Source organism: Halobellus sp. LT62, from assembly GCF_037031285.1.
In the GTDB taxonomy this organism is placed as follows: domain Archaea; phylum Halobacteriota; class Halobacteria; order Halobacteriales; family Haloferacaceae; genus Haloquadratum; species Haloquadratum salinisoli.
On the sequence record NZ_JAYEZO010000002.1, the window covers coordinates 835,837 to 892,643 of the forward strand.

At 65.9% G+C, this 56,807-nt stretch carries 53 protein-coding genes, 1 tRNA gene and 2 pseudogenes (2 of these 56 only partly in view); 33 read left to right on the forward strand and 23 right to left on the reverse strand.

The features are described from left to right. Window positions 1–393, reverse strand: partial view of a hybrid sensor histidine kinase/response regulator gene (locus U5919_RS13540; RefSeq protein ID WP_336024967.1) — the 5' portion only. The gene continues 2,007 nt to the left of window position 1, outside the view; the window shows 393 of its 2,400 coding nt (coding positions 1–393); its start codon is at window positions 391–393; the stop codon falls past the left edge of the window. 117 nt (window positions 394–510) lie between these two features. On the opposite strand from U5919_RS13540, the gene U5919_RS13545 reads away from it, so the two are divergent. Beyond that, window positions 511–1,251, forward strand: a complete 741-nt coding sequence (locus tag U5919_RS13545) for a VOC family protein (RefSeq protein ID WP_336024968.1) — start codon at window positions 511–513, stop codon at window positions 1,249–1,251. An 80-nt stretch (window positions 1,252–1,331) separates the two neighbouring features. Here the strand turns inward: U5919_RS13545 and U5919_RS13550 are convergent, their stop codons facing one another. Further along, window positions 1,332–1,616 (reverse strand): DUF5779 family protein, encoded by a 285-nt coding sequence (locus U5919_RS13550; RefSeq protein WP_336024969.1) that lies wholly within the window; start codon window positions 1,614–1,616, stop codon window positions 1,332–1,334. A gap of 359 nt (window positions 1,617–1,975) precedes the next feature. Between U5919_RS13550 and U5919_RS13555 the strand changes: the two genes are divergently transcribed. The 19 genes from U5919_RS13555 to U5919_RS13645 all read left to right on the forward strand — a co-directional run bounded on the left by U5919_RS13555 (window position 1,976) and on the right by U5919_RS13645 (window position 19,468). After that, window positions 1,976–3,244 carry a LeuA family protein gene (locus U5919_RS13555; RefSeq protein ID WP_345786359.1) on the forward strand — a complete coding sequence of 423 codons (1,269 nt, stop codon included), beginning with the start codon at window positions 1,976–1,978 and terminating at the stop codon, window positions 3,242–3,244. Window positions 3,245–3,361: 117 nt separating this feature from the next. Further along, a complete protein-coding gene (locus U5919_RS13560; RefSeq protein ID WP_336024970.1) occupies window positions 3,362–3,484 on the forward strand; it encodes a hypothetical protein in 123 nt (40 codons plus the stop codon). A 223-nt stretch (window positions 3,485–3,707) separates the two neighbouring features. After that, window positions 3,708–5,495 (forward strand): biosynthetic-type acetolactate synthase large subunit, encoded by a 1,788-nt coding sequence (gene ilvB, locus U5919_RS13565; protein ID WP_336024971.1) that lies wholly within the window; start codon window positions 3,708–3,710, stop codon window positions 5,493–5,495. Beyond that, complete coding sequence (gene ilvN, locus U5919_RS13570) at window positions 5,492–6,172, forward strand: acetolactate synthase small subunit (RefSeq protein ID WP_336024972.1); 681 nt, start codon at window positions 5,492–5,494, stop codon at window positions 6,170–6,172. The genes ilvB and ilvN overlap by 4 nt, the downstream gene beginning before the upstream one ends. Window positions 6,173–6,182: 10 nt before the next feature. Then, the gene (ilvC, locus tag U5919_RS13575; RefSeq protein ID WP_336024973.1) at window positions 6,183–7,220 is read left to right on the forward strand and encodes a ketol-acid reductoisomerase; all 1,038 of its coding nucleotides are present in this window, start codon (window positions 6,183–6,185) and stop codon (window positions 7,218–7,220) included. Between the two features lie 51 nt (window positions 7,221–7,271). After that, window positions 7,272–8,693, forward strand: a complete 1,422-nt coding sequence (gene leuC / locus U5919_RS13580; protein WP_336024974.1) for a 3-isopropylmalate dehydratase large subunit — start codon at window positions 7,272–7,274, stop codon at window positions 8,691–8,693. A 55-nt stretch (window positions 8,694–8,748) separates the two neighbouring features. Continuing rightward, window positions 8,749–9,357: a 3-isopropylmalate dehydratase small subunit gene (leuD, locus tag U5919_RS13585; protein WP_336024975.1), complete on the forward strand. Its 609-nt coding sequence runs from the start codon at window positions 8,749–8,751 to the stop codon at window positions 9,355–9,357. After that, window positions 9,350–10,330 carry a 3-isopropylmalate dehydrogenase gene (leuB, locus tag U5919_RS13590; RefSeq protein ID WP_336024976.1) on the forward strand — a complete coding sequence of 327 codons (981 nt, stop codon included), beginning with the start codon at window positions 9,350–9,352 and terminating at the stop codon, window positions 10,328–10,330. Before leuD ends, leuB begins: the two co-directional genes overlap by 8 nt. Window positions 10,331–10,576: 246 nt before the next feature. Continuing rightward, window positions 10,577–11,356 carry an HTH-type transcriptional regulator GlpR gene (glpR, locus tag U5919_RS13595; protein ID WP_336024977.1) on the forward strand — a complete coding sequence of 260 codons (780 nt, stop codon included), beginning with the start codon at window positions 10,577–10,579 and terminating at the stop codon, window positions 11,354–11,356. After that, complete coding sequence (gene pfkB, locus U5919_RS13600) at window positions 11,353–12,321, forward strand: 1-phosphofructokinase (RefSeq protein ID WP_336024978.1); 969 nt, start codon at window positions 11,353–11,355, stop codon at window positions 12,319–12,321. Before glpR ends, pfkB begins: the two co-directional genes overlap by 4 nt. 102 nt (window positions 12,322–12,423) lie before the next feature. Beyond that, window positions 12,424–13,572 (forward strand): PTS fructose transporter subunit IIC, encoded by a 1,149-nt coding sequence (locus tag U5919_RS13605; RefSeq protein WP_336024979.1) that lies wholly within the window; start codon window positions 12,424–12,426, stop codon window positions 13,570–13,572. 132 nt (window positions 13,573–13,704) lie between these two features. Next, on the forward strand, window positions 13,705–14,169 hold the full coding sequence (locus tag U5919_RS13610) for a PTS sugar transporter subunit IIA (RefSeq protein WP_336024980.1): 465 nt from the start codon (window positions 13,705–13,707) through the stop codon (window positions 14,167–14,169). Beyond that, window positions 14,169–14,438: an HPr family phosphocarrier protein gene (locus U5919_RS13615; RefSeq protein ID WP_336024981.1), complete on the forward strand. Its 270-nt coding sequence runs from the start codon at window positions 14,169–14,171 to the stop codon at window positions 14,436–14,438. The genes U5919_RS13610 and U5919_RS13615 overlap by 1 nt, the downstream gene beginning before the upstream one ends. A gap of 4 nt (window positions 14,439–14,442) precedes the next feature. After that, window positions 14,443–16,143, forward strand: coding sequence for a phosphoenolpyruvate--protein phosphotransferase (ptsP, locus tag U5919_RS13620; protein ID WP_336024982.1), 1,701 nt, complete (start codon window positions 14,443–14,445; stop codon window positions 16,141–16,143). Continuing rightward, window positions 16,140–16,601: a PTS fructose transporter subunit IIB gene (locus U5919_RS13625; RefSeq protein ID WP_336024983.1), complete on the forward strand. Its 462-nt coding sequence runs from the start codon at window positions 16,140–16,142 to the stop codon at window positions 16,599–16,601. Before ptsP ends, U5919_RS13625 begins: the two co-directional genes overlap by 4 nt. A gap of 177 nt (window positions 16,602–16,778) precedes the next feature. Beyond that, a complete protein-coding gene (gene fba / locus U5919_RS13630) occupies window positions 16,779–17,771 on the forward strand; it encodes a class II fructose-bisphosphate aldolase (RefSeq protein WP_336024984.1) in 993 nt (330 codons plus the stop codon). A gap of 63 nt (window positions 17,772–17,834) precedes the next feature. Then, window positions 17,835–17,984, forward strand: coding sequence for a DUF7557 family protein (locus U5919_RS13635; protein ID WP_336024985.1), 150 nt, complete (start codon window positions 17,835–17,837; stop codon window positions 17,982–17,984). A gap of 107 nt (window positions 17,985–18,091) precedes the next feature. Further along, a complete protein-coding gene (locus U5919_RS13640) occupies window positions 18,092–18,595 on the forward strand; it encodes a DUF4188 domain-containing protein (protein ID WP_336024986.1) in 504 nt (167 codons plus the stop codon). A 120-nt stretch (window positions 18,596–18,715) separates the two neighbouring features. Next, window positions 18,716–19,468 (forward strand): CPBP family intramembrane glutamic endopeptidase, encoded by a 753-nt coding sequence (locus U5919_RS13645; protein ID WP_336024987.1) that lies wholly within the window; start codon window positions 18,716–18,718, stop codon window positions 19,466–19,468. A 156-nt stretch (window positions 19,469–19,624) separates the two neighbouring features. Here the strand turns inward: U5919_RS13645 and U5919_RS13650 are convergent, their stop codons facing one another. The 3 genes from U5919_RS13650 to gpmI all read right to left on the reverse strand — a co-directional run bounded on the left by U5919_RS13650 (window position 19,625) and on the right by gpmI (window position 21,740). Next, complete coding sequence (locus U5919_RS13650; RefSeq protein ID WP_336025593.1) at window positions 19,625–19,864, reverse strand: TrmB family transcriptional regulator; 240 nt, start codon at window positions 19,862–19,864, stop codon at window positions 19,625–19,627. A gap of 199 nt (window positions 19,865–20,063) precedes the next feature. After that, a tRNA-Pro gene (locus U5919_RS13655) sits at window positions 20,064–20,157 on the reverse strand. 68 nt (window positions 20,158–20,225) lie between these two features. Continuing rightward, entirely contained in the window at window positions 20,226–21,740 is a 1,515-nt protein-coding gene (gene gpmI, locus U5919_RS13660) for a 2,3-bisphosphoglycerate-independent phosphoglycerate mutase (protein WP_336024988.1), read from the reverse strand. A gap of 124 nt (window positions 21,741–21,864) precedes the next feature. On the opposite strand from gpmI, the gene U5919_RS13665 reads away from it, so the two are divergent. The 3 genes and pseudogenes from U5919_RS13665 to U5919_RS15950 form a co-directional block, all read left to right on the forward strand. Then, window positions 21,865–22,560: a DUF1405 domain-containing protein gene (locus tag U5919_RS13665; protein WP_336024989.1), complete on the forward strand. Its 696-nt coding sequence runs from the start codon at window positions 21,865–21,867 to the stop codon at window positions 22,558–22,560. A gap of 452 nt (window positions 22,561–23,012) precedes the next feature. After that, a pseudogene (locus U5919_RS15945) lies at window positions 23,013–23,384 on the forward strand (ArsR/SmtB family transcription factor); the annotation flags it as partial. A 171-nt stretch (window positions 23,385–23,555) separates the two neighbouring features. Next, window positions 23,556–23,861 (forward strand): annotated as a pseudogene (locus U5919_RS15950) (helix-turn-helix domain-containing protein); the annotation flags it as partial. 70 nt (window positions 23,862–23,931) lie between these two features. Here the strand turns inward: U5919_RS15950 and U5919_RS13675 are convergent. Then, window positions 23,932–24,471: a hypothetical protein gene (locus U5919_RS13675; RefSeq protein WP_336024991.1), complete on the reverse strand. Its 540-nt coding sequence runs from the start codon at window positions 24,469–24,471 to the stop codon at window positions 23,932–23,934. Window positions 24,472–24,619: 148 nt separating this feature from the next. Between U5919_RS13675 and U5919_RS13680 the strand changes: the two genes are divergently transcribed. Next, window positions 24,620–26,200, forward strand: coding sequence for a spermidine synthase (locus U5919_RS13680; protein WP_336024992.1), 1,581 nt, complete (start codon window positions 24,620–24,622; stop codon window positions 26,198–26,200). Window positions 26,201–26,253: 53 nt separating this feature from the next. On the opposite strand, the gene U5919_RS13685 is transcribed toward U5919_RS13680, so the two are convergent. The 6 genes from U5919_RS13685 to U5919_RS13710 all read right to left on the reverse strand — a co-directional run bounded on the left by U5919_RS13685 (window position 26,254) and on the right by U5919_RS13710 (window position 33,624). Then, entirely contained in the window at window positions 26,254–27,546 is a 1,293-nt protein-coding gene (locus U5919_RS13685; protein WP_336024993.1) for a glycosyltransferase, read from the reverse strand. Between the two features lie 72 nt (window positions 27,547–27,618). Further along, complete coding sequence (locus tag U5919_RS13690; RefSeq protein ID WP_336024994.1) at window positions 27,619–28,341, reverse strand: hypothetical protein; 723 nt, start codon at window positions 28,339–28,341, stop codon at window positions 27,619–27,621. A 190-nt stretch (window positions 28,342–28,531) separates the two neighbouring features. Further along, window positions 28,532–28,726: a cold-shock protein gene (locus U5919_RS13695; protein WP_049987241.1), complete on the reverse strand. Its 195-nt coding sequence runs from the start codon at window positions 28,724–28,726 to the stop codon at window positions 28,532–28,534. 244 nt (window positions 28,727–28,970) lie between these two features. Beyond that, window positions 28,971–30,311: an FAD-dependent oxidoreductase gene (locus tag U5919_RS13700; RefSeq protein ID WP_336024995.1), complete on the reverse strand. Its 1,341-nt coding sequence runs from the start codon at window positions 30,309–30,311 to the stop codon at window positions 28,971–28,973. Window positions 30,312–30,470: 159 nt separating this feature from the next. Next, on the reverse strand, window positions 30,471–32,399 hold the full coding sequence (locus U5919_RS13705; protein ID WP_336024996.1) for a PAS domain-containing sensor histidine kinase: 1,929 nt from the start codon (window positions 32,397–32,399) through the stop codon (window positions 30,471–30,473). Window positions 32,400–32,463: 64 nt separating this feature from the next. Beyond that, complete coding sequence (locus U5919_RS13710) at window positions 32,464–33,624, reverse strand: PAS domain-containing response regulator (RefSeq protein ID WP_336024997.1); 1,161 nt, start codon at window positions 33,622–33,624, stop codon at window positions 32,464–32,466. Window positions 33,625–33,791: 167 nt separating this feature from the next. Between U5919_RS13710 and U5919_RS13715 the strand changes: the two genes are divergently transcribed. After that, window positions 33,792–33,962 (forward strand): DUF5786 family protein, encoded by a 171-nt coding sequence (locus U5919_RS13715; protein WP_336024998.1) that lies wholly within the window; start codon window positions 33,792–33,794, stop codon window positions 33,960–33,962. Between the two features lie 13 nt (window positions 33,963–33,975). On the opposite strand, the gene deoC is transcribed toward U5919_RS13715, so the two are convergent. Beyond that, window positions 33,976–34,617: a deoxyribose-phosphate aldolase gene (deoC, locus tag U5919_RS13720; protein WP_336024999.1), complete on the reverse strand. Its 642-nt coding sequence runs from the start codon at window positions 34,615–34,617 to the stop codon at window positions 33,976–33,978. A 142-nt stretch (window positions 34,618–34,759) separates the two neighbouring features. Here deoC and U5919_RS13725 point away from each other — a divergent pair, with 142 nt between their 5' ends. The 4 genes from U5919_RS13725 (at window position 34,760) to U5919_RS13740 (ending at window position 38,078) form a co-directional block, all read left to right on the forward strand. After that, window positions 34,760–35,611, forward strand: coding sequence for a DUF63 family protein (locus U5919_RS13725; RefSeq protein WP_336025000.1), 852 nt, complete (start codon window positions 34,760–34,762; stop codon window positions 35,609–35,611). A gap of 69 nt (window positions 35,612–35,680) precedes the next feature. Beyond that, the gene (locus U5919_RS13730) at window positions 35,681–36,544 is read left to right on the forward strand and encodes an ATP-dependent ribose-1-phosphate kinase (RefSeq protein WP_336025001.1); all 864 of its coding nucleotides are present in this window, start codon (window positions 35,681–35,683) and stop codon (window positions 36,542–36,544) included. Window positions 36,545–36,797: 253 nt separating this feature from the next. Then, window positions 36,798–37,277 (forward strand): hypothetical protein, encoded by a 480-nt coding sequence (locus U5919_RS13735; protein ID WP_336025595.1) that lies wholly within the window; start codon window positions 36,798–36,800, stop codon window positions 37,275–37,277. Window positions 37,278–37,349: 72 nt separating this feature from the next. Beyond that, on the forward strand, window positions 37,350–38,078 hold the full coding sequence (locus tag U5919_RS13740) for a guanosine phosphorylase (RefSeq protein ID WP_336025002.1): 729 nt from the start codon (window positions 37,350–37,352) through the stop codon (window positions 38,076–38,078). Window positions 38,079–38,106: 28 nt separating this feature from the next. On the opposite strand, the gene U5919_RS13745 is transcribed toward U5919_RS13740, so the two are convergent. The 6 genes from U5919_RS13745 to U5919_RS13770 all read right to left on the reverse strand — a co-directional run bounded on the left by U5919_RS13745 (window position 38,107) and on the right by U5919_RS13770 (window position 45,583). Next, window positions 38,107–39,420: an NAD-binding protein gene (locus U5919_RS13745; RefSeq protein ID WP_336025003.1), complete on the reverse strand. Its 1,314-nt coding sequence runs from the start codon at window positions 39,418–39,420 to the stop codon at window positions 38,107–38,109. A gap of 61 nt (window positions 39,421–39,481) precedes the next feature. Then, the gene (locus U5919_RS13750) at window positions 39,482–40,549 is read right to left on the reverse strand and encodes an AbrB/MazE/SpoVT family DNA-binding domain-containing protein (RefSeq protein ID WP_336025004.1); all 1,068 of its coding nucleotides are present in this window, start codon (window positions 40,547–40,549) and stop codon (window positions 39,482–39,484) included. 69 nt (window positions 40,550–40,618) lie between these two features. Continuing rightward, entirely contained in the window at window positions 40,619–41,536 is a 918-nt protein-coding gene (gene pstB, locus U5919_RS13755) for a phosphate ABC transporter ATP-binding protein PstB (protein ID WP_336025005.1), read from the reverse strand. Then, entirely contained in the window at window positions 41,529–43,163 is a 1,635-nt protein-coding gene (gene pstA, locus U5919_RS13760) for a phosphate ABC transporter permease PstA (RefSeq protein WP_336025006.1), read from the reverse strand. The genes pstB and pstA overlap by 8 nt, the downstream gene beginning before the upstream one ends. Continuing rightward, window positions 43,163–44,305 (reverse strand): phosphate ABC transporter permease subunit PstC, encoded by a 1,143-nt coding sequence (pstC, locus tag U5919_RS13765; protein ID WP_336025007.1) that lies wholly within the window; start codon window positions 44,303–44,305, stop codon window positions 43,163–43,165. Before pstC ends, pstA begins: the two co-directional genes overlap by 1 nt. 69 nt (window positions 44,306–44,374) lie before the next feature. Further along, window positions 44,375–45,583 carry a PstS family phosphate ABC transporter substrate-binding protein gene (locus tag U5919_RS13770; protein WP_336025008.1) on the reverse strand — a complete coding sequence of 403 codons (1,209 nt, stop codon included), beginning with the start codon at window positions 45,581–45,583 and terminating at the stop codon, window positions 44,375–44,377. 187 nt (window positions 45,584–45,770) lie between these two features. Between U5919_RS13770 and U5919_RS13775 the strand changes: the two genes are divergently transcribed. The 4 genes from U5919_RS13775 (at window position 45,771) to U5919_RS13790 (ending at window position 49,903) form a co-directional block, all read left to right on the forward strand. After that, window positions 45,771–46,712, forward strand: coding sequence for a halo transducer protein (locus U5919_RS13775; RefSeq protein ID WP_336025009.1), 942 nt, complete (start codon window positions 45,771–45,773; stop codon window positions 46,710–46,712). Window positions 46,713–47,077: 365 nt separating this feature from the next. Continuing rightward, window positions 47,078–48,331: a potassium channel family protein gene (locus tag U5919_RS13780; protein ID WP_336025010.1), complete on the forward strand. Its 1,254-nt coding sequence runs from the start codon at window positions 47,078–47,080 to the stop codon at window positions 48,329–48,331. Further along, window positions 48,328–49,602, forward strand: a complete 1,275-nt coding sequence (locus tag U5919_RS13785; protein ID WP_336025011.1) for a TrkA C-terminal domain-containing protein — start codon at window positions 48,328–48,330, stop codon at window positions 49,600–49,602. Before U5919_RS13780 ends, U5919_RS13785 begins: the two co-directional genes overlap by 4 nt. A 31-nt stretch (window positions 49,603–49,633) precedes the next feature. Continuing rightward, window positions 49,634–49,903: a ubiquitin-like small modifier protein 1 gene (locus U5919_RS13790; protein ID WP_336025012.1), complete on the forward strand. Its 270-nt coding sequence runs from the start codon at window positions 49,634–49,636 to the stop codon at window positions 49,901–49,903. Window positions 49,904–49,948: 45 nt separating this feature from the next. Here U5919_RS13790 and U5919_RS13795 read toward each other — a convergent pair whose 3' ends face one another. The 4 genes in view from U5919_RS13795 to U5919_RS13810 are tightly spaced (at most 3 nt apart) and all read right to left on the reverse strand, a layout consistent with a single transcriptional unit that may run on beyond the window. Next, window positions 49,949–51,964: a SpoVR family protein gene (locus U5919_RS13795; protein ID WP_336025013.1), complete on the reverse strand. Its 2,016-nt coding sequence runs from the start codon at window positions 51,962–51,964 to the stop codon at window positions 49,949–49,951. A 3-nt stretch (window positions 51,965–51,967) separates the two neighbouring features. Beyond that, window positions 51,968–53,314 carry a YeaH/YhbH family protein gene (locus U5919_RS13800; protein ID WP_336025014.1) on the reverse strand — a complete coding sequence of 449 codons (1,347 nt, stop codon included), beginning with the start codon at window positions 53,312–53,314 and terminating at the stop codon, window positions 51,968–51,970. 3 nt (window positions 53,315–53,317) lie between these two features. Next, complete coding sequence (locus U5919_RS13805) at window positions 53,318–55,642, reverse strand: PrkA family serine protein kinase (protein WP_336025015.1); 2,325 nt, start codon at window positions 55,640–55,642, stop codon at window positions 53,318–53,320. Window positions 55,643–55,644: 2 nt separating this feature from the next. Further along, window positions 55,645–56,807 carry the 3' portion of a PrkA family serine protein kinase gene (locus U5919_RS13810; RefSeq protein ID WP_336025016.1) on the reverse strand. Its footprint extends 907 nt past the window's final position, so the window shows 1,163 of its 2,070 coding nt (coding positions 908–2,070); the start codon falls outside the window, past its right edge; it ends in the stop codon at window positions 55,645–55,647.

The window sequence follows — 56,807 nt, forward strand, 5'->3', positions numbered from 1 at the left end:
GATCCGGTTCGCGAGGACGGTGTACTGCTCGGTGCCGGTCTCCTTCTGGAGGTAGTCGGTCACCCCCGCGGAGATCGCCTTGCTCGCGATCTCCTCTGAGCCGCGGCCCGTAAAGAGGATGAACGGCACGTCGCGACCGAGACCTCTGACGCGTTCGAGGAGTTCGAGACCGTCCATTTCGGGCATCTCGTAGTCGCTGACGACGCAGTCGATTCGCTCGCCTTCGATCCGTTCGAGGGCGCTCTCGGCGTCCGTCGAGGTGTAGACGGTGAACGAATCGTCGAACCGGGTCAAAAATGCGGCCGTGAGGTCGACGATCGCGGGATCGTCGTCGACGTGGAGCACGCGGATCTCCGTCGAGGAGTCCCGCGCTTCTCCCGTCGTTTCAGCCATACGAGAGTATACAGAAACGACTGGTATATATGTTCGCGCCGGATCTCGGGGGTCGAAACCGAACGGTTCGTCGCCGTCGGGCAGTACACCCTTGTCGATCGAGCGCCTATCCGGGGTATGCTCACGGGGCTCCGACGGCTCGGTCTCGAAGTGAAGTCGCTCGACCGCGCGCGCGGGTTCTACGAGGGTCGACTCGGTCTCACTCGGGCCGGGTCCGATGGCCGAGAGCGCGTCTGCTATCGAGTCGGCTCCGGGGACGCCACCCCCACCGCGCTGCTGCTCCGACGTCCGACGGACAGGCCCCGCGGCGGGGTGCACACCCACTACGCGTTCTCGACGACGGCGGCGGCGTACTCGCAGTGGCGACGCCGACTCGCGGATCTCGATCCCGTCGAGTTCTCGTTCGGATCGAGCGACTCACTGTACGTCTACGACCCGGACGGAAACTGCGTCGAGATCGGAAGCGTCGACGCTTCGACGGCGGGTGAATCTGTTGCGCCCCCCGACGCCGACGAGTCGGCCCCGCCGCTCACGGGCATCTTCGAGGTCGTCTTAGAGGTGATGAATCTGCCCCGCGCGGAGGCGCGTTACCGACGCTTGGGATTCGAGGTCATCGACCGGGGCTCCGAACGCCACCGGGTCCGACTCGACGGGCCGGTCGCGCTCGAACTCTGGGAGCCGCAGTTGGGCATCGCGGACGCCCGCGGCGGACTGCACGTCGACCTCGCCTTCCTCACGCCGAACCCCGACGCCGCGGTCGAGGCCGGCGGGCCGTGGCCGAGCGATCCCGAGGCGGTCGACGGGGGCGTCCGCGTCGTCGACGACGACGGGCACGTTTTGACGTTTCTTCGCGCGTGACGCGCGAGCGAAGTCGCGGCGGTGATGCCGTTCAGACGTATTCTGGACGATGCCGTCAGATGTCCCCCGCGACGCCGCGCTTAGAGCCGGTCAGTGTCGATATCGACGCCCGGCGGGGCGACGACGAGGAATCGGCGGAAGTGCGTCAGCGAGCCCCCGAGGTCTCTGACCGGTCGCGCGAATCCCTTCGCCAGTTCGTTGAGGTCGCCGTCGACGGCGAGGACGAGCACGTTGTCGGACTCGACGGCGTCGATCCACACGTCGGGGTCGGTCGAACCGTCGAGAACGCCGAGCACCACGTCGCCCTCGACGTCGTCGCCGAGGTGTTCTTCGGCCTCCGAGAGGTTCAGGTTGAAGTCGCTCATACTCTGCCCCACGCGAAGCGGGACGAAAAGGATTCGGACGCGTGCGACGGAGGTCCGACGGTCTCTTCGGCGCTCCGTTCCGGTCGGCCGCAGCCACAACGACGGCAAGGTCAGTTCCACTCCGACGTGCGCGCGAGCGTGTTCCGCGATCGATCGTCCGGATTCGAGGCGGAAATTGCGCCAACCCGGCAGTAGTGACACGGGCTCGTCGCCCTGTAGGGCCGGATCGAGAGCGTGCTCGGTTCGGTCGAAAAACGCAGAGGTTCCCGATATTCGGCGGGTACGAACCGATTCCAGCCGATATCCGCTCGTCCGAACGCGGCCGTCGCGACCACTCACAGCGAAAGCCTTTAATATCTATCCGGATCAGTGATCAGACACAATGTCTCACGACGACATGGAGGCTCAGTCGGACACCCCGGCTGGTCGAGTTCTTCCAGGGCACGTTAGCCCAAATAACTGAATCCGAGATCGAGAACGTACGGATTTTCGACACGACGCTCCGCGACGGTGAGCAGTCACCACGCACCTCGTTCAGCTACGACGAGAAGCGCGACATCGCGGCGACGCTGGACGAGATGGGGACGCACGTCATCGAGGCGGGGTTCCCGGTCAACTCCGACGCCGAGTTCGAATCCGTGAGTGACATCGCCGCCGCGACGGACACGACCGTCTGCGGGCTGGCGCGCGTGGTCGACAAGGACGTCGAGGCCGCGATCGACTCCGGCGTGGGGCTGGTCCACGTCTTCGTCAGCACGAGCGACGTGCAGCTGGCGGACTCGATGCACGCCTCCCGCGAGGAGGCCGTCGAACGCGCTGTCGCGAGCGTCGAGCGGGTGAAGGAGGCGGGCGTCGAGGTGATGTTCTCACCGATGGACGCCACCAGAACCGACATCGACTTCTTGGCCGACATCCTGAGCGCCGTCGACGAGGCGGGCGTCGACTGGGTCAACATCCCGGACACCTGCGGCGTCGCGACGCCGACGCGCTTCGCGAGCATGGTCCGCGAGGTGCGCAAGCACACCGACGCGCGAGTCGACGTGCACGCGCACGACGACTTCGGGCTGGCCGCCGCCAACGCGATGGCCGGCTTCGAGGCGGGCGCGTCCCAAGCGCAGGTGTCGGTCAACGGTATCGGCGAGCGCGCCGGCAACGCCGCCTTCGAGGAAGTAGTGATGTCGGCGGAGTCGCTGTACGGCGTCGACACGGGGATCGACACCACCCGAATCACCGAACTGTCGCGGATGGTCGAGGAGGCCAGCGACATCCCGGTTCCGGCGAACAAGCCGGTCGTGGGACGAAACGCCTTCTCACACGAGAGCGGAATCCACGCCGCGGGGGTCATCGAGAACGCCGACACGTTCGAGCCCGGCGTGATGACACCCGAGATGGTCGGGGCCCAGCGGGAGTTCGTCCTCGGCAAGCACACCGGCACTCACTCCGTCCGCAAGCGACTGGAGGAGTCCGGGTTCGCGCCGACCGACACGGAGGTCCGCGAGGTCACCCGGCGGGTCAAGGACTACGGTGCGGAGAAAGAGCGCGTCACCGTCGACGTGTTGACGCGGTTCGCCCGCGAGGCCGACGTCGAACGGCCCGACGAGGACGAACAGGAGGAGGTCCGCGCCTGATGGCGCGCGCGCCGGTTGCTCGATCCGACGAGCCTCGGGTGCGCTGCCGACCGACTTCCGTGAACGGGCGCGCGGCGCGAAACGTTAATAACCGACGAGACGAATCTGTGGAGTACGATGCGACGACGGCTCGCCGACGCGACGGACGCCGCACCGAAAGCGGTGCCGCTCGCTCGCGTGCGCCGGTCGATCGGCGTCGCTACCGACGTCGACACGCGGATCATTGTAGGGGCCCTATAGCCCCGCATAGCCACATTTTCGCCTCGATTCCGTCCGCGTCCACCGTTCGACCAACCAGCGACTGTCACACACCGACTATGGAACACGCTCGATCCGCACGACCGACACCGACGTACCGCACGCAGACCACACACGCGTCCTATCGCACGACGGCTCACCGACGCGACGGACGCCGCGCCGAGGGCGACGCCGTCCGCTCGGCCACCACGCGGGGTGAGCATCGATGAGCAAACAGGCTCCGTCCTCGCCGAACGCGACGTCCGAGGCCGCTGAGGCCGACGAAGAGACACCCGAATCCGGGGACGCCGACGCGGCACAGTCTCCCGTCACGACCGGGTCGGAATCGGTCATCCGCGCGCTCGAAAACGAGGGCGTCGAGGCGGTCTTCGGCGTTCAGGGCGGCGCGATTATGCCCATCTACGACGCGCTGTACCACTCGGATATCCGCCACATCACGATGGCGCACGAGCAAGGGGCGGCGCACGCCGCCGACGCGTTCAGCGTCGTCCGGAACGAACCGGGCGTCTGTCTGGCGACGTCGGGGCCGGGCGCGACGAACCTCGTCACGGGTATCGCCGACGCCAATATGGACTCCGACGGACTGCTCGCGTTGACCGGGCAGGTCCCGGTCGATATGGTCGGCTCCGACGCGTTTCAGGAGACCGATACGACCGGCGTGACCGCGCCGATCACGAAGCACAACTACTTCGCGAGCGATCCCGACACCGTCGGCGACACCGTCGGCGAGGCGCTCGCGCTCGCAGGCGAGGGGCGCCCCGGCCCGACGCTCGTCGACCTCCCGAAGGACGTCTCTCTCGACGACACGGAGGTCGAACCCGGCCCGGCCGAACCGCCGGAGACGACGCGACCCCAGTACGTCGCCGACGAGAGCGACGTCCAGACCGCCGCCGAGGCCATCGAGGCCGCCGAACGACCGCTGCTGCTCTTCGGCGGCGGCGTCATCAAGGCCGACGCGACGGACGAGGCCCGCGCGTTCGCCGACGAGTACGAGCTCCCGGTCGTCACGACGATGCCGGGCATCGGTTCGGTCCCCGAGGACGACGAGTTGTGTCTCTCGTGGGCGGGTATGCACGGTACCGGTTACGCGAATATGGCGATCACGCACACCGATATGCTGATCGCGGTCGGAACGCGCTTCGACGACCGCCTGACCGGCGGCGTCGACACGTTCGCGCCCGAAGCCGAGGTCGTTCACATCGACATCGACCCGGCGGAGATGTCGAAGAACGTCCACGCGGACTATCCGCTCGTCGGCGACGCGGGGATCGTCCTCGACCAGCTCGACGACGCCATCGGCGCGACTCCCGACGCCGACGAGTGGCGCGAGCAGTGTCGCACGTGGCAAGACGAGTATCCGATGGACTACGCGACCCCCGACGACGAGCCGCTGAAACCGCAGTTCGTCGTCGAGATCCTCGACGAGGCGACCGACGACGACACCATCGTCACGAGCGGCGTCGGCCAGCACCAGATGTGGGCCGCTCAGTACTGGACATTCTCCGAGCCGCGGACGTGGGTGTCGTCTCACGGCCTCGGGACGATGGGCTACGGGCTGCCCGCGGCGATCGGCGCGCGCATCGCCGCTGATGACGAGCAGGACGTTGTCTGCGTCGACGGCGACGGCTCGTTCCTGATGACGATTCAGGAGCTTTCGGTCGCCGTCCGCGAGGAACTGGACATCACTGTCGCCGTTCTGAACAACGAGTACATCGGGATGGTCCGCCAGTGGCAGGACGCCTTCTTCGAGGGCCGACGGATGGCCGCCGAGTACAACTGGTGTCCGGAGTTCGACAAGCTGGCCGAGGCGTTCGGCGCGCGCGGGTGGCGCGTCGACGACTACGACGAGGTCGCAGACGCCGTCGAGGAGGCGCTCGACTACGACGGGCCGTCGGTCATCGACTTCCATATCGACCCGGCGGAGAACGTCTATCCGATGGTCGCTTCCGGCGGCGCAAACGGTAAGTTCGCCCTGACGGAGGACCAACTATGAGTTCCGAGGATTCCGATTCCACCGACGACCTGCCGAAGCACGGACTGAAAGGACCGGAACCGGAGGAGCGGCCGCATCCCGAGGGACGGCGGAACGCCCAAGGGATCCGCATCGACCCCGAGGCCGAGGCCGAACACGAGCCGCGTCGCGCGGTGCTGTCGGCGCTCGTCGAGAACGACCCCGGCGTGCTCTCGCGCATCGCCGGGCTGTTCTCGCGGCGGCAGTTCAACATCGAGAGCCTCACCGTCGGGCCGACGACCGTCGAGAACCACTCGCGGATCACGATGGTCATCGAAGAGCCCGACCCCGGGATCGACCAGGCCGAGAAGCAACTCGCTAAACTCAAGCCGGTCATCTCCGTCGGTGAACTCGACGACGACGCCGTGCGGACCGAACTCGTCCTCCTGAAAGTCGAGGGCGACGAACCCGACAAGGTGCACGCCGTCACCGAGATGTACGACGGACAGACGCTCGACGCCGGCCCGAAGACCATCACGGTCCAACTCACCGGCGACGAACAGAAGATCGACGACGCGATCGACGCGTTCGACCAGTTCGGCATCATCGAGATCGCTCGGACCGGCTACACCGCGCTCGCGCGCGGCGATCAAGCGACGGTGCCGGGCGAGAAGCCGGGGACCGCGAACGAACCGACGAAACCGACGAACACGCAATAACGATACTAAAATGACAGAAGATCTAGATACGACGGTTTACTACGACGACGACGCGGACCGCTCACACATCGACGACAAGACCGTGGCCGTTCTCGGCTACGGCAGCCAAGGCCACGCGCAGGCGCAGAACCTCGCGGACTCTGGTGTCGACGTGATCGTCGGCCTGCGCGAGAGTTCCTCCTCGCGCGCCGCCGCGGAGGCCGACGGCCTTCGAGTCGAGACGCCCGCCGACGCGGCCGCAGAGGCCGACATCGTCACGATGCTCGTCCCCGACACGGTCCAGCCCGCGGTGTTCGAGGAGATCGAGGACGGACTGGACGCCGGTGACACGCTGCAGTTCTCCCACGGGTTCAACATCCACTACAACCAGATCCGTCCCCCCGAGGACGTCGACGTGACGATGATCGCGCCGAAGTCGCCGGGACACCTCGTGCGACGGAACTACGAGGCCGGACAGGGAACGCCCGGGCTCATCGCCGTCTACCAGGACGAGACGGGCGAGGCGCGCGAGGAAGCCCTCGCGTACGCGCACGCGATCGGTTGCACGCGCGCCGGTGCCCTCGAAACGACGTTCCGAGAGGAGACCGAGACCGACCTCTTCGGCGAGCAGGCCGTCCTCTGCGGCGGAATGACCGCGCTCGTCAAGGAGGGGTACGAGACGCTCGTCGACGCCGGATACGCCCCCGAGATGGCGTACTTCGAGTGTCTCAACGAGATGAAGCTGATCGTCGACCTGATGTACGAGGGCGGCCTCTCCAATATGTGGGACTCCGTCTCCGACACCGCCGAGTACGGCGGACTGTCCCGCGGCGAGCGAATCATCGACGACAACGCTCGCGAGCGGATGGAGGAGGTCCTCGAGGAGGTCCAAGACGGCACGTTCGCCCGCGAGTGGATCGCGGAGAACCAGGCCGGTCGGCCCTCCTACACCCAGCTGAAGCACGCCGAAGAGACGCACGAGGTCGAGCAGGTCGGCGCGCCGCTGCGCGAGCTGTTCTCGTGGGCCGACGAGGAAGAGGAGGCCGCGGAAGCGCCCGCGGACGACTGAACGAGGAGATGACTGTGACACAGGTATTCGCGACAACAGACGGTGATGTATATGAGTGAGGGAACGCTGTACGACAAGGTGTGGGAGGAGCACACGGTCTCTGAGCTGCCGACGGGACAGACGCAGTTGTTCGTCGGGCTGCACCTCATCCACGAGGTGACGAGTCCGCAGGCGTTCGGGATGCTGCAGGAGCGCGACCTCGAGGTCGCCTACCCCAAACTGACGCACGCGACGGTCGATCACATCGTCCCCACGTCGGACCAGTCGCGGCCCTACCGCGACGACGCCGCCGAAGAAATGATGTCCGAACTCGAGGAGAACGTCCGCGAGTCGGGTATCCAGTTCTCCGATCCGACGTCGGGCAATCAGGGGATCGTCCACGTCATCGGGCCCGAGCAGGGAATCACCCAGCCCGGCAAGACGATCGTCTGCGGCGACTCTCACACTTCGACGCACGGCGCGTTCGGCGCGCTGGCGTTCGGGATCGGGACGAGCCAGATCCGCGACGTGCTGGCGACCCAGACCGTCGCGATGGAGAAAAAGAAGGTCAGAAAGATCGAGGTCACCGGTGAACTCGGTCCCGGCGTCGAGGCGAAGGACGTCATCCTCGAAGTGATCCGCCGGCTCGGCACCGAGGGCGGCGTCGGCTACGTCTACGAGTACGCCGGCGAGGCAATCGAGAACCTCGATATGGAGGGTCGGATGAGCATCTGCAATATGTCCATCGAGGGCGGCGCTCGCGCGGGCTACGTCACCCCCGACGAGACCACCTACGAGTGGATGAAAGAGACCGACTACTTCCAAGAGCGCCCCGAGAAGTTCGAGGAGCTCAAGCCCTACTGGGAGTCGATCAGCTCCGACGACGACGCCGAGTACGACGACGTCGTCACGATCGACGGCTCCGAACTGGAGCCCGTCGTCACGTGGGGAACGACCCCCGGACAGGGCGTCGGCATCACGGAGCCGATTCCGGAGCCCGAATCGCTGGCCGCGGACAAACAGGACACCGCCCGACGCGCCCAAGAGCACATGCGCGTCACGCCCGGCGAGACGATGGAGGGCTACGAGATCGACGTCGCCTTCCTCGGCTCGTGTACGAACGCGCGCCTGCCCGACCTCCGCCGCGCCGCGGAGGTCGTCGAGGGCCGGCAGGTCCACGAGGACGTCCGCGCGATGGTCGTCCCCGGCAGCCAACGCGTGAAATCCGCCGCCGAGGCTGAGGGCCTCGATGAGATCTTCGAGGCGGCCGGCTTCGAGTGGCGCAACGCGGGCTGTTCGATGTGTCTGGGAATGAACGAGGACCAGTTGCAGGGCGACGAGGCCTCCGCGTCGTCGTCGAACCGCAACTTCGTCGGTCGACAGGGCTCGAAGGACGGCCGGACAGTCCTGATGAACCCCCGGATGGTCGCCGCCGCCGCGATCGAAGGGGCGGTAACTGACGTGCGCGAACTGAAGGAGGTGACCGTCGCATGAGCTGTCTGCGACAGCGAATGCGAGTACGCCGGAGCGGAGCTCCGGAGGTGGCGGTATGACAGACGAGATCCCCGAGATCGACTCCGTGGCCGGCACGGGCGTTCCCGTCCGCGGGAATGACATCGACACCGACCAGATCATCCCCGCGCGCTTCATGAAGGTCGTCACGTTCGACGGCCTCGGCGAGTTCGCGTTCTTCGACCTCCGGTTCGACGACGAGGACAACCAGAAGGAGCACCCGTTCAACGAACCGCAGTTCCAGGACGCCTCGGTCCTCGCGGTCAACGCCAACTTCGGGTGCGGCTCCTCCCGCGAGCACGCCCCGCAGGCGCTGATGCGCTGGGGGATCGACGCCATTATCGGCGAGTCGTTCGCCGAGATCTTCGCCGGCAACTGCCTCGCGCTGGGCATCCCGACGGTCACGGCCGACCACGACACCATCGTCGAACTCCAAGAGTGGATCGACGAGAACCCCGACGGCGAGATCCACGTCGACGTCGAGGCCGAGGCCGTCACCTACGGCGACACGGTCATCGAGGCGACGGTCGATGACGCACAGCGACGGGCGCTCACCGAGGGCGTCTGGGACACCACGGCGCTGATGAAATCGAACGCCGACGCGGTCGCCAACAAGGCCACCGCCCTGCCGTATATCGATGAGTGAGGAGATCGTCGTTATCGAGGGCGACGGCATCGGCAAAGAGGTCGTTCCCGCCGCAGTCTCGGTTCTCGAAGCGGTCGGCGACTTCGAGTTCGTCGAGGCCGAGGCCGGCGACGGCGTCCTCGCGGAGACGGGCGAGGCGCTCCCGCGGGAGACGTACGACACCGTCGCCGACGCGGACGCGACGCTGTTCGGCGCGGCCGGCGAGACCGCCGCAGACGTCATCCTCCCGCTTCGGGAGGCGGTCGGCTCCTACGTCAACATCCGCCCCGCGCGGGCGTACCCCGGCGTCGACGCCGTCCGACCGGAGACGGATCTGGTCTTCCTGCGCGAGAACACCGAGGGCGTCTACTCGGGTCACGAGGACCGCCTTTCGGACGATCTCTCGACGCTCACGCGCGTCGTGACGACCTCCGCGAGTGAACGGCTGGCGAGGTTCGCCTGCGAGTACGTCACAGAGCAGGGGAAAGACGGCTTCCAGGTCGTCCACAAGGCGAACGTGATGCGCGAGACCGACGGGCGGTTCCGCGACGCGGTCGTCGACGTCGCCGACGAGGCCGGCGTCGAGACCGAGGAGGTCCTGATGGACGCGTTCGCGACGCGCGTCTGTCTGGATCCCACGCAGTTCGACGTCGTCGTCTGTCCGAACCTCGCGGGCGACGTGCTCTCGGATCTGGCGGCCGGGCTCGTCGGCGGGTTGGGGCTGCTTCCCTCCGCCAACGTCGGCCCGGATAACGCCCTGTTCGAGCCGGTCCACGGCACCGCCCCCGACATCGCGGGCGAGGGCGTCGCCAACCCGTCGGCGGCGATCCTCTCGGCGGCGATGCTGCTGGATCACCTCGGCTACGCCGACGAGGCGGCAAACGTCCGCACCGCGGTCGAATCCGTCCTCGAAGACGGGCCGCGAACCGCCGATCTCGGCGGCGATGCGGACACCGAAGCGGTCACGAACGCGATCCTCGATCGCCTCGACTGAGGGCCTCAGTTCACTCCGAACAGCGCGTTTCGCCTTTTGCTTCTGGCTTCTCGCACACGCGATCTCAGCGTCCCGGGAAGATCCGACAGTGACAGCATAGGTCGCACTGACTGAACCGTTGAGGCGGTCGTATCCGCCCGCGTCTGACCGTTCGTGATTGTTCGATGGGTTATTCATCCGTATCCGATCCGATACGAACACAAACCATTAACAATACACAGATCGAATCCCGGATAGACGACCCTCATGTTACCCGCTGAGAGAAAACGGCGTATCGTTGAACTCGTCACCGCCGCGGACGGCCAGTCGGTCGAAGCCCTCGCCGACGAACTGGGATACTCGAAAGCGACGATCAGGCGTGACCTCCACGAACTGGAGGATCGCGGCCTCATCTCGCGGTCTCACGGCGGGGCGGTCCCCGTGACGAGCGTCGGACACGAGCAGGCGTACGGACAGAAGGAGGTCCAGAACCTCGATTCGAAGCGCGCGATCGCCGAGCGCGCCGTCGAGGAGATCACGGACGGTCAAGTGGTGTTCTTCGACGCGGGCACGACGACAATGCAGGTCGCCCAGAACGCGCCGAAGGACGGCTCGATCTTGGGAGTGACGAACTCGCCGCGGCTGGCGGTCGAACTCGGCAAAGAGGACAACGACGTGAAGCTGACCGGGGGGACGCTCCGCCGCCGGACGCGCTCGCTCGTCGGACCGACGGCGGAGTCGTTCCTCGAACGGACGAACTTCGATCTGCTCTTCTTGGGCGCGAACGCGGTCGACGCCGAGACCGGCCTCACGACGCCGAACGAGGAAGAAGCCCGCGTAAAGGAGCTAATGGTCCAGCGCGCCTCGCGCGTCGTCCTCGTCGCCGACGCGACGAAGATCGGCGAGCGGTCGTTCGTCACGTTCGCGGACCTCACTGACGTCGACGTTTTCATCACCGCGGGCGAGGTCTCCCCGGAGGCGATCGAGCGCTTCGAGGCCGAAGACGTCACCGTCGTCGTTGCGAACGCGGAGGCGGTCGCCCAATGAAGCGGGCGGCGGACGCGATCGCGCGGACCGACGGGGGCGACCGCACGAGCGGCCCGGACGTCCTGACGGTGACGATGAACCCGGCGGTCGATCACACGCTCACGATCGAGGGATCGCTCCGCGAAGGCGAAGTCGCCAGAACGGACGACGCGCAGTTCGATGCCGGCGGAAAGGGGATCAACGTCTCCCAATACCTCACCGAACTGGGCGTCGACGCACCGGCGACGGGCTTTCTCGGCGGGCCGTTCGGTCGGATGATCGGCGACGCGCTTGACGACGACGGGATCGCTCACGACTTCGTCGACATCGACGGTCGAACCCGCCTGAATACGACGGTGTTGAGTCCCGACGGCGAGTACAAGATCAATCACAACGGGCCCGTCGTCGGCGACGCCGACGTCGATTCGCTCGTCCGAAGGGTCGAGGTACGCGATCCGAAGCGCCTCGTCGTCGCAGGCAGCCTCCCGCGCGGGATCGACGCCGACGCCGTCGACCGGCTGGCGAACGCTGGCCCGTGGGAAACGGCCGTCGATATGGGCGGGTCGTTCCTGCAGCGACTCGACGCCGAGTACCTCGTCTGCAAACCGAACAGAGACGAACTCGCGGCCGCCACCGGCCGTGCGGTCGAAACCGTCGACGACGCCGCCGCAGCCGCGCGCGATCTCCGCGGGCACGGCTTCGAATACGTGTTGGCATCGCTGGGATCCGACGGCGCGCTGTTGGTCACCGACTCGGACGCGTACTACGCCCCCGCGCTCTCGGTCGACGTGGTCGACACCGTCGGCGCGGGCGACGCGCTGCTGTCGGGCTTTCTCGCGGGACTGGCGCGCGGCGAGTCGGTCGAGATGGCACTCCGAACCGCGGTCGTGGTCGCCGCCCGCGTCGTGTCCGTTTCCGGAACCAGCGTCCCAGTCTTCGACGACGTCTTCGCGGACCGCGAGCGCGTCGATCTCTCGGGTAAGTAATCGCGATGTCCGCTTCTGCGTTGTTATCGAATAAATAACGCAGAAACGAACACGAACGAAAGTATTTTTGAGGACCTTCAGCAATATCCGTGATGGAGACTTATGTCAAGCAAAGCTGAGAGCAAGATGCGGTCTCACTTGACGAAGGTCAAGGAGGACCTCATGACTGGCGTATCGTACATGATCCCGTTCGTGACGATCGGCGGGATCTTCCTCGCGCTCGGGTTCGCCGTCGCGCCGACGGGAGAGAGCGGCGCGCCCGATACGTCGCAGGTAGGGACGCTCGCGTACTTCCTCGGGCAGATCGGTGGACTGGGACTGACGATTATGGTCCCGATCCTCGGAGCGTACGTCGCGTACGCGATCGCGGATCGACCGGGACTCGCGCCCGGTTTCCTCGCGTCGTATCTGATCCAGCAAGGTGAAGTGCTGGTCGCCGCCGGAGAAGTGATCGGTCTGCAAGGTGGTGAAGCCGGTGCGGGCTACCTCGGCGCGCTCGTCACTGGCCTCCTCGTCGGATACGTCGCGAGGTGGATCAAGAACTGGAGCGTTCCGGACTTCATCCGGCCGATGATGCCGGTCCTCATCGTACCGGTGCTGACGATGGCGATCGTCTCGCCGATCGTCCTGTTCGTCCTCGGCGTGCCGGTCGCGATCGCGAACGCCGGGCTCACGGCGTATCTCGAGGGCCTGCAGGGAAGTCAAGCCCTTCTGGTCGGTGCGCTCCTCGGCGCGATGATGGCGTTCGACATGGGAGGACCGGTCAACAAGGTCGCGTACGTGTTCGCGGCAGGGCTGATCACTGAGGGGATCACCCAGCCGATGGCGGCGGTGATGATCGCCGGGATGATCCCGCCGATCGGACTGGCGATCTCGAACTTCATCGCGCCGCACAAGTACGCCGAAGAGATGTACGAGAACGCCAAATCCGGCATCGTCCTCGGGTTCTCGTTCATCACTGAGGGCGCGATCCCCTACGCCTCGGCCGATCCGCTCCGGGTCATTCCGTCGATTATGGTCGGCAGCGCCGTCGGTGCCGCGATGTCGATGTCGCTCGGGGTTTCGATGCCCGCTCCACACGGCGGCATCTTCGTCGTCCCGCTGTCGAACAGTCCGCTGCTGTTCCTCGCCGCGATCGTCATCGGATCGCTCGTGACGGCCGCGCTCGCGACAGTCCTCAAGCCCGACTACGAGGAGGGCGTCGGTGCGGGCCAGACTGAATCTGCCGGGGCGACCACCGCCGACGACTGATCGAGTCTGTAACACCGCCGTCCGTGACGGGTCAACTCCCCGTCCACCGCGGCAACAGTTTCTTATTTTCGTATCGTTTGACGAATCAAAGAGAAAATTCCTTACGGTTCGCGTGCACATATTCGATCGGTTATGCTCGAAGATGACATCGACCGGCTGCTCCCGCTCGCGCACATCTCGCTGTCGGAGCCGCCGGCAACGAAAGAGGCCGCGATCGAGTTCCTTCTCGATCTCATCGCGGACAACGGCCGTGTGACAGATCGTGCGGCCGCGCTGAAGGCGCTCCGAGAGCGCGAACAGGAGGCGACGACAGGGGTCGGAATGGGTATCGGCATCCCGCACGCGAAGACGAGCGCCGTCGACGAGCCGTCCGTCGCGTTCGCGCGCTCCAGCGAGGGGATCGACTTCGACGCGATGGACGACAAACCCGCGCGCCTGCTGTTTATGATTCTCGTCCCCGCCGAGGGCGGCGAGGAACACTTACAGATCTTGAGCGCCCTCTCGCGAGCACTGATGCACGAAGACGTTCGCGAGACGCTGCTGGAGGCCGAGGACGCAGAAACCATTCAGAACACCGTTCGGGAGGCCGTAAACTGATGCCCGAGCGCGTCGTTACGATCGTTCCGGAAGACGGGCTCCACGCGCGCCCGGCGTCGAAGTTCGTCGAGGCGGCCAACGGGTTCGATTCGGAGATCCACGTCGGTCACGTCGACGGCGAGTCGGTGAATGCGGCCAGTATGCTCGCGGTCACCGGACTGGGGGCGGCCGCGGGTGACGAGGTCAGGCTGACCGCCGAGGGCGAGGACGCGGAGGCCGCGCTCGACGAACTGGAGCGCATCCTGACGACGCCCGAGGAAGACCTCTGAGGCGATGACAGAGCGACGACTCTCCGGCGTCGGCGTCACGCCCCTCTCGGGCGTCGGCACCGCCGTCTGGTACGCGCCCGACGCGGACCTCGACGAACCGCCCGCCCCCGAAACCGTCGACGCCGACGCGGAAATCGAACGGTTCGAGACCGCCCGAACCGACGCCCGCGCGGAGATCCGAGCCGAGCGCGAGCGGACGGCCGAGCGCGTCGGCGAGGCGGAGGCCGAAGTGTTCGACGCGCACGTCCAGTTCCTCGACGACCCCCAGATCACCGAGGGCGTCGAGGGCGAAATCGAATCGGGCCTCCCCGCCGAGCACGCAGTCACCCGGACGTTCGAGGGATTCATCGAACAGTTCGAGGGAATGGAGGGCCGGATGGCCGAGCGCGCCGACGACCTCCGCGACGTCAGGGATCGGCTGGTCCGCGTCCTCGTCGGCGGCGACCGGATCGACCTCGCGAACCTCCCGGAAGGCAGCGTCGTGCTCGCAGAGCGGTTGACGCCGAGCGACACCGCGCAACTCGATCCCGAGCGCGTCGCCGGGTTCGCCACCGTCACCGGCGGACGGACGTCGCACGCGGCGATATTCGCGCGCTCGCTCGCTCTCCCCGCCGTCGTCGGCGTCGGCGAGGAGCTACACGACGTCGCCGACGGCTCCGAAGTCGTCGTCGACGGCACCGAGGGGACGCTCGTCGTCGATCCCGACGACGCGACGCGCGAGGCCGCGGCGGGCGGCGAGGACGTCGAAATCAGGCCCGAATCGGTCGAGACCGCCGACGGCACGCCGATCGAGGTCGCCGCGAACGTCGGCACGCGCGCCGACTTGGGACCGGCCGCCGAGCGCGGCGCGGACGGTATCGGGCTGTTCCGAACGGAGTTTCTCTTTCTCGATAGGCAGTCCCCGCCGGACGAAGACGAGCAGTACGAGGCGTATGTCGACGCGATAGAGCGTTTTCCCGACAGCCGGGTCGTCGTCAGAACGCTCGATATCGGCGGCGACAAGCCGATCGAGTACCTGGACCTCCCCGAGGAGGAGAACCCCTTCCTCGGCGAGCGCGGCATCCGCCGCTCGCTCGGTCCCGACGCGGACCTCTTCGAGACGCAACTGCGCGCGCTCCTGCGGGCGGCCGGCAGCGACGGGGGCGGCCAGCTCTCGGTGATGCTGCCGCTCGTCTCGACCGTCGAGGAAGTGCGCGAGGCGCGCGAGGTGCTGGAGTCGGTCGCGGCCGATCTGGAAGACGAAGGTGTCAAACACGCGATCCCGGAGTTCGGCGTGATGATCGAGACGCCCGCGGCGGCCTTTCTCGCCCCGGACCTCGCCGAGCACGCCGACTTCTTCAGCATCGGCACCAACGACCTCGCCCAGTACGTGATGGCCGCCGAGCGCGGTAACGGTCGGGTCGCCGAACTCGGCGACTACCGCCAGCCCGCGGTGCTCCGGGCGATCCGCGCGACGGTCGAGGCCACCGAGAGAACCGACGTCTGGGTCGGGATGTGCGGAGAGATGGCCGGCGATCCCGACCTCACCGAGCTGCTCGTCGGACTCGGGCTCGACGAACTGAGTATGAGCGCGGTCACGGTACCGCAGGTGAAGCGCGCGGTGACAGAAACGACGACCGAGAGTGCGCGGGCGCTCGCCGAGCGGGCGCTCGCCGCCAGTACGAAAGCTGAAGTCGAAGGCGTGTTAACGGAGACCATACAATGAACATTGTCGCAGTCACATCCTGTCCGACCGGAATCGCACACAGCCAGATGGCCGCCGAGAACCTCGAACAGACGGCCGAACGCCTCGGCCACGAGATCAAAGTCGAGGTGCAGGGCGCGATGGGCGCGCAGAACGAGCTCACGACCCAAGAGATCGCCGACGCCGACGCGGTCATCATCGCCTCCGACACCGCCGTCAGCCGCGACCGCTTCGAGGGCAAGCCGCTCGTGAAGGGGACGGTGAAAGACGGCGTCAACGACCCCGAGAGCCTCTTCGAGCGCGCCGCGGAACTCGTCGAGGAAGGGGAAACCGGGGCGGTCGACCTCGGCGGAGAGGACGACGATGGCGACGACGCCGATAGCGATGATACCGCCGACGCGACGCCGTCGAACGCGAGTCGCCGCGGTGGGGATCGAGAGAAGGGACTGTTCGCCCGCATCAAGCGACTGTTCTCCTGATCTACGCGATCCGTTCTCGGCCGGTTCCAGCTGGCGATACACGGACTGACACGGCTGTTCGCTTTGTCGCCGGTGATGCGCGGGCGACGATCAAAACGCGCAATTTCGTGCAGAAACGGACACATTCCGCATACCTTATGGCGGCGGCGCAAGAACGCACACGTGAGGTGACACACAGTGCCGTTCTACGGCGGGAGTGAACTCGCCAACGTCTACGACGACGCGCTCGAGGAGGGATTCGGCCTCGTCGCGTCGAACATCGCCGAACCGAACGTGATGATGGGGCTGATGGAGGGCGCATCACGGGCCAACTCGGATCTCCTCTTACAGCTCAGCGGCGGTGCCTGCACGTTCGCGGGCAACGAGGATCCGGTCGACGGGCTGGAGGCGATGGGCGCGTACATCGACACCATCGCCGACCAGTACGACATCGGCGTCTTCCTCAATATGGACCACCAGACCGACCCCGAGTTCATCGAGGCGCAGATGGATCTCGGGATCCCCTCCTCGATTATGATCGACGCCTCCCACGAGCCGTTCGAGGAGAACGTCGCGACGAGCAGGGAGATCGTCGAGATGAAAGAGGAGAAGGGCGCGGACGTCCTCATCGAGGCCGAACTCGGCCAGATCAAGGGCGTCGAAGACGAGATCGAAGCCGAGGAGGCGTTCTACACCGACCCCGAGCAGGCCGTCGAGTTCGTCGACCGGACGGGCTGTGACCTGCTCGCGATCTCGGTCGGCACCCAGCACGGCGTCGCGAAGGGCAAGGACTTGGAACTCCGTCCGGACCTCGCGGGTGAGATCCGCCAAGCGCTCCGCGATCACGGCCTCGACACGCCGCTGGTGCTGCACGGCTCCTCGGGCGTCCAGCCCGACCAACTGCAGCGGATGCTCCAACACGGCATCTGCAAGGTGAACAAGGACACCCGATACCAGTACGAGTACACCCGAACGGCGTACGATCTCTACGACGAGGACCCGACGAACATCGTTCCGCCCGAGGGCGTCGACGGCGACCGCGACACGTTCTTCAACGACACCGACTGGTCGCCCAACAAGGACGTCTTCGACCCCCGCGTCGTGGGGCGGAAGATCCGCGAGCGCATCGCCGACGTCCACGCCGACCTCGCCGAGGTCTCCGGAAGCGCCGGACAGACCCGGTACGCGTAGACGGGGCTCGGCCCACCCGTCTCGGTCCCCGGATTTAAGTCTCGACGCGGCTTTCTCTCGCGTATGCCACAGATTCACCTCGACGAGGAAACGGTGAAGCGATTAGACGCGCTCCGGGTGGAAGACGAAGACTACGACGAGATCGTCACCGAACTCATCAACATCTACGAGGCCGGGGAGCTGACGCTCTTTCACGGCGGCGACGAGGTGTAGCACGGGGCAGTTCCGTCGAACCGCTCCGCAGACGCGTTTCTGACCGGCACGTAGATGTCAGCGAGAATCGTATAGGTATTGAAATGAAACCGATTATTACCGAGCGAATGGCCGCTGAAATCGACGGGGAGTACGTGATCTACATCAACGGGATGCGGCTGAACAAGCTCCGAGCGCTTCCCAAGTACCTGCGTGCGGGACTCAAAGCCGGGAAGATGTTCGAGCAGTTAGCGGCGGATCCAGACAGCGGCTTTCTCGGCTATCTGCCGGCGTATATGGGCCTGCGGAGCGGCGCGGCGATCCAATACTGGCGATCGCTCGAAGACATCAAGCGCTTCGCACAGGATCCGAACGGGACGCACGTCCCGGCGTGGCAGTGGTACGAGGAGGAGGTCGGAACCAACGGCGAACTCGGCTTCTGGGCCGAACTCTACGTCGTCAAAGACGGCAGTTTCGAGACCTTCTACCGGAATATGCCGCCGACCGGGCTGGGTGAACACGGGTCGCTCGTGCCGATGGAGGACCATCGCCGTAACCTCGGGCTCTCCGAAACGGGGACGCCGACGCGGCCGGCTGATACCGCGAGCGAAGCGCCTCGTCGCGACAGATGAGACGCTACTAGGGTGCTTTTGCGATCCTTTGGGTCACAAATTCGACCGATAGGTGATCGAAGGTAATCCCTCCCGAGCAGTCATCAGCAGCCTTATGTCAATTTATTATGATGGCTTCGTATGCAGCCGTTTCCCGACGATCTCGGCTTCGCCACTGGAAGCGACTCTTCGACTCGGCGGGCGCAAGTTATCGCAGTAACTGAATCTGTCAGTCTGACCATCGGGAGTGTACTTGCCGGAATCGGTGCCGTGTTGATCGTAGCCACTGGCATACAGGCGATTGACGTCCCGTCGATGGATGCGGTTCAACTCCTGCGTTCACGGGCGATCCAACTCGGCTTTCTCGGCGTTTCGCTCGCCTACCTCACCGTCCGTGAGTTCCCGTTGGACTCGATTACGTTTCGCGTCCCGTCGCTCCGGGGAGTGGCTTGGATTGTCGCTATCCCCGTGTTGACCGCGGGAGCCGGATTCGTGCTCGAACCCCTGTTGGCGGCGGTCGGCATCGTCCAACCGCCCGCATCCCCGGGGATGGGAATCGACGGCTTCGGGACACGTCCGCTCCTGTGGATCGTCGTCTTCGTCGGCTGGTTCGTATTCGCCGCACCTGCGGAAGAACTCCTTTTCCGGGGTATCATCCAAGGCCGGTTGCGACAGACGTTCGAGGGAGTGCCGGGGATTCTTCTCGCCGCCGTCTGCTTCGGACTGATGCACGTGCCAGTCGCTGCCCTGTCGGCGGGAATGGGGCCAGCCAGCGCATTCGTCGAAACGTCCGTGAGTGGCGCGATTTTCGGAGTTGCGTACGAACGAACCGGGAACCTTCTCGTGCCGTCTGTTGCCCACGCGTTGCTGTGGACAGGCGGGCTTGTCCTGTGACGAGGCGTCCAAGCGACGGCGTCGGTGGCCAGTGTCTCAGCGGGCAATCGGTACGCACGTCTACCGAACCGCCGTTTCAGTGGGGACGCATTGAACAAATAGAACGGTAACAGCACCGATAGCCACAGACGGGTCGCTGGCGGTCTCGACGGGGAGCTAACAGAGCTGGTAGCGCTCGCAGTCCTGATCGACGAGGCCGCGTTCACAGAGCGTCGAGAGGATGCTGTACAGCGAGATCTTTTTCATATCCAGTCCGGTTTCCAGTTCCGAGAGGGTCGCTTCCCCGTGTGTCGAAAGGAACAGATAGACGAGTTTCGCACGCGGTGATTCGAGTTCCGTCGGGATCGACGGCGTCTCGATCCCCGCCGTCGGTCGTGAGTGCATCGTGCCCTGCATTGTTGTTACCAACCTCTTGTCTTCGACGATAATAAAACTCATCCACGACGATCGTCGAAACACCTCAGATACGAATATAGCGATAGCGGGCACGTACTGCGTATTTCTCGAAAAGTGGACGAACGTTCACGTCGGATCCGCCGCCGATTTCGGCCGATTTTTTCGACTGGCGACGACAGTGTCACCGACTCACAGACAGTGGAAGGGGCGGGAGTCGAACCACGCGAAGCCGTAATCCGGCGCGACCGAGTGACGGCCACTGCCGGAACGCTCTACCACTGAGCCACCCTTCCATCGCGTAACAACGGTTCGTACCGGTAAATGCGTAGCGGCAGCCCGATTCGACTCAGCGTCCGGTGACTCACTCCAGCAGCGACACGCCCGTCATCGCCGTCGGCTGCTCGACGCCGATCAGTTCGAGGATCGTCGGCGCAATGTCACACAGTGATCCGCCGTCGCGAACTCGCCGCCCGCCGTCGTCGCCGTCGGGCGTCAGGTACACGAGCGGGACCGGGTTCGTCGTGTGGGCGGTATGCGGCTTCGTGGCAGTCCCCATATCGTCAGCGTTGCCGTGGTCCGCCGTGAGGAGGACGTGTCCGCCGGCCTCCCGTACCGCGGCGACGAGGCGTCCGAGTTGCTCGTCGACGGCCTCGACGGCCTCGGTGGCGGCGTCGAAGTCGCCGGTGTGGCCGACCATATCCGGGTTCGCGTAGTTGAGCACGAGCACGTCGGGGTCATCGGAGTCGATCACCGCGATGGCGGCGTCGGTGACGCCTTCGGCGCTCATCTCCGGCTGAAGGTCGTAGGTGGGGACGTCTGGACTTTCGACGATCCGGCGGATCTCGCCGTCGAAGGCGACCTCGCGGCCGCCGTTGAGGAAGTAGGTCACGTGCGCGTACTTCTCGGACTCGGCGATCCGGAGCTGGGTCTTTCCGGCCGCCGCGAGCGTCTCGCCGAGCGTGTCCCTCGGCTCCTCGGGCGGGAACGCCACCGAGAGGTCGAACGTCTCGTCGTACTCGGTCATCGTGACGATCCGGGTCGCCGGCGGGGCGGTCTCGAAGGGCCACTCGGGGTCGATGTCCGCGAGGAGTCGGACGAGTTGACGCGCGCGGTCCGGGCGGAAGTTGAAAAAGAGGACCACGTCGCCGTCTTCGAGCGCTGGCTCCCCCTCGACGAGCGTCGGCTCGACGAACTCGTCGGTGTCGCCGCGGTCGTAGGAGTCGCGGACGGCCTCGACGGCAGAGGGGGCCTCGTGGTCGGCCTCGCGGTGGACGATGGCGTCGTAGGCGCGCTTCGTCCGTTCCCAGTTCCGATCGCGGTCCATCGCGTAGTAGCGCCCGGAGACGGTGGCGACATCGCCGGTGCCGTGCTCGTCGACGACCTCGGCGAGCGTTTCGAGGTAGCCCTCGCCGCCGTGCGGATCGGTGTCGCGGCCGTCGGTGAACGCGTGCGTGACGGCGTCGACGCCGCGGTCGGCCGCGATCTCGAGCAGCGCGTGGAGGTGGCCCTGCTCGGAGTGGACGCCGCCGTCGCTCAGGAGGCCCATACAGTGGACGCGGCCGCCCGTCTCCTCGGCGTGGTCGAAGGCGGACGCGATGGCCTCGTTGGTCGCGAACGTACCCTCGGCGATCGAATCCTCGATGCGCGTGTACGCCTGCTTGACGACGCGTCCCGCGCCGATGTTGAGGTGGCCGACCTCGCTGTTGCCCATCTGTCCCTCCGGGAGGCCGACGCGGCGGCCCGAAACGTCGAGGGTACCGTACGCGCCGGACTCGGCGAGGCGATCGAAGTTCGGCGTCGACGCCGCCTTCACCGCGTCGCGTCGGTCGTGGTCCCCGAGTCCCCAGCCGTCGAGGATAACGAGCGCTGCCTGCATACGCGGACCGAGGGCGGGTGCCCGGGAATAGGCTTCGCTTCGTCGGGGTCGCTTCGGGTGCACGCTCGTTCGCGGCCACGACGACGCGACAGCTTCTTTCGAGGCGCTGCCGTGGTCTCCCCTAATGGCCGAGGACGCAGTCGGGGCGACAGACCGAGACGGGTGGCGCGCGCGACTCCGACGCCCGTTCCCCGAGCGGTGGGTCCAGTACTACCTCGGAAACGGCGCGAGTCTCGGGTGGCTGCTCGTCGTCGACGGCGCGGCGTTCCTCCTCGGCGTCAGCTTCTACGTCCACAGCGACCCGTCGCTCCGAGAGATCAGTTCGCTCGCGTACCCGCTCTTCGGCGACTCGCCGACGGCGCTCGCGCTCGTGACGCTGTCGGTGGCGACGCTCCTGTCGCACCTCGGCAACGAGATCACGGAGGCACCATCGAACCGCCTGCTCGCGCTCGTTCACACGCTCGCGTTCGTCTGGCTCCTGAAATACGGGCTCTGGACGGCTATCGCGCTCAACCTTCGACCCGACCTCTACGTCGGATTCACGCCCGCGCTGCTCTGGGAGTACTGGGGGATTCTCCTCACGCACCTGTTCTTCCTCGTGCACGCGGCGGTGATCCCCTATTACGGGAAAACCACGCGCGAGGCGTTGGTGGCGGCACTCCTCCTGCTGCTCGTCAACGACGCGTTCGACTACGGACTCGGGCTGTATCCGCCGCTCCGCTACGAGGCTGGGGTGCTGCTGGCGGGGATCACGGTCGCGCTCTCGTTCGTCGTCGTCGGCTACGCGGCGTGGGCGTTCGATCGACACGAGTCGGGCTGAACGGCGGTGGCCGGCCGCGACCGGCACCCGGCGAGCGTTTATATACGAAGACGCGGCCAACGTCGCCGTGACGTGACATCCGCCCCGCGTCGTTCGCGATAGTTCGGCACAGCGACGCGGGAACAAGCGGCGGCTGTGTTCCGACCGCAGCCCGTGCCGACTGTTCGCCAGCGAACGCAGCACAGCGTTGCTATCGGAGCGGTACCGACGGCGCGCGACGACAACTCATCCAGTCCACGTCGGGTGGGAATGGAAGGGGCCGCGCGCTCGGCGTAGACGCGCGAAGTAAGCACTGCAGGAGTGAGCGGAGCGAACGACGAAGCGCGCAGCGAGCGCATCGAGTCGAGCGCGCGGGGGCTTCCGAGGTTGTCATATCTCCCATAGCCGCAACAGAAACGACGTCAACCGAGAAATGCGTCAGCGTCTTACGTCCCGGCGATTTACCTATCGTTATGGACGCTGCGGTACTGCTGGATCTCCTCGGGAACGAGAACCGGCGGCGCATTCTCCGGCTTCTCTCGCACAAACCGTGCTACGTCACCGAGATCAGCGAGTACCTCGGGGTCAGTCCGAAGGCCGTCATCGACCACCTCCGGCGGCTCGAAGAGGCGGGACTCGTCGAGAGTCGCACGGACGACCAGCGTCGGAAGTACTTCCACATCGCGCGGAACCTCCGATTAGAGGTGAGCGTCTCGCCGTACCGCTTCGGCGCGAAGAGCGCCTACCCGGCCAGCCGGAGCCTCGATATGCGCGGTCGCTGCCAGCACATCTCGTTCGACGTGCCGGAGTCGACTGACGGCCACGCTGACCGAGTCGGACGGGACGAGACGCAGCGTGGGGATCGAGGCGGCGAGATGGACGACGAAACCGACGATGAAACCGACGGCGACCGCAACGACGACCGCGACGCAGCGAGACGGGAGGACGCCCCCGACAGAGCGGGACGTCGACCCGCTGAAGCGGCGGTCGCGACCAACGGCGGGGCAGAATCCGGAGACGTCGCCGATCTCGCGAGACAATACGCCTACCTCGAAGACGTCGAGAGCGAACTCTCCTTGGCGCAGCGGTGGGTCCACGGTCGCGTGACCGACGTGCTCGACGACCTCTCGGAGCGTCTCGGCTCGGAGGCGGACAGCCGGTTCTACGCCGAACTCCTCTCGACGCTCGTTCGCGGTCCGAAGAGCGCCCGCGATGTCGCCCGCGAACTCAACGCGAGTCTCGACCGAGTCGAGACCGCGCTGGAGCGACTCTCCGAGCGGGACCTCGTCGAGAACGACGGAAGCGGCTGGCGGATCCACTGAGCGACGTCTCCGATCGATTGCGACGCTTCTTCGGCGGCCGACCGATCGCCGCGCTTCGACGACCCACTACTCACACCTCGCGGGTGAGCCCGTCGCGAAGGTCGCGACCGAAGTAATGGCCGAGGAGCGCCGCGAGCAGCCCCGTTCCGGTGCCGACCCCGGCGATCGCGACGCCGTAATCGGCGATAACCCCGACGGCGAGCGGCGCGAAGACGCTGGTGAGCGTCCCGAGGACGAACGCGAGTCCGGCGGCGGCCGCGCCGGCGAGTCCGACTTCGAGATACCGTGTCCGCGAGCCGACGAGGCCGATCGCGAAGGCGGCGACGAACAGCCCGATGAGCTGGCCGAGCGTTCCGACGAACGGGACCGACCCGCCGGCGACGATGCCGACTACCGACAGCGCGAGGACGACGAGAAAGGACCGAACGGAAAACGACGGCCGCGGTACTGACGGGAGCGACGGCGTCAGCCGTCGGATCAACCCCTCGTCGTTCGAGCCGCGGTCGTCCCGACGGGCTGACGTTCGCGCCTCCGTGTCGATCTCGCGGTCGTCGCGGATCCCGCCCGTTTCGGCGCGGGACTGCTCTCGACGCTCGTCCGTGCGTTGCATACGGGGACATCGTGCTCACGAGTCGTGACTCTTGTGCCGTTGGAGTCGTAGCGCTTGCCCTACTGAAGACGCGGCGCTTGCCCCGCTCCGAGCGGCGACAACCGCGCGGCCGCGGCGTTGAAGTCGACGGAGGCCGTTCTCCCACTGGATGGAATCGCGGTTTCTCCCGCAGCGGTGGCCGACCCGACCGGAGACCGCCGTGTTCGTCTCCGGCGTCACGAGTATGGGACTGGAGATCCTCGCCGGGCGGATCCTCGCGCCCGAGTTCGGCAACAGCATCTACACGTGGGGCGGCATCATCGGCGTCTTCCTCGCCGCGCTGAGCCTCGGCTACCACCGCGGGGGCAAGCGCGCCGCGTCGAACGCGTCGCACGCGAGGCTGGTCGGCGTGTTTCTCGCGAGCGCGCTGTACGTCGCGGGCGTCGTGCTGTTCGGCGATATGGTCGTCCAGTCGACCGGCCTCCTCCCGCTCCCGAGCCAGTTCGCGTCGCTTCCGGCGATCACGCTGCTGTTCGGCCCGCCGACGTACCTGCTGGGTTACGTGAGTCCCTACGCTGCGGAACTCGCCGGCGGCGACGTCGGCGCGACCGCGGGCCACGTCTACGCGCTCGGAACGATCGGGAGCATCGTCGGCGCGTTCGCGACGACGTACGTCCTCGTGCCGACGCTGTCGGTGCCGCAGATCGGGCTCGTGCTCGGGCTCTCGGCGGTCGTCGCGGCCGCCGCGGTCGCCGCCCCGGATCTCCGCGGAGAGACGGGACTGCGCGTCGGCGTCGTCGCGCTCGCGCTCGTCGCGGCCGCCGCGACCGGCGGCGTCGGCCCGGGAATCGGCGGTGACGTCGTCCACGCCGAGCAGACAGCTTATCAGGAACTCCGCGTGGTCGACCGCGGCGATACCCGGACGCTGTACCTCGACGGCCAACCGCACAGCGCGATGGATCTCGAGGATCCGAACCGGCACGTCTTCGAGTACACGCGCTACTTCCACGCGTCGTTGCTGTTCACCGAGGGGGAGGTCGAGGAGATCGACCGCGTGCTGTTCGTCGGCGGCGGCGGGTTCACCGGACCGCGGATCTTCCACGACCGGTATCCGAACGTCACCGTCGACGTCGTCGAACTCGACCCCGCCGTCGTCGACGCGGCCGACGAGCACTTCGGGATCCCCGACTCCTCGCGGATGAACGTCCATACCGGCGGCGGTCGTCAGTACCTCGAAGAGACGAATCGCACCTACGACGTGATCGTCCTCGACGCCTACCGGAAGGACACCGTACCGTTTCAGCTGACGACGGTCGAATTTATGGGACTCGCGTCGGATCGGCTCGACGACGGCGGCGTCCTCTTGGCGAATCTCATCTCCGCGCCGACCGGCCCCGCCTCCGAGTTCTACCGCGCGGAGTACAAGACGATGCGAGAGGTCTTCCCGCAGGTCTACAGCTTCCCGACCGCGGGCGGCCCCGTCGTCCAGAACATCGAGATCGTGGCGACGAAGAACGGTGAGCGCCTCACGCAGTCGGAGTTGCAGGCCCGGGCTGAGCGACGGGACGTCGGTATCGACCTCTCGACGGACCTCGACTCCTACCGGACTGACGAACCCACCGACGACGTCCCCGTCCTCAGAGACGACCGCGCGCCGGTCGACAGCCTGTTGGACAACGCCGTCGGGCAGCGGTACGTCCGGGTCCGCGCGGACGGCTCGAACGGGACAGCGGTATCGACGTCAACCTAACTCGCCAAGATACCCGTCGGCACAGCCGAGTCAGCGTCGGTTCCCCGACCCCTTCACGACCTGCTCAGCCGACCAGAAAGCGCGCGCCGGCACTGACGGGCGAGCCCTCGGCAGCCGCCGGCAGCGATCCGGACGCCGTCACCGACCACTCTCGCGAGGCGGCGGCCCGCTCCTTCGGTCTGGTTTCTCAATCTCTGACCCGCATCCGAAACCCGGCTCGCGATCGAACTGATCTTTCGCCCGAGTCGTGAAGGGGCCACTACACTCGTCGTTGCGATAACGCCCGCGGCGGCGACCGCCGGAACAGTCGCGATCGATCGCAGCTTCGAGCTCTCGGCGATATCGGGGCCGACCTCGGGCGACTCATCGGCGTGGGGGATGGCATACGGATCCGGGTCCTCGAGGTCGAGCAGCACGTGCCGCGCGATAAACGTGGCCCCGTTCGAGAACGCCGGGTCGGACGGCGGGTCGGCGACAGCGTCCAAGACGTCGATCGGATCCGGGGCGACCGTGAAGCCCCCCACGTCGAACCGTGCTAAACAGTCGGCGACGGCGTCCTGTTCGTCTGTCGCCGGGTGTACGATACAGGGTGTGCCGGCGACGGCGGCGTCCATAATCGTCGAGTACCCCGAACAGACCACGACGTCCGCGCCGCGGATGTACGGCAGGAGCGACTGGACCGGATCCCAGTCCTCGTCGGCCACGTTGAGCACGTCGTAGCCCTGTCGCCGGAGATGCTCGGATACACGCGACAGCGAGGAGTAGTGACTGGGGACGACGACGACGTCCGCGGAGTCTTGGATCGGCGAGTGACCGTCCAGCGCCACCGGCGGAATGCGCGTCGCCTGCGCCGGATCGACAGGTGATTCGGGCCAAACCACCGGATAGAAGAACTCCCGTGCGGTCGCCAGCTGGAACAACGTGTGAAACCGCGCCCCGGCGCGTTCCGTGAAGTCGTCGTACAGCCCCGGCATATCGTGCTTCAGCACGTACAATGGAACGTCACAACGGTTTGCAGCCATCGCCGCGAACATATCGTCCGTGACTAACGCGTCCGGTTCGGTCGCCGAAAGCCACGCCTGATAGTCAGCAATCCGACTGAGACTGGCTGGAAGGCTCCGCTTTGCGGTCTGCCACAGCGACCCATTCTGGTAGGTGTCGATGTAATCGACGTTCGTCGGTTCGAACTCGTCGAAGCCGTTGAGCGCGACGAACTCCGTTCCGGCCCCGCCACCCGCCATCCGTACTGATCCGCCAGCGGATTCGATGGCCTTGGCGATAGCGAGCATTCGCGTCGCGTGTCCCGCACCTTCGGGGTAGTGCGCGACGGCTACTGTCGGTGGCATTGGCGCTGTGGACCTCTTCGGATCGTATAATATGTGTCTTGTGGCTGGGTCCAACCGGAATCTGTCGGGGTCTCAGAACCCGAAGCCGCCCCAGCGGATATACACCATCACCGCGACGATGCTGAGCTGCAGGACGCCCTCAACACCGCTGAGCTTCGCGTTCCGCATCCCGATCGCACCGATGAGTTCCACGTCGGGATCCGCCGATATCATTTCGAGATACATCCGCGCCTCCCCCGGCAGCAACACGCCGAATCCGATGATGGTGAGGAGACTGACGATGCCGAGCGCCAGCAGAATCGGCGCGCCGGGCAGGGCGAAGGTCCCGAGGTTCGCAACGAAGGAGGCCGCGCCGCCGCCGACGATGAGAACGAACAGCGCGAGCCAGCGCCAGTCGGTGAAGGAATCGAACTGATACGCCACGGCCAGAAGCGCCGGACCCATCGCGACGATCGAGAACAGTCCGCCCCACGCGGCGAGCCCGGGAAGCAGCCCCATCTTCGCCGCCAACACCATTCCAGCGAAGATAGTGGTAAAGGCGAGCGTCGGCATCAGGAACGTCATTTTCGGCGTGAACCGCTGAAACACCGCCGCGCGTTCTTCGACGTCCAGTCCGCCGAGGACGGGACCGAGGACCATCGCCATAAACAGGTCGATGCCGGTCCAGAGCACGCCCGTCATCACGTGGACGTACGTCAACTGCTGAACCGTCCCGAACAGCACGGCGGCGACGAACAACGTCACCGGCACGAGCACCGCCCCCGCGCCGAAGGCGGGGTTCGCTCGATCGGCCATACCCCGAACCGTGGCAGTGATAGAGACACTCACACTCTGCATCGAACGGACGGGCGATAAATATTCTATCGATTGTCACAACAAATAGCTGAAATTCGTCCGTGCGACGGTAGCCCCGTCGCTACGGGGCGTAGTTCGATGGAAAATTGTGCGGGTCATCTGTCGCCTGACGGCGACGGTCAGAACCGACTTAGACGCGGACGACGTTCGTCGCGCGGGGGCCCTTGGGGGCCTGTTCAATCTCGAATTCGATCTCCGTTCCCTCGGTGAGGTCTTCGCCGCCGACGTCTTCCATGTGGAAGAACACGTCCTCGTCTGCGTCCTCTGTCTCGATGAAACCGTAACCGCCCGTGTCGTTGAAGAAATCAACCGTACCGTTTGCCATTGCAAATAGACGGATGGCGAGTACACAAATAAGACTTCTGTATTCTTTTTCAAAATGTCTCGGTAGAGAAAACGAATATCCGATTACTGTAGAATGCAGTTCTGTCTCCGGTGTACAGTCGGTTCCGGACGGCAAACGACGACTGTTCGTCGGAACATACCGCTCATTCGAATCGAACCGGAATTCCGGGAACCCGGGAGTCGTGATAACGCCTCGCAGGCGCAGACGACGCGTTTCCGGGGGTCTACTCGGCGTGCGGGAAGTTCTCGATCGTGTCCGCGCGGAAGGCCTCCTCGTCGAACTCGTACGCCTCGTCGAAGCAGTCTAAGACCGTCTTTGTGTCGCGCATCGCGTTCTTCAGGCTCGTCGACGCGCCCGGCGAGGGCGTGATGTTGAAGATGATGTCGTCGCCGACGATCTTCGCTTCGCCCATATCGAGGGATTTCCGGCTGGTGTCGACGATCTGCGGGCGGACGCCGCCGTACCCCTTCGCACGCTCGATGTCGTCGAGTTCGACGCTCGGGACGACCTTCCGGACCTCCGAAAGGAACGACCGCCGGCCGAGTTCGGGCACGTCGTAGAGGAGGTTTGTCAGGACGTACGGGAGCAGGATCCGATCCGCGAGGATGTTCGCGTAGCTGAGGAACGACGCGGCGTTGAGCCCGAACACGTCGAGGAAGTCCTCGACCGTCGAGAACCGGCCGCGTTCGAGGGTGGGAACGAGCTTCGCCGTCGGGCCGAACCGGGTGATGCTGTCGTCGTGGACGTCGGCGTCGCCGTGGACCGCCGCGAACGGGAGTTTCTTCATCTGCAGTGTGTAGACCTTCCCGTTCAGGAGGTCGTCGGCGAGGAAGAAGCTCCCCGCGACCGGCAGCAACACCTTGTCCTCGCCGTAGCCGAGTTCCTTCGCGATCTGGAGGCTGTGCGAGCCGGCGGCGACGACCGCGACGTCGCAGTCGAACGGCCCCCGACCCGTGGTGAGCGTGTATCCCTCGGTGGTCTCTGTGACGTCTTCGACTTTCGTCCCGGTGAAGACGTCGACGGTCGCCTCCTCGCGGGCGACTTCGACCATCGATTTCGCGGTCTCACCGTAGTCGACGACGTAGCCGTCGGGCGTCTGCAGTGCGAGCATCTCGACGTCGGGATCGCGTCCCTCGACGACCTTCGGCTCGATCTCTGCGATCTCCTCGCGACCGATCGGTCGGAGCTTCGGGAACAGATCGCCGAAGCCCTCCTCGTGGTACCGCGCTTCGAGCTTCTCGACCTCTTCGTCGCCGACGCCGAGCACCATCTTGCTGCGTTTGGCGTGCATCTCGCGGTCGGGATCGTGGTTCTCCAGATAGCCCGCGAGCAGTTCAGCGCCCGTCTTGACGCCCTCGGCCTTTTCGAGCGTGTAGTTGGTCTCGATGTCCCCGAAGTGAAGCGTCTGGGAGTTATTCGTGTGATGAGAGTTGATCGCGGCGATCTCCGCTTCTTTCTCGATCAGCGCGATCGAGTCGATGTCGGTGAACTTCGCCGTCGTATACAGGAGTGATGCCCCGCTGATGCCGCCGCCGACGATAACGAGATCGTATTTTCCAGACATAATCGGTTTTGAGGGGTATATCTCGTCGAGTGCACTCCATAGGGATAACTCCATATTTTTCGATCGACGTTTAGACGATCGACGAAGCCCATTTTCGACGGAATTGGCGTTCGCGACGCCGACGTGGTCGACCCCAACACGGATACGGAGGCTCCGGCGCTATTGCGTCTCGAAAACGAACCGTGCCCCGCCGGACTCGCTCGCTTCGACGCGCATCGACCACCCGTGACCGGTCGCGATTTCGTTGACGATCGCCAAGCCGAACCCCGTGCCGCCCTCCCGCGTCGTGTATCCCTGTGCGAGCACCGCTTCGCGTTCGGATTCAGGGATTCCCGGGCCGTTGTCTTCGACGGCGAACCCCGACTCCGTCGAGACGACTCGGACGGTGACGTCGCCGTCGTGTTCGTCGACGGTATCCTCCTGAGTTTGCGACGGGGGGCTCGTAGAGCTATGCTCTACGGCGTTCGTAAAGAGGTTCTCGAAGAGCTGTTGGAGTCGCTCGGGGTCGGCTTCGAGCGTTCGTTGTCCGTCGACTTCCAGCGTCGCGTCCGCGGTTTCCGTGTTGTCCCAAGCTCGCTCGGCCACCGAGCCCAACGCCACCGGCAGTACTTCGTCGATCGCCTCGCCCTGCCGCGCGAGCGTCAGCAGGTTCCCGATCAGCTCGTCCATCCGGTCGAGCGCGCCTTCGACGCGGTCGAACGCCTCCTCGTCGCCTTCGCGGGCGAGTTCGAGGTAGCCGCTCGCGACGCCGAGCGGATTTCGCAGATCGTGTGAAACGATGCTCGTGAACGTCTCCAGCTGCTCGTTCTGCTGTTCGAGTTGCGCCTCGCGCTCGGCTCGCTCCATCGCGACCTCGACGTTCGCCCCGAGGATCTTCGTGAGCGAGAAGTCCGAATCGTCGAAGGCACGCGGCGTCTCGGCCCCAATCAGCAGGACGCCGAAGTCCTGTAACGGTACGATAAGTTCGCTCCGCACCGGCGACTCGCCGTTATAGGAGTCTGAATCGGCGTGCACATCTTCGACGTACCGCGCCGTGCCCGTCTCGAATACCTCCCACGCGATCGCTTCGCCCGGTCCGAACGACGGCGGTTCTCCGAGGAGCTCGTCGACATCGCTGGAGTGGGCGACCGAGCGTAACCGATCGGTGTCGGCGTCGTACAGATGGACGCTACTGTAGCTGAGGCCCAACACGTCCTCGACGGCGGCGACCGTGGCCGCGGCGATTCCCTCGACCGAACTGATCGTCACCAGTTCGCGCATCGATTCGTGTAGCGCCGTGATTCGCTGTTCGTACTTCCGCTCGGCGGTGACGTCCGTGTAGACGGCGTACAGATCGGCTTCCGACGGGGTCCCCGACAACGGAACGACCTGCAACCGGACGACTCGGTGGTCGCCGTCGGCGGTCCGTCGGATCACTTCGTCGATCTCGAACTGTTCGCCGCGGTTCGCCCGTTCGGAGAGCTCAGTCGCCCTGTCGAACTCTGACTCGGGAACGACCGTTTCATCCAGCGATTCTCCGATGATCTCCGCTCGACCGTATCCGAAGACCTCGAGGAACGCGGGGTTGACCCCGCGTACGATCGGACGGCCGTCGACGAACGCCACCTCGGCGATGCAGTCGGTACTGTTCTCGAAGAGCGCCAGCAGTTTGTCGTGTTCGTCAGTCAGTTGCTCGGCGCGGTCACGCCGCTGGCCGTCGTAGATGCCGACGGCCAGCCCCGCGACCGCACCCATCGAGACGACGTTACTGAACAGAATGAATGGTTCGACGTCGTTTTGCAGAGACTGAAAGTAGTACACCCAGCCGGTGACCACCAGCAACGACGAGGCCCCGAGGAGCGTCCACTTCGTCGCCCGAGTCACGGCGGCCACCCGGATCGATTCATCGGCGACGATCATCAAGCCCGCGGCGACGAGCGCGACATTGAGTACCAGCGGCAGCGCGCTCTCCAACAGCGTAAGCGACAGCGGACTGCCCTGCAGCACGGCGTCTTGGTAGATATCAAACAGCGTGATGGTCGCTGCTACGCCCCCGAATGCCGAGATCCCACCACCGCCGAGCACTCGCTTCGTCTCGCCACCGATCATCTGTCGGATAACACACTCAGTGGCCGTAAAACGGTTTGGAAGATCCGATCTCGGGTGTTCGACGTCACTGACGCGTCCGATCGACCTTTCGGCCGACGCCACAGATGCCGAGGACCTCGCCGTCTTCTTCGATCGGTGATCCGGCGAACTCATACCGGACAGCCCCGCCGTCCTTCCGACGGAGATCCGCCTCGACAGTCACCTGCCTTCGGCCCGAGAGCGCGTCGTTGATCGCCCGTTTGATGCGGTCTGTGTCCTCGTCGAACAGATCCGCCGGTGACAGCTCGGCCAGTTCGGCCGCAGAGTAGCCCGTCACCTCTTCGAGGCGGTCGTTCCAGCGGAGGAAATTCAACTCTTCGTCGAAGACGTAAAACAGGTCGCCGAGCGCGTCGAGCGCGGTGTTCAGGAACTGCTGTTCGCGGTGGAGGTCTCGCTCGCGCGCCTTTCGATCGGAGATATCGCGGACGACGCAGACGTGCCCGCCGTCGTTCATATGTGTGAGCGCGAGCGATTCCGGCACTTTCTCGCCGTGTTTGGTGACGCCGACGGACTCCCCCCGCCACCAGCCTTGGCGTTCGAGGGTGGGGAGGATCTCGTCGTAGAACCGTTCGGCCTCCGCCTCGGGATAGAGTTTCTCCCAGTGCTCACCGATGAGCTCTACCGGCTCTCGGTCGTATATCTCGGCGTACGAGCGGTTCATATACTGATACGTGCCGTCCTCGTTGATGATTCCGATTCCCTCTTGCGCCGATTCCATTGCCTGAAAGCCACGATACACTTCCCGTTCGGCACGCCGTCGCTTTACCGCCTGTTCGATCCGGTTCGCGAGGACGGTGTACTGGTCAGTGCCGGTCTCCTTCTGGAGATACTCGGTCACGCCCGCGGAAATCGCCTCGCTCGCGATCTCCTCAGAGCCTTTGCCGGTAAAGAGCACGAACGGGAGTTCGGGGAATTCTTCGCGGACCGTCGCGAGGAACTCCAACCCGTTTTGGCCTGGCATCTCGTAGTCGCTGACGACGCAGTCGATCTCGCGGTTCCGGAGGACGTCCAAGCCGTCCGCGACGTTCGTCTCCGTGCATACTCGGAACGAACTGGTCTCTCGTTGGAGAAACGTCGCGGCCAGTTCGACGAAATCCGGGTCGTCATCGACGTGGAGGATCGTTATCTCGTCGCCGCTGCCGACGATGTCGAGATGTTCCAGTTTGACACCCTCTTTCACGGCCATCACAGCGTGCCCCTACTCGCTACCGCATCAAAATACTACTGGCGTTGCAGACTGTCTTCCGATACGGACGAAGCGTCGGCACCGACAACAACCTATGCGACGTGTCCCCACGGGTCGCTGCTCGATCGCTTCGTGTGGTTCTTCAGTAACCGAACGAAATTCCGGCTATGGGCTTCGGGAGCTACGACGAATCCGAGCAGCAAGAACAGAACACCGAAGAGGACGACGGCGAGACCGTCAACGTCCACGAACACGACCACGACGGCGACGTCAGCGTCCACTCCGACGTCGAGACCGACGCGCTCGTCGATCGGCTCGGCGAGATGCGCGAGGAGTGAATCGGGCGTATCGCTACTCGTCGGCGGGGAACCCCTCGACGATGTCGACGCCCGAGGACGCGCCGATCCGCACGGCTCCGACCTCGAACATCGCTATCGCTTCCTCGTAGGAGCCGACGCCGCCGCTGGCCTTGACCGGTAGGTACTCGGCCATCAGTTCCACGTCGTCGACGGTCGCGCCGCCGTCGGCGAAGCCCGTCGACGTCTTCACGAAATCGGCACCGGCGTCGACTGCCGCCTCGCAGGCGCGGTGTTTCTCCGCCTCGTCGAGCAGCGCCGTCTCGATGATCACTTTCACCGGAATCGGGACGGCGGCGACGACCTCCGCGATATCGCTTTTGACGCGCTCGTTCTCGCCGGCTTTCAGTCGACCGACGTTGATGACCATATCCAGCTCGTCGGCCCCGCTCTGCCACGCGTCGACCGCCTCGTCGTGCTTTGCGGCCGTCGAGTGCTGTCCGTGCGGGAAGCCGACGACCGTCGCGAGCGTGACGTCGGGTACGTACTCGGCCGCCTCGGCGACGTAGCACGGCGGGATGCACGCGTTCATCCCGTAGGCGTCGGCCTCGTCGAGGACCGTCTCGACGTCCCCGAGCGTCGTCGTCGGGCCGAGAACCGTGTGGTCGATGCGCGCGGCGAACTCGGATCTGTCCATAGACGTGCTCTCGGGAGCGAGCGAGAAAAAGCGACGGGATCGATTCGGAGAGTCTCGAAGGCGCTGCGGCGCTCGTTGGCGAGCGAACTCCGCCACGGCAAAAGGGGAGGTGTTTTTGGCCAGCGGACGTTGATCCGGACGTATGGCGATTCTCCCCGAGGGGTTCGCGTTGCCGCCGCTGCCGTATCTGGTGAGCCTACTCGCGGCGTCGGCCGTCGTCGGCCGCGAAGCGTACCGCCGCGCCCCGGCGGTCACGACGCCCGTGGTGCTCGCGTTCGCGCCGTGGATGGTGCTCGGATCGGCGCTGCACGTCCTTTACGTCGCCAACGCGCTCCCCGATCTCGTCCGACCGCTCGCGGGGACGCCCGCCGTTTACGTCTCGGTGGCCGTCCTCGCCGTCGCGACGTGGACCGCGGCGGACGCGTTCCTCGCGTCCGAACCGCCCTCGGGCGCAGCCCCCGACCACGAAGACGTCGCTCGCGCGCTCGGACTCGTCGGGGGAATCCTCGCTGCGGTCGCTGTTGCGAGCGTCCTAGTCATCGGCGCGTCCCAAGGCACGCTGTCTCCGGTGCTGCCCGCCGCGGGCGTCGTCGTCGCAGTCGTCCTCACCGGCGCGATCTGGGCCGGCCTCACGCGTGCCGTTCCGGAGGTACGCAAGACCGGGCACCTCGGCGCGTTCGCGGTGCTCGCACACGTCCTCGACGGCGTCACGACGGCCGTCGGGATCGACCTGCTCGGCTTCGGTGAGCGCACGCCACTCTCGCGGCTCATCATCGAGTTCGCGGCGGGGCTGCCGACCGAACCCGTCTTGGGGGCGGGGTGGCTGTTCGTGCTCGTGAAAATCGCGGTCGCGTCGCTCGTGGTGTGGCTCTTCGCCGATCTCGTCGAGTCGGATCCGACGGAGTCGCGGCTGCTTCTCGGCTTCGTCGCGGCCGTCGGCCTCGGTCCGGCGACGCACAACGCGCTGCTGTTCACGATCAGTGCGCCGGCGTGAGGCGAGGCGGTTCGCCCCCACGCGCCGTCGACCGAGCGCTTTTGTGACGCCCGCGCGTCGATTCGAGATATGTCTCGCGTCGTCTGCGCCGGCCACCTGAACTGGGACGTCACCCTGCGCGTCGCCGCCCTCCCGGATCCCGACGGCGAGGTGAACGTCGACGAGCGACGCTGCGGCGGCGGTGGCAGCGCCGCGAACGTCGCGACCGGCCTCGCGGATCTCGACGTCGAGGCGTCGCTCTTGGGCAGCGTCGGCGACGACGAGCACGGGCGGAACGCGCTCGACGAACTCGTCGACGGCGGCGTCGACGTCGGGGACGTGGTCTCCGTCTCGGGGGCTGAAACCACGACGAAGTACGTCGTCGTCGAGCCGTCGGGCGAGGTAATGGTTCTCGGTTGCTCCGGTGCCAACGAGGCGTTCGAGGCCGAGGATCTGTCCGGAGAGACGCTCGCGGCCGCGGATCACCTTCACCTGACGAGCCAGCGTCCCGAGACGGCCGCCCGGCTCGCCGAGCGCGCTCGGGCACAAAACGTCACCGTGAGTTTCGATCCCGGTCGTCGGATCGACGAACGCGGTTACGGCCCGGCGTTGACGTCGGTCGATTACCTCTTTTTGAACGACCGGGAGGCCGCGCTCGCGCTCGACGCGTTCGACCTGCGCGAGCAGACGCTCGTCCTCAAACACGGCCCCGACGGCGCGGAGGTCCGCGGCGGCGGGGAACGGACCGCTCATCCCGGGTATCCGATCGACGTCGTCGACACGACCGGGGCGGGCGACGCCTTCGCCGCGGGCTTCATCGCCGCGCGCGTCGGCGGCGCGGACGACCACCGCGCGCTCGAGGTCGCAAACGCCTGCGGAGCGCTCGTCTCGAAAGCGCCCGGTGCGCGGACGTCGCTCGCGTGGGATCGCATCCGCGCCTTCCTCGGCGAGTGAGTATCGAATATCCTGTCGAATTTCTGACTGTAGGCTGCCGAAGTATAGGAGGATTTGCAACTGATTACGCAGCCGATCGCACGCAGTCGTGCGATCGCGTGAGTGAAGACTTGCAAATCCTACGATAGGTGCGTTTTTATCGGTTCAGCCAGAGGTGTGCGTGTTCGTGTTCTCTGTCTCGCCGTCCGCCGTCGCGCTCGTCGGAACGGGCCGCTGGCACGCGCTCGCGGAACCGACCGGAGCGCTCCCTGTGATGACGCGCAGTGAACTGCCGCTTTTCGTTCTCGCCTGCGTCGGCTGTGGCCTCCTCGGAGCTCTCGTGATGGACGTCCCGATGTCGCGACAGGAAGACGGGTTCACCCCCGCGTACGTCGCCGCCGGACTCCTCCGCCGAGCGTCGCCGAGAGAAATATCGTTCGCCGAGGCGCTCGTCGTTCATCACCTCACCGGCGCGCTCGCCGGCGGGTTGTACGCGCTCGTGTACCTCGGTTTCACCGCTCTCGCGCCGGGCGTCAGCGCAATCGGAGGGATCGTCGCGATCGGTCATCTGGTGGCGACAATCGGCGTCTCGGCGTTCGTCTACGCCTTCTTCGCGCACGTGGTGCTGCCGCGCGCGGGTCGCGGCATCTACGAGGAGCGCGCGACCGCCGTCCGCGGGCAGTGGCTGCGCTCTGCGGTCGTCTTCGGCGTCGTCCTCGGCGTGACCGTTCCGGCGTTCGCGAGCGTCGTCTGAGAGCCGCGTCCGGTCGACTCCGTTCCGGACGCTGACCGCGTCGTTTTTCACCGCTTCGCGTGAGGACCCGATATGGCGAAACAGCCGCATCTGCTCGTCGAATCGGGCGACGTCCACGACATCGCACTCATCCCGGGAGACCCGGGCCGCGTTGATCGCATCGCCGCCCAATGCGAAGACGCCGAGACCGTCTCGCAGAACCGCGAGTACAAGATCGTGAACGCGACCTACGAAGGCGTTCCCCTCACGATCTGCTCGACCGGCATCGGCTGTCCCTCCGCGGCCATCGCCGTCGAGGAACTCTCCCGCGTCGGCGTCGAGACCGTGATCCGCGTCGGTACCACGGGGGCGCTCCAGCGCGGCATCGAGATCGGCGATATGGTCGTTGCGACCGGCGCGGCGAAAGAAGAGGGGACCTCGAAGCGCTACGAGGACAGCGTGATTCCGGCGGTTCCGGACTACGACGTGCTCTCGGCGCTCGTCGATTCGACGGAAGAAAACGGCGAAGACGTCCACGTCGGCCCCATCGTTTCCGACGACGCGTTCTACAACGAGAGCGACGCCTACGTCGAGGAGTGGGAGGCGGCGAACCTGCTGGCGATCGAGATGGAGGCCGCGGCCGTCTTCTCGCTCGCGCGGCGGAAGGGCCTCGCCGCCGGTGCGATCTGCACCGTCGACGGCAACCTCGTCGAGGGGACGCAGAAGGGTGCGGACTCCGACGACGAACTACCCGAGAAGGCGAAGGACAACGTCGAGCGCGCGATCGCGCTGACGCTCGACGCCGTCGTCGAGCTGGCGTAACGGTCCCGCTGCGACTCGGTATCTCCTCTCAGCCGCGTCTGTGCTCGGAGTCGTCGCGATCGTGCTCCGATTCGTCGCGGTCGGGCTCGAACTCGAAATCGTTCTCTCTACCGCCGTCTTCGCGTTTCTCCGCCTCTTCGATCTCCTCGACCGCCGCCACAGCGGCCTCCATATCGGTATCGCCGTCCTCGCCGAGCAACCGGGCTTCGAGCGCCTCCGCACCCTCGCCACCGAGGGCGGACTCGGCCAAGAAGTGCGCGCCGAGCGTCGCCGGGCTGATGACGGTGTCCGCTCCGGCCCGTTTCAGCTTGTTAATGTTCTCTCTTTGCGTCGCCGCCGCGACGATCGTGACGTCGGGATTGAGCTGTCTGGCCGTCAGGATCGTCAGCGCGTCCTCCGCGTCGTTGTTGGTCGCGGCGACGACGGCTTGGGCGAGGTCGACCTTTCCGCGGCGCTGTGCCTCCTCGTCGCTCGGATCGTCGGTGAGGACGGTGTAGCCCCGTTCTGTGAGTCGCCTCGCGCGCTCCTCGTCGTCGACGACGACGAGTATGTCAGCCTTCGCTGTGAGTTCTTCGAGAATCGGTTCCGTCAGGTCCCCGAAGCCGAGTACGAGGACGTGGTTCTCCAGTACGTCGAGTTGTTCCTCTGTCATACGTCCGAGTGCCTTTGAAAACCGCGCTTCGATGAGTGGCGTGAACACAACCCCGAGGACGACCGCGAACGACGACACCGTCACCAAGAGCACCGACAGCGCGAACAGCTTGCCGACCGCCGATTCCGGAGTGATGTCGCCGTAGCCGACGGTGCTACCGGTCACGAGCGAGAAGTAGAACGCGTCCAAGAGCGTGTTGATGCTGCCGCCGAACTCCTCGCGCAGCGTGAACGCGCCGACCGTGCCGTACGCCTGCGCGCCGGCGAGCGCCGCCAGAGAGGCGATCTGTGACGTCGTCAGCGAGATGTCGCGATCGAACGCGCGGACGTTCACGCCGACGATCACGAGCGAGAGCGCAGAGAGCGCGATAAGCGGGAACGACAGCTGTGAGGACTGTAACACGCCCTGCGCCGCGGTGACCGGGAACAGCACCAAAGCTCCGTACCACGCCGCGCGCAGGCGTCGCTGGAGACCGAACGCGAACAGGAGCAGGACGAACCCCGTCAGCGTCCCGGTGAACGCGGTGATCTGTCGAACGACGCCGGGGATGAGCACCCCGAACAGCTGGAAGTCCGCGCTGTCGACGCCGACGCCGATGTTGGCGATGCCGGTCACCACCGACAGCACGCCGACGAGGAGCGTCAACACGACCGACGCGCGCGCTCCGATCCAGTCCCGCGAGATCGCCATACCACTTTCTCCCGCGTCATCGACTTAATAATCTCGCACTGGCTCTCCCGCACCGAATGTGTCAGTCCTCCGTGTTGGGAGCGGCGGGAGACCAGTCGGTATTCGTGGAAGTCTCGTCACCGACGGATCCGGAGTCGAGGGCCCCGAGGCGGATCCCCCGCCGTAACGCGAGCTCGGCGATCGAGGTCGCCACGTCTGCGGACCCACGGAGCGCGGCGATGACTCGCCCCGCCCGGTAGTCGACATCCGGAGACTCGAACAGTCGACGTTCGAGTTCGTCGAGTTCAGTATCCACTGATTCGCGAACGTCGAAGACCGACCAGATGGCCGTCAGATCGGGATCGAAGACGGCGTCTGCGGCGGTTTCAACCGCTTGGCGCGTGTCCCCGGCGATCGCTTCAATCTCGGCCGGCGTCTCGTTATCGTGGCCGTCGAGACAGCCGTTTTCGTCGGCGGTCGCGACAGTCGCGATCCGGTCCGCACAGGATTCAATCCGCGTGAATTCGTCGGCGAGCCGGTAGAAGCAGAACAGGTCCGATCGAGCTTCACCGAGCCTGTCGACCTCGTCGAGACGCGAGAGGCTCCGGACAAAGTACCGTTCGACCATCGCCGACAGGTGGGTCCGATGGCCGTTCCCCGCGGCGGGCCGTGTCTCGACGGCGGGGTCGCACAACGTCGCTGTGGCCTCGCGGTGTTGCGACAGCGCGACGGACTGGAGGTGACGAACCGACTGTCGGATCGAGATCTGCTCGGAGTCCAGCACGTTGCGGACGGTGACGTGCGACGGCGACTCCTCTGCGATCGTCACCCCGGAGAGCGTCCGAACCGTCGACCGAATTGCGGCCTGCTGTTCGGTTGCCAGTTCTTCGGTTCGCAGGTCGACCTCGAGTACCCCGACCGCGTACGCCGCCCTGAGGAGTCGCGTGAGCTGCCTTGGCGTTTCCTCACTGACTCGCATCTCGATCCGGGCGAGTTCGTCCTCGGCCGGTTGGACGACGAGCGCGCCGTCGAGACTGGGGTGAATATTGACGACATCGCCCGCGGTGAGATCCTGCTCGGTCGCCCATTCACGCGGAAGCGACACCGTGTACGTGCCGTGGCTGACCCGCTGTATCTTCCGTGTCTCCATCAGTTTCGTCCGCTTTCGACGTCAGTGACTGCTCCGCGCGATGCGCCGGATTTCCGCCGCCTGTCGGTCTCAGCCGAACTTTCCGCTGATGTAATCGTGGACGCGCTGACTCCGGGGGTCGTCGAAGATCTGCCCGGTATCGCCGTACTCGACGAGCTTGCCCCCGGTGAGAAACACCGCGGTCTGATCGGAGATCCGCTCGGCCTGCTGCATATTGTGGGTCACGATGACGACCGTGTAGTCGCGTGCGAGTTCGTGGATGAGCGCTTCGATCTTCGAGGTCGCGATCGGATCTAGCGCCGACGCGGGCTCGTCCATCAGAAGCACCTCGGGGTCGGTCGCGAGCGCGCGAGCGATACAGAGTCGCTGTTGCTGACCGCCCGAGAGCCCGAGCGCGTTGTCGTCGAGCCGATCGTTGACCTCGTCCCAGAGCGCGGCCTGTCTGAGAGATTGTTCGACCAGCCGATCCTCTTGCTCCTCGTCGCTGCGGCCGAACAGTTGCGCGATCAGCCCGGTGTCGATTTCACCGTGTTTTCGCGGCCCGTATGAGATGTTGTCTCGGACCGACTTCGGGAACGGGTTCGGCGACTGGAACACCATCCCGACGCGCTTTCGCAGTTCCACGAGGTCGACGCCGTCCTGATAGATCTCGGAGCCGTCGAGTCGGACCGAGCCGTCGACCCGCGCGGACGAGATCCGGTCGTTCATCCGATTGAGACAGCGGAGGAACGTCGACTTCCCGCACCCCGACGGCCCGATGAGCGCCGTGACGCTCTTCTCGGGGATCTCCATCGAGACGTCCTTGAGCGCGTGGTCGTCGCCGTAGTGGACATCGAGTCCCTCCACGGCGAGTTTCGCGTCGTCCTCGAACGTGTAATCGGTCCACGCCTCGCGCAGTTGCTCGTCCGATTCGCCGCTCGTCGTCTGTAACGTTCGGCTCGCCGTCGACTGACCTTGTTGGGTCTGTGTAGGTTCGATTTCACTCATAGCTCAGTTTCCTCCGGAAGTAGTATCGCGTCGCGATTCCGACCGCGTAGAACGACAGCACCACGGCGAGGAGGACCAGCGCCGTCGCCCACCGGAACTCCTCGGGGTTGGCGACGTTGTCGCCGAGGCCCACCCCCGCGGTGATGAGCGCGAACAGTTGGTACGGGAGCGCTGATGTCGCTTGGAGCAGTTCCGGGTTCGTCACGAACGGCGGCGACGCGATGAACTCGAAGCTGCCGATCACGTCGGCCGTCTGACTCCCGGGAACGAACGTCCCGCCTGCCATCGTCAACAGGATGGGCGCTGTCTCGCCCGCGATCCGACCGACGCCGAGGATCACCCCCGTCACGACACCGGGGAGCGCGGCGGGCAGCACGACGCTCCGAATCGTCTGCCACTTCGAGACGCCCAGAGCCGCGCTGGCGTCGCGGTATTCGTCGGGGACGGAGATCATCGCCTCGCGGCTCGTGATGAGGACCAACGGGAGCAGCATAAACCCGAGCGTCAGCATCCCCGCGAGCAGCGACTTGCTGTTGCCGAACCGGGGAATGAGGAACGCGAAGCCGAAGAGCCCGAAGACGATACTGGGGGTGCTCCAGAGCCCGTTCGTCGCAATTTCGACGATCTGGGTGAACGGCCCCTGTTCGGCGTACTCCGTCAGGAAGATCGCCGCGCCGATGCCGAGCGGCACCGCGAACAGGACCGCGCCGACGACCAGCCAGATCGTCCCGACGATCGCGGGCAGGACGCCTTGGAAGTCGTTCAGTAGCGCGACGCCGTTCATCACGAACGGCACGGAGAACGGCCAGACGAACGTGAAGCCGAATCCGCCCAGTTCGATCGTCGTCGCGGGACCGACGCCTAACCCGAACTCCGCACCGTTGAGAAGTCCCGGGATGCCCCGCACGACGGTAAACGCCACGAGGACGAACAGGAAGGCCACGATGGAGAGCGCGTTCAGGTAGACGAGCACGTACGCCCCCACGTGTCGGCCGCGGGCACCGAATCCACCATACGCTTTCGACGCCGCCCAGCCCGCGTACATCGCGTTGAGAAGCGTCGCGAGCGGAATGACGAACTCGGCGGTCAGCGACGCGGTCTGTTCCCAGCCGAGGTTCCACACCCACTCGGGGCCGAGGGCACTCGTCAGAAATAGGAGGCCCGTGACGATCGAGAGCGCGCCGATCGGGACGGTCGATCCGATGTCCTCCCGCGAGAACGCCGTCGCTGCGGACACGACGCCACCCGTCAGAAGACCGGCGACGAGCGCGAGGACGGTCCCCACCCCGAGCAGCCCCGAAGCGACTCCGCCGCCGATGACAGCCCACGGGGTTCCGGCGGCGACGGCGGCAACGAGGCCGGCACTTCTGTCCGGGTTGGTGCCGACGTACCCCAAGCGCGAGCCCACGCCGAAGGCGGCCACAGCGCCGCCGAGGAGGACGAGGGCTCCGCCGAGCAGCGTCACCGTCGGCACCCCGACGACCGACCCGGTGATCGACAACTGTTCGGCGAGCGAGGCGATAGACAGGACGAACAGGATCGTCGAGAGCCCTATCGCCGCCGCGGCCGCGAACTCTGCGCCGGACGTCTTTCGGTTGACGAGCGCTGATCGCGTCGCGCCGGCCATCAGATGTCACCTCCGAACTGCCGCTTCATCCGCCACTCGACGTACTGCGATCCGATGGAGATGAACAGGACAGTAACGAAGAGGATGACGCCGGCGACGAACAGCGCGTCCATCTGCAGCCCGTCGGCGTCGCCGTAGTTGCGGGCGATGATCGACGTGAGGGTTTCTTGGCCGTAAAAGACGTTGTACAGCGGCTCGGTGAGCCGCGGGACTCCCTTCAACATCACCGTCGCAGCCATCGTCTCGCCGATGGCACGACCCACGCCGAGCAGCACCGCGGCGGAGACGCCAGAAAAGGCCGCCGGCAGCGTGATCGACGTCATCGTCTGCCAGTCGGTCGTCCCGACCGCGAGCGAACCGCTCTTAATCGACTCGGGCACGCTCGAAAGCGCGTCCTCCGCGACGGAGACGACCGTCGGTAGCGCCATCAAGCCGACGACCACGCCGACGAAGAGGTAGGTCCCCTGACCGGTGAGTCGGAACTGGGCGGAGGCCCACGGGCTCAGAATAGTGAACCCGATGAACCCGTACACGATCGAGGGGATGCCCGCGAGGATCTCGACGCCGGGTTTGACAATCTCTCGGACAGGTGCCGGAGCGATTTCGGAGAGAAACAGCGCCGCGGAGACTCCGAGCGGTGCGGCCACCGCAGTCGCGATAAGGGTCACCATCACCGTCCCGTGAATCATCGGTACCATCGAGAACCGGACGGGGTCGCTGACGGCGTCCCAGCGCGTCTCGACGAACATCCGGAGTCCCGGCACGGTCACGCCGAACACGGTCGCGCTCTCGTAGCGGATGACCGGGATCGACTCCATAAAGATGAACACGATGATGAGTCCCAAGATCAGCAGCGTCGAGACCGTCGTCGTCAGTGTCAGGATACGCGCCGTTACCTCTTGGTGGCGGATCCATCCGTACGTGACGGCGACGAGGAAGGTCGCGATCGGCACGGCGGTCAGCGCCGAAACGAGCAGAAACCCCGCGAGCGCGGCGATCAGTGAGACGGAGACGATCGTCACGACCGCGAGCGCCTCGGGTTCGGTCTCGTCGACGAAGTCGTGCGCCCGCCGAGTGCGGCGTCGTATGGCCTCTCGAATCTCCGATCGCCCCCTTCGTATGAAATCTTGAATGAATGACATTTGGTGAACAAATATGGCCGACCGCGTGCTGGGTCACGCACGGCGGTCTGACTACCGAACCGTCCGGTCTCAGTAGTCGATCCAGTCGCTCAGTTTCTCGCGCTCGGCTTCGATGTCCGCGGTCGGGAGGGGGATGTAGTTGACGTCCTCGACGAACAGTGTCTGTCCGAATTCGGTCAGGAACATATTCATAAACGCGGCCTCACGCTGATCCGTCCCACTCGGCGTGTCCTCCGTGATTTTCGTGTACATGTGGAGGTCACGGTTGAGGGGATATTCGCTGTCGAAGATGGTGTTCTCCGCGTCGCGGTCGGGCTCGTAGAGCGTTCCCTCGAAATCGATCCCGATGGGCTGGACCTGATCGCTCGTGAACGCGAGCGCCATGTACGCGATGGCACCGTCGTTCTGCGAGACGAGCTGGGCGACCTGTTGGTTCTGTCCTTGGCGGGTGTCGACGTCCATCGGCGCGTCGGCGTCGCCGAGCATATTGAGCCGGAACGCGGTGTCGGTTCCGGAGCCCTCGGCGCGGCCGATCACGAACAGCTCTTGGTCGTAGTCGATGCCGTCGAGTTCGCTCCAGTTGTCGACCTCGCCTTGGAAGATCATCCGGACCTGCTCGCCGGTGAGCTGAGTGACCCCGGCATCCGAGACGTCGCCGCTGACGACGACCGGCTGCCCGTCGCGGCCGACGACGTGGTCGACGACTTCCTCGTCGCGGCGCTCCTCGCTCCAGTCGAGTTCGGCCGTGATCGGCCCCGAGGAGTTGCCGATATCGACGAGTCCGTCGACGACGGCCTCACAGCCGGTCCCCGAGTGCGAGAGGCCGACTGTCGTCGGGAACGGTGGTTCCGAGCGCTGTTCGGTCGGCTCGAACCCGGCTAGGCTCGCGAAGTAGTCCGCGATCATCATATCCGGCTCGCCGAGTTCCTCCCAACCGGGCACGGTACTCTCGTCGTTCGAGCCCCAGTACTCGCCGTCGCTCGGCGGCGCGTTCGAGTTCCAGTAGGAACTGCCCTTGTTCGAGATCGGGTAGACCGTTGAGGAACCCTCCGCGTTGAGAAGCGACGAACCGCCACTGCCACCCGAGGAACCGGATCCGGAATTGGACTGTGCTTGGGAGTCGCCCGACGAGCCTCCGCCGCTGTCGCCAGCGCTCTCCGTGTTCGAGCCCGATTGCGAGGAACAGCCGGCGAGGCCAGCGGCACCGACGGCCCCGCTCGCAACGAGGAACTCCCGACGTGATACGTGGTCACCGAAACGCTCTGAGTCTCCCGACATCAACTGAACCGTCCGCGTTGTGTACAAAAGCGGTTTATAATAGGGATCTACGGTGCTCCGGTTCGGTACGTACGGTTCTGGGGGAACAATACCGACCAGAGTGGAATTAGTCAGCTATTAGCACTATATAGCACACAGTATACTTGAACGGCAGAAAATATACGTGCCGGGCGCTAGCGCCGACGTAATGGTCCCGGATCGAACGGACGATGCAAACGGCGTGATCGGGCTCTCGACCGAGACGGCGGTTGAGCGGATCCTCGCCGCGGACGCGACGCGCGACTGCGACGAGGTGCGCTCGGTGCTCGCCCACGTCACCACGGACGATCGGGTGACCCGCGAGGAAATCGACGCGACGGTATCGGACGTCTCGAAGCGCATCGCAACGGCTGAGACGCGTGCTGAACTGGCGCGGAGTGCCTTCGAAAGCGCTCGGAGCGCCAGTGCTGCCGTGGGTGATCTCGACGTCGTCGCCGACCGATTCGATCGGTACGAGACCACCCTCGACGACATCGAGACGCGTGTGCCCGAGCTCGGTGCGGAACTCCAGCACGTCTCCAATCCCGATGACGATCCTGACACGGTGTACGAGGCGGTCAGTACCCTCCGGCAGATCGCCTCGTGCGCGGACGACGTCCAACGAACCGCCGACGAACTCCAGTTCGACCTCGAAGACTTCGAGGCGTGGCTCGGCTCGCACGAACGCAGACGGCGCGCGTTCGAGGAGGACGTCGACGTCGTCGCCGACGCGCTCGACTCGGCGCGAGCGGCCACCGAAGACCTCGACGAAGAAACGTGGGTCGCGGCGTCCCTCCGGATCGAACTGGTGCCGGTGTTCGTTTCGGACTTCCGCGCCGAGCTTGACGAGCTCCGCGTGATGGCCGCACGCGACGATGTCGACGACGGCTGGGATGCCGCGTTCGAGGACCGCTTGGACGAGTTGGAATCGCGCGCCGTCACCGTTCGATCGACGCTCGAGAAAGCCGGCGACACCGGGTGGCGGGAGACACACCGTGAACGGATCGCGGCCTTCGAACGCGCGGTCGACGGTATCGAGCCACCGATCGAGTGGAGAACGGTGTACGCGGAACTCGAACGGGCTCGGGCACTGGCTGAGCCGTATCCGTGAGGTGCCTCTCGCGCTCTCGTGGGACGACGCGTTGGTCGTCCACGGCGTTGACCCGACTCGACCGCTCGCCACACAGGCCATCGAGTCGCCGCTGAACTGTCGGTCAATCCCCTCGGAGAATGGCTACGACGGGCCTTCTGGTTCGAGCGGTATCAGGGCCCGCCGCGGACGTTCTTCGGACACGCAGTGCTCGCCGAACCCGTCCATACGGAGTGGGAAACTGGCCTCGACACCGGCTGCGTCGACGCGCAAAACGCGGGCCGCTCTCAGATAGCCTACGACGTCCCACAGCGCGAACTCACCGCGCGCGTTCTTCGCCCTCACACAGCGACAGGTGTTTACCCGCCGCGCGAGAGTAGCCGTCGATGGCATCGTTACCCGTCGAAATCCTCTACGGTCTCTATCTCGGCGTGTTGACAGGGCTCGTTCCGGCGCTCATCGCGTGGCTACTCGGCTTCGGATTCAAGTACTTCACCGGGATCACCATCCCGGGGCTCGGGGTCGTCGCGCTCGGCGTCACTATCGCCGGGCTCAACGGCGGTCTGCTCGCGCTCGCGGATCCCTCGCTCACCGGCTCTGTCAACCAATTGCGGCTCACGATTGCCCTCATCGTCGTATTGATGGGTACGCTGTACGCCCACGGACAGGGCGATAAGATGGGCGAGTCGCTCCCGAAGCGACTCAGCCTCCGGGAGCTCACGAAGCGGACGCTCTCGGCGGACGTGATCGAACTGGTCGGCGGCCGCGGACAGGTCGAAATCACCGTCGTCGGCGAGATCAGCGACATCGAGGGCTACCCGCCGCTCCCCGCGGCGCTTCGGGAGTCGATCCGCGAGGAAACGTGGACGTTTCCCGCGGACCTTCCGCTCGTCGAACTGGAATCGCGAGTCGAGACCGCACTCAGGACCGAGTACGACCTCCTCGAAGTCTCGGTGACGCTCGACGAACGGGCCCGCGCGACGGTCGCCGCGGCCCCGCCGACGAGCGGCCTCTCGAAACACCTCCGCACCGGCGAGCGGGCGGTCTCCGTCGACGCGCTGGTGCCGACCGGCGCGGCGCGCGGCGACGAGGTGACCGTCTTCGGCGACGGCGAGCGGTTCGACGCCCGCCTACTCGGCGTCGTCGACGTCGAAGAGGAATCCACGTCGTCGGCCGCGAGCGAGGACGATCAGCCGACGGCCGCACCCGACGGTGGCGACGAGACCACCTCCGATGACGACACGAGTGCGGACGCGACGGTCCAGCGGGCGGCGGGCGGGCGCACGCGGGCCACGCTCGCGCTCTCCCGTCAGCCCGCACAGGCGCTTGTCGGCGCGGACGACGTCCGCCTGCTCGTCGAATCCCGCGGCAGCAGGCGCGAGTTCGAGCTGGTCGGGCTGCTTCGCCGAACCGGAAAGCGGTTCCGCCGGCTCACCGTCGGCACCGACAGCGAACTCGCGGGGGCCACGCTTGGCGACGCGGCCGTTCGCGACCAACACGGCGTGGTCGTCCTCGCGATCCGGAGCAACGGGTCGTGGGCGATCGTCCCGCGCGGCGCGCAGTCGATCAGTGCCGGCGACGACCTCCTCGTCGTGGGCGGCAGAGGTGACCTCGACGCCTTCGGGGAGGTGGTGGCGTGAGCGACGCGATGTTGGGCGTCTCAGCGGCCACCTCGGCGCTTCAGGTCGGCTCCGCGTTCGCGGACGATCCGACAGTCGTCGGTGCGGTGACGCAGGTAGTCGGGCTCGCGGCGACCGCTGCGATCCTCGCAGCGCTCGCAGCGATCGTCTATCGGTGGTACACCCGCGAGGAGATCCCCGCGTGGCTCGCGACGCTCGTCGGCGCGTCCGGGGTGGCGTTGTATCTCAACGCGGTCGGGCTGTTCCAGCAGGCGGTCGGCTCGAACTCGGGAGACATCTTCGACCCGATGACCGTCCTCATCAACGCCGCGACCCTCGGCGCGGCGATCGCCGTCTCGCCCGCCGGCCGCGCCGTCGGCGACCGAATCGCGACGAGCGCCTTCGCCATCGCCGGCGCGCGCGAACTCGACACCGAAGTCAGTCGACTCGTCAGCAACGTCGGTCGCGTTCGCCCCGTCGAACTCCCCGCAGAAGCCAACGACATCGACGACATCGAAGGATTCGAGCCGGTCCCGTCGGCGACGAAAGCCGACATCGCGGGCAAGACGTTGCTCGTGCCCCGGAGGCTCCGCGGCGAGGACCTCAGAGACCGCGTCGTCACGCGGATCAAAGAGGACTACGGCGTCGGCTACGTCTACCTCGAACTCGACGACGACGGCACCGTGAGGACCCTCGGGCTCGGACGGCGCGCAGCGGGACTCGGGACGACCCTCGCGCCCGGGTTCGCCGCCGTCGCGGTCCACGCCGATCCCGGCGCGGGCGCGTCCGCCGGCGACGCGGTCCAACTGTGGCGGCGGACCGAGAACGCCGACGGGACCGAGACGGCGACCCGCGTCGCGGGCGGCGAACTCCGCGCGGCGACCGACGACGTGGCCACCGTGATTCTCGACGAGGCGGACGCCGCCGCCGTCGATCCCGACGAGCCCTATCGACTCGTCACGCTGCCGACGGACCCCGGAGCCGAGCGGGAGTTCACCGCGCTGCTGCGCGCGGCCGACGAGACGATGGACGTCGTCACCGTCGACGCCGGAAGCGACCTCGACGGGGCGACGCTCGGCTCCGTCGACGCGACGGTCGTCGCCGTCCACGGTGCCGCCGGAGCCATCGAGGCGATCCCGCCCCGAAGCCGGGAACTGGCCGCCGGCGATGCACTCTACGTCGTCGCCCGCCCCGAACGACTCCGCGAGGTCACTCGACGCGCGACCGCGAGCCCGGTCGGTGACGAGTCCGGGATGATGGAATCCGCCCCGGCCGACGACCCGACGGCGTAACGCTCAACTCGCCCGGGGCGCGAGGGGAGGTATGCACACGGTCACGTGGCGGCTCTTTGCCGACCTCGCAGAGATCACGGGCGGACGAGAACACACGGTCTCCGTCGACGCCGACGGCACCGTCGGAGACGCGCTGGACGCGCTAATCGCGGAGTACAGCGGGCTCGGCGATCGGGTGAGAGACGGTGACGCGCTCGCCGACGACGTGAACCTGATGCAGAACGGGACCCCGGCCTCGCTCGATTCGCCGCTCGAAGACGGCGACGAACTCGCGATGTTCCCGCCGGTCACGGGCGGATAGGGGGTCTCGGTCTCGAAGGGGGTGGGTCGAGTGACCGGTGATCGACTACGACAGCCACTCCTCGGGCTTCGTGTCGTAATCGATGTCGGAGGCCTCGATCCGCGCTCGCAGGTCGTCGTCGAGCTCGAACGTCTCGAACTCCTCCCCGTCGAAGCGGATCCGGACGCCGACCTCGGTCGGTTTGGGTTCGGTGTTGCGCCGTCTCGCGACCTCGACGTCGTGCTCGTCGTACTGCTTTCGGATCGTCATCAGGTTCACCGGTCGTCCCCACAGTTCGTGGACGCGTTCGAGGACGTCGCGGGCCTCTTCGAGATCGAGCATAATGCCGTTGTAGCGGTGGCCCAACAGCAACTCGCCGCGGTTCTCGAAGTTGTCGTCGAAGACGGCGACTGTCGGCTTGCCGAAGTTCGTGAACTGTAAGAGCAGCTTCTTTTTGACGTCCGCGGGATCCGTCGAGGCGACGCGGAAGTCGCCTGTCGCGCGGGTGTACTCGTAGGTGAAGTAGTCGTTCGCCTCGACGAACTCCGGAGAGAGGAACGCGTCGATGAACGTCACGTCGTTGTGGCTCTCGCGGATCGCCCGCATACGGTCCCACCCGACGGTCTTGTCGACGTCGTCGATCGCCTCCTCGACGCTGCCGTAGGTCGCGTCGTCGAAGACGTATCTCGCGAGCTCTTCGAGTTCCGAGCGCCTGATCCGTCCGAGGAAGCCCCGGTTCTGCGGTTTCACGAGCGAGAAGTGCCGCTCGGCGAGGCCCTCGTAGGTGAGCACTTTCCACGGGTACCGCTCGACGTCGACGGCGTCGGGATCCGACAGCGCGCGATCCAGCGTTTCCCAGTCGACCCGCGGGTCGTCCTCGGGGAGCGCTGCGAGTTCGTCGAGGGTGTCGCCGTTGACCGTCGCGATCGCTTCGTCGGGTTCGAGCGCCCGCTGCACCGCCTCGAAGTCGACGACCTCGTGGAAGTTCCGCCACGTGATCCCTTCGACGCGGAGCAGTTTCTCGGCGACTTCCCGCCTGTTGGCAGTGTTCTCGACGTACTCCCAGAGCTCCTTGCCCAGTTTGTAGGGGTTGAGACCCGGCGAGCCCAACACGCGAGATTGGTGGTCGGCGTAGGTGACGAACTCCTCGACCCCCGCGAAGCGCTCTTCGCCCATCATCTGAGACTCCCAGTAGGCCGCCCACCCCTCGTTCATCACCTTCGTCATCTTCTGCGGGGCGAAGTAGTACGCCTCCCGTCGGAGGAGGTCGAGGACGTCCTTCTGCCACGGCTCCATCTCGACGGCCTCTCCCGACTCCTCGTCGTAGACCGTCCCGTGTTCCCGGAGGAAGCCGAGCACGTCCGTCTGCGGGCGGTCGAGCGCGGCCGCGGCCGCCTCCGCGTCCGCGAGATCGTCGAGCCACTCGTCGTCGAAGACCGCCTCGCGGACCGATTCGGAGAGTCGAAGCTCGTCGAGCCGGTCGCGGAGGTCCTCTGGCCGCGTTCGCTCGGTGTCGCGGTCGGCGGCCAGCGGTCGGTGTTGGTCGATCGTGTCTTCGAGGCAGGTGACGGCGTCGACGAAGCGCTCGACGTCCTCGCGGTCGATGTCTGGGTCGTCGACGTAGCGCTGGATGGTCTCGGCGTGGCGTTCGAGCATCGCCGCCGCGTCGAGTTCGGCATCGCCGCTGAAGCGGCCGAACCACTCGTTGTTGCGGAAGAAGTCCGCGTGGGCTTCGACGTGCGTGATGACCGCCTTCTGGTCGGCCAGCGAGTTCGATTCCTGCAGGAAGGCGTGGCTGGGATCGTCGTTGTTGACGATCTCGAAGGCCTTGCCCATCCCGAACTGGTCCTGCTTGCGCTGGCGGTCGTAGGTCATCCCCCAGCGCCAGTGGGGGTAGCGGCGCTGGAAGCCGCCGTAGGCGATGAGCTGGTTCATCTCGTCGTGGTCGACGATCCAGTAGTTCACGGGGTACGGATCGAGCCCGAGCTTCGTCGCGAGCGCTCTGGCCTCGCGGACCGGTTCGTCGAGTCGGTCGGCCGCGGCGCGCGCGACGTCCCTGAAGCGTCGTGGGTTAGTTGCCATAGTTCATCCCTCCGTCGTCGGTTTCGCGGTCGCCTTCGAGGACGCGGGCTGGAGAATTTCGTAGATGGCGTCGGTGACGTCTTCCGGCGCTTTGACGGACGCGACGACGACGTCGCCGTCGTCCTCGAAGGCCCGGGCGACTTCCTCGGCGTGCGTCGCGTTGATCGCGGTGCCGCCCGGTTGCGTCTCCACGTAGGCGTGGCGGTTCGCGGGGATCTCTCTCATCAGCGGGATCACCCGCTCTGTGGTGTCGTTCGAGGAGTTCTCCGAGTCCCCCGCGGCGAACACGTAGCGGTTCCACTCCGCGAAGGGGTACTCTTCGGCCAGAATCTCCTTGACGAGTTCGTAGGCGCTGGAGATGCGTGTCCCGCCCCCCGAGCGGATCCCGAAGAACTCCTCGCGCTCGACTTCCCACGCGTCGGCGTCGTGGGCGACGTAGACGAACTCGGCGTTGTCGTACTTCCCCTGCAGGTACCAGTCCAAGGGGGTGAACGTCCGCTCGACGAGCTCGCGTTTCGTCTTCCGCATCGACCCCGACACGTCGCGGATGTTGACGACGACGACGTTCTTCTCCTTCTTCTCCTCGATCTCGGGGTGGCGGTACCGCTCGTCGTCGCGGCGGAACGGCACCTCTCGGAGCCCGTCGCGGCGGATGCGCTGGACGGTCGTTGTCCGCTCGACGGCGTCGGTCATCTCCTCGAAGGAGGTCCATCTGCCGCGTTCGGACTCGGGGATCTCCTCCCACTCGGCCTCGATCCACGAAAGCGACACGAGGATGTTCTCCTCCCGACACCAGCGGTAGACCGACCGGGGCGTCTCGCCGGCGACTTTCATCGCCTCGCGGACGAACGCCTCGTCGAAGTCGGTGGCGAGCTTGCGCTTGAGGCCCTGCTTGAACAGCCGCTCGAAGTCGAGCGTGCTGTTCGGGCCGGTGCGGGTGACGTCGGTGAAGTCGCCTTCGACCTCCTCGATCACCTTCTTGCCCTTCGGTTCGAGGTCTAGGCCGAGTTCCTCGTCGAGCTCTTCTGCGAACTCCTCGGGGTCCATCTCGTAGTACTCGTGCTCGCCGCCCTCCTCGCCGGGCTCGCCGTCGTCGTCGCCGTCTCCGGACTGTGGCTGCGGCTGGCCCACCGGTTGGCCGATCTCCGGGGTCCCGCCCTGCCCTTGGCCGACGCCGCCGCGGTCCAACCGGTCGTACTGGAACTCCGGCAGGTCGACGACCTTGATTGGGATCTCGATCCGATCGGAGTCCGAGCCGCTGAGGTCGCCGTAGCGGATGAACGACTTGAGGTCCTCGCGGCGCTTCTCGCCGACCTCCCGGAACCGTTCGAGGTCCTCTCTCAGTCCCATCGGTCACGCACCCCCGGTGTCATCCCATCGATCGCGAATCTCCCGCATCACGGCGCGGCTCGTCAGCTCCGCCGATGCCTCGGTGTAGCCGCGATCGACGAGTTCGTCGATCGTCCGCGCCTTCAGCCGCGCCGTCTCGGTGTTCGCCGGCGGATCGGTCCACTGTGCGGGATCGAAGTCCTCGTACCGCCGACGGACGTCGGCCCAGTCGTGCGCGGAGAGCACCGACTGGATGATCGGGATCCCCGAGAGATCGACGTCGCCGACGGCGAATCCCTCGTCGCGGTTCTGCCACGCGTAGCGGTTCAGCGCGGTGATGATCCGCTCGCGGCGGAAGCGCTTTACCGTCTCCGTCGGCGCGCTCCCGACGTAGTCGTCCTCTCCGAACCGACCGAGCTGTTCGATCTCGAAGAGCTTCATCCGCAGCGGGTCGGGATCGACGGGGCCCCGATCGGTCTCGACCTGTTCGTCGCCGTCCCACGCGTAGACGTGCTCGACGTACTCGGCGACCGTCTCGCGCTCGACGGAGTGATCGGCGAGCATCGCCGCGAGCACGTCGGACTCCTGTCTGTCGCGGACGTACTCGCGCGCCATCGCCGTCCGGCCCTCGTACTCGGCTCGCTCCGCGCGGGAGAACACGGGAGCGTCGTGCAGCCCCTCGACCATCGCGTCGAGAACGTCGTCGGGGAGCACGACGCGCTCGACGTCGAGGTCGGGGTGCCAGCGGTCGGTCTCTCCCTGCAACAGGTCCGCGACGACGTCGCGGGTGAACGTCACCGGGATTCCGTGCGAGCCCTCGCCCTCCCTGTCGAACGCGAACTCGTCGATCTCCGTCCGGTCGCCGTCCTCGTCGAGGTAGCCGACGTCGAAGAGCCGCGCCTTATCGAGCAGGTCGTACTCGGACGGGACGTCTTCGCCGTCGAGGCGCGTGAGGACGCTGTACATCGCCGCGCCGGCGATGGCGTGCGGGGCGAGTTCCCGGCGCTGGACCTCGCCGGGGCCGTTACGGACGTCGACGACGAGCGGCGCGCGGACGCGCTCGCGGAGCTCCTCCTCGCTGTCGACCTCCCAGACCGACGTCTCGTCGGTGAGTTCGCGGCGGATCAACTCGGCTTCGAGCGAGACGGTCGTGAGGTATCGGAACGCGTGCTTGTCCAGCCGACGCTTGAGCGCCTTCAGCGGGTCGTGGTCGTTGCGGTCGGCGTACTTGTCGAGCTCGGCGTCGAGGTCGGGGTTCGAGATGATGAGTAGCTGAGAGTCGACGTCCATCCCGATCCCCTTATCGAGCTTCACGCGACCCTCGTCGGGCACGTTGAGGAGCTTCTGGAGCAGGTCGGCGTGCTGGGAAGCGTCCTCGACGATCGTGAGCAGGCCGTTGCCCTGCGAGAGCACGCCGTCGTAGCTGAACGCCTGTGGGTTCTTCCGGCCGCGGGAGTCGAGTTCGCGGAGCATCCCGGGCATCCACGACCCCACGAGCCGCTCTTTGGGCGTCCCGTCGTCTTCCGAGTGGAGGACGCCGATTCCCCGCCCCACGTCGACGACGTAGTTCTTCACGCGCAGGTGTGCGGGGTCGGTCACCGCCGAGAACAACTCGCGAGCGCCGTTCCGACGGTACCGCTCTTCGAGGAGGTCGTACGCCTCTCGGGAGAACGGATCGAGCTCCTGATCGACGGCAATCGGAACGTGTCCGCCGTCGGCGTCGTTCAACGCGGTTAGCAGCTCCTCGCGGACGTCGCGGGGGAAGACCGACAGGGGGTGCGCCTGCACGGGGCTCTCGTACCAGTCGGCCTCCCGCTCGGTCCCGGTCGTCTCGCCGCCGTAGGAGAGCCCGCGGGTGTCGCCGCCTGACGCGACGTTCCACTCGATCGTGTAGCGGCGACCGGCGTCGGTCTTCGAGTACGCCCGCAGGCCGTTGATGAGACAGCGCTTCAGTTCGGATTTTCCGGTCGCCGTGGGGCCGTTGAACCAGATGATCTTCTCGGATTTCCCGCGTTCGGTTGCGATCGTTCTGAGGTCGTCGACGAAGCCGTTCAGAACGTCCGTATTCCCGAGCACGGCGTGCTCGCCGTCGTTCGCCGGGTCGTCGAAGAAGCGGTAGCGCTCGCGCGTCTCGCCCTCTTCGAGCACCGTGCGCGTCCCCGTCGACTCGATCGCGTCGAGGAGGTACTTCGCGGCGTGCGCGGCGATCGACGGCCGCTCGAACGCGGCGTCGACGTACTCGCGGAGACTCATCGGCTCCTCGTAGGTGCCGCGGAGGTGGTCGTCGGCGACGTCGACGTAGTCTCTCGACGAACCGCCGCCGTTCTCGGGGGTGTGTGCTGCGGTCATACTCACTCCTCGAGTTCGCTCTTTGCGACCTCAGCGCCGGCGAATTCGAGCACCTCGCGAGCGCCCGACGACGAGTACCCCTGCTCGATCAGCGCGTCGATCCACGCGCTCCGCTCGTCGTCGTCGAGCTCGTTCGCACTCACCAGCGCCGAGAAGTTGATGTTGTGCTTTTTGTCCTCCCAGAGCTTCCGCTCTAAGGCGCGGCGGAGCCGGTCGTTGTCCTGCGGGTCGAAGGAGGTGCCGTCGCGGGCGCGGCGGGAGACCCAGTTCGAGACCTCTTGGCGGAAGTCGTCCTTTCGGTCATCGGGGATCTCCAGTTTCTCCTCGACCGAGCGAAGGAAGGTCTCGTCGGGCTCCTGCTCGCGGCCGGTGAGTTCGTCCTCGACGGTGGCGTCGTCGATGTACGCCATCACGTGGTCCATGTACTTCTCGCCCTGCCGACGGATCTCGTCGACGTCGTAGGCGAGCGCGTGGCGGACGTCCTCGATGGCTCGGTTCTTGTACTCTTCTCGCACCAGTTCGAGGTATCGGTGGTAGCGGTCGAGGTTGTCCTCCGGGATCGACCCGTGGTTCTCCAAGTTGGCCTCGAAGTGCGAGAACACCGACAGCGACGAGAGATACGAGCGTCCGCGGTGCGTCGAGTCCATGATCGCCTCGGCGATCTCGTCGCCGATGAACCGCGCGGAGACGCCGTCCATCCCCTCGCCGATGTCGGCCGCGGCCTCGCCGTTCTCGCGGAGCTTTCTGACGTCGATGTCGTCGCCGTCGTCGATTTCGCCGTTATAGGCCTTCGCCTTCTGGACCAGCGAGACCGACTCGTCGGGCTCGGTGATCCGCGTGAGGACGCCGAACAGCCCGGCCATCTCCAGCGTGTGCGGCTCGATGTGCATATCCGGCACGTCGGCGTTCCGGAGCATTTTCCGGTAGATCTCGGCCTCCTCGTCGTATTCGAGGACGTACGGGAAGTCGATCCGCTTCGTGCGATCGTTGAACGCCTCCATCTTCTCGTCGCCCTTCTTTTCCCGATATTCGGGCATATTCGTCCGCCCGACGATCACTTGATCGATGTCGATTCGGGGGTTGTTCTTCGGCTTGATCGTCTGCTCTTGGGAGGCGTGCAGGAAGTCATAGAGGAACTCCCGCTGGAGCTTCAGCAGTTCCTCGC

Coding starts and splice junctions, on each gene's coding strand:
- U5919_RS13750 (WP_336025004.1), bottom strand. CDS start 40,549: ATGGAGACACGGAAGATACAGCGGGTCAGCCACGGCACGTACACGGTG.
- U5919_RS13640 (WP_336024986.1), top strand. CDS start 18,092: ATGGCCGCTGAAATCGACGGGGAGTACGTGATCTACATCAACGGGATG.
- U5919_RS13635 (WP_336024985.1), top strand. CDS start 17,835: ATGCCACAGATTCACCTCGACGAGGAAACGGTGAAGCGATTAGACGCG.
- U5919_RS13700 (WP_336024995.1), bottom strand. CDS start 30,311: ATGTCTGGAAAATACGATCTCGTTATCGTCGGCGGCGGCATCAGCGGG.
- U5919_RS13790 (WP_336025012.1), top strand. CDS start 49,634: ATGCACACGGTCACGTGGCGGCTCTTTGCCGACCTCGCAGAGATCACG.
- U5919_RS13745 (WP_336025003.1), bottom strand. CDS start 39,420: ATGGCGATCTCGCGGGACTGGATCGGAGCGCGCGCGTCGGTCGTGTTG.
- U5919_RS13685 (WP_336024993.1), bottom strand. CDS start 27,546: ATGCCACCGACAGTAGCCGTCGCGCACTACCCCGAAGGTGCGGGACAC.
- U5919_RS13550 (WP_336024969.1), bottom strand. CDS start 1,616: ATGAGCGACTTCAACCTGAACCTCTCGGAGGCCGAAGAACACCTCGGC.
- U5919_RS13710 (WP_336024997.1), bottom strand. CDS start 33,624: ATGGCCGTGAAAGAGGGTGTCAAACTGGAACATCTCGACATCGTCGGC.
- U5919_RS13610 (WP_336024980.1), top strand. CDS start 13,705: ATGCTCGAAGATGACATCGACCGGCTGCTCCCGCTCGCGCACATCTCG.
- U5919_RS13715 (WP_336024998.1), top strand. CDS start 33,792: ATGGGCTTCGGGAGCTACGACGAATCCGAGCAGCAAGAACAGAACACC.
- U5919_RS13665 (WP_336024989.1), top strand. CDS start 21,865: ATGGCCGAGGACGCAGTCGGGGCGACAGACCGAGACGGGTGGCGCGCG.
- U5919_RS13705 (WP_336024996.1), bottom strand. CDS start 32,399: ATGATCGGTGGCGAGACGAAGCGAGTGCTCGGCGGTGGTGGGATCTCG.
- pstB (WP_336025005.1), bottom strand. CDS start 41,536: ATGAGTGAAATCGAACCTACACAGACCCAACAAGGTCAGTCGACGGCG.
- U5919_RS13645 (WP_336024987.1), top strand. CDS start 18,716: ATGCAGCCGTTTCCCGACGATCTCGGCTTCGCCACTGGAAGCGACTCT.
- deoC (WP_336024999.1), bottom strand. CDS start 34,617: ATGGACAGATCCGAGTTCGCCGCGCGCATCGACCACACGGTTCTCGGC.
- U5919_RS13605 (WP_336024979.1), top strand. CDS start 12,424: ATGTCAAGCAAAGCTGAGAGCAAGATGCGGTCTCACTTGACGAAGGTC.
- U5919_RS13805 (WP_336025015.1), bottom strand. CDS start 55,642: ATGACCGCAGCACACACCCCCGAGAACGGCGGCGGTTCGTCGAGAGAC.
- U5919_RS13800 (WP_336025014.1), bottom strand. CDS start 53,314: ATGGGACTGAGAGAGGACCTCGAACGGTTCCGGGAGGTCGGCGAGAAG.
- U5919_RS13615 (WP_336024981.1), top strand. CDS start 14,169: ATGCCCGAGCGCGTCGTTACGATCGTTCCGGAAGACGGGCTCCACGCG.
- U5919_RS13795 (WP_336025013.1), bottom strand. CDS start 51,964: ATGGCAACTAACCCACGACGCTTCAGGGACGTCGCGCGCGCCGCGGCC.
- U5919_RS13780 (WP_336025010.1), top strand. CDS start 47,078: ATGGCATCGTTACCCGTCGAAATCCTCTACGGTCTCTATCTCGGCGTG.
- U5919_RS13560 (WP_336024970.1), top strand. CDS start 3,362: ATGCGACGACGGCTCGCCGACGCGACGGACGCCGCACCGAAAGCGGTG.
- U5919_RS13775 (WP_336025009.1), top strand. CDS start 45,771: ATGGTCCCGGATCGAACGGACGATGCAAACGGCGTGATCGGGCTCTCG.
- leuB (WP_336024976.1), top strand. CDS start 9,350: ATGAGTGAGGAGATCGTCGTTATCGAGGGCGACGGCATCGGCAAAGAG.
- U5919_RS13740 (WP_336025002.1), top strand. CDS start 37,350: ATGGCGAAACAGCCGCATCTGCTCGTCGAATCGGGCGACGTCCACGAC.
- ilvC (WP_336024973.1), top strand. CDS start 6,183: ATGACAGAAGATCTAGATACGACGGTTTACTACGACGACGACGCGGAC.
- U5919_RS13680 (WP_336024992.1), top strand. CDS start 24,620: ATGGAATCGCGGTTTCTCCCGCAGCGGTGGCCGACCCGACCGGAGACC.
- pfkB (WP_336024978.1), top strand. CDS start 11,353: ATGAAGCGGGCGGCGGACGCGATCGCGCGGACCGACGGGGGCGACCGC.
- U5919_RS13770 (WP_336025008.1), bottom strand. CDS start 45,583: ATGTCGGGAGACTCAGAGCGTTTCGGTGACCACGTATCACGTCGGGAG.
- glpR (WP_336024977.1), top strand. CDS start 10,577: ATGTTACCCGCTGAGAGAAAACGGCGTATCGTTGAACTCGTCACCGCC.
- U5919_RS13690 (WP_336024994.1), bottom strand. CDS start 28,341: ATGGCCGATCGAGCGAACCCCGCCTTCGGCGCGGGGGCGGTGCTCGTG.
- U5919_RS13730 (WP_336025001.1), top strand. CDS start 35,681: ATGTCTCGCGTCGTCTGCGCCGGCCACCTGAACTGGGACGTCACCCTG.
- ilvN (WP_336024972.1), top strand. CDS start 5,492: ATGAGTTCCGAGGATTCCGATTCCACCGACGACCTGCCGAAGCACGGA.
- U5919_RS13545 (WP_336024968.1), top strand. CDS start 511: ATGCTCACGGGGCTCCGACGGCTCGGTCTCGAAGTGAAGTCGCTCGAC.
- U5919_RS13695 (WP_049987241.1), bottom strand. CDS start 28,726: ATGGCAAACGGTACGGTTGATTTCTTCAACGACACGGGCGGTTACGGT.
- U5919_RS13725 (WP_336025000.1), top strand. CDS start 34,760: ATGGCGATTCTCCCCGAGGGGTTCGCGTTGCCGCCGCTGCCGTATCTG.
- pstA (WP_336025006.1), bottom strand. CDS start 43,163: ATGGCCGGCGCGACGCGATCAGCGCTCGTCAACCGAAAGACGTCCGGC.
- U5919_RS13675 (WP_336024991.1), bottom strand. CDS start 24,471: ATGCAACGCACGGACGAGCGTCGAGAGCAGTCCCGCGCCGAAACGGGC.
- ptsP (WP_336024982.1), top strand. CDS start 14,443: ATGACAGAGCGACGACTCTCCGGCGTCGGCGTCACGCCCCTCTCGGGC.
- leuC (WP_336024974.1), top strand. CDS start 7,272: ATGAGTGAGGGAACGCTGTACGACAAGGTGTGGGAGGAGCACACGGTC.
- U5919_RS13735 (WP_336025595.1), top strand. CDS start 36,798: ATGACGCGCAGTGAACTGCCGCTTTTCGTTCTCGCCTGCGTCGGCTGT.
- leuD (WP_336024975.1), top strand. CDS start 8,749: ATGACAGACGAGATCCCCGAGATCGACTCCGTGGCCGGCACGGGCGTT.
- pstC (WP_336025007.1), bottom strand. CDS start 44,305: ATGTCATTCATTCAAGATTTCATACGAAGGGGGCGATCGGAGATTCGA.
- ilvB (WP_336024971.1), top strand. CDS start 3,708: ATGAGCAAACAGGCTCCGTCCTCGCCGAACGCGACGTCCGAGGCCGCT.
- U5919_RS13625 (WP_336024983.1), top strand. CDS start 16,140: ATGAACATTGTCGCAGTCACATCCTGTCCGACCGGAATCGCACACAGC.
- U5919_RS13650 (WP_336025593.1), bottom strand. CDS start 19,864: ATGCAGGGCACGATGCACTCACGACCGACGGCGGGGATCGAGACGCCG.
- gpmI (WP_336024988.1), bottom strand. CDS start 21,740: ATGCAGGCAGCGCTCGTTATCCTCGACGGCTGGGGACTCGGGGACCAC.